Below are 54,891 nucleotides of genomic sequence, written 5' to 3'. Positions count from 1 at the left end.
GCCGGCGAGGTCGACGAGATGGGGACCGCGATCCTCGACGCGGCGCTGGCCAGGTTCGAGCAGTTCGGGCTGCGCCGCACCTCCATGGAGGACGTGGCGCGCGCCGCGAAGGTCGCGCGGGTGACCGTGTACCGGCGGTTCGCGACGAAGAACGACCTGGTCGAGGCCGTCCTGATGCGGGAGATGCGGCGGTTCCTCGACGTGTTCACCGCGGCGATGGACGCCGTCCCGGGTGTCGGCGACCGGGTCGCGGAGGGCTTCCTCATCACGCTGCGGTACGCGCAGGGCCATGCGCTGTCCCGGCGGCTGATGGCGTCGGAGCCGGAGGCGCTGCTGCCGTTCCTCACCGTCGACAGCGGCCCGATCCTGGACGTGGCGCGCCGCTACCTCGCGGGGGTGCTGCGGAGCGCGGAGGGCATCGCGCCCCGGGCGGCGGAACGGGCGGACGCGACGGCCGAGACCCTGATCCGCCTGATGTTGTCGTTCGTCCTGAACCCGAGGAGCTGCGTACCGCTGCAGGACGACGACGCGGCGCGGGAGTACGCCCGCCGACACCTCGCCCCGATGATCACGTAGCGAGGACCGCCTGCAGGAAGTCCCGGGTGCGCTGCTCGGACGGCTCGCCGAAGATCTGCTCCGGCGGCCCCTCCTCGACGATGCGGCCCGCGTCGAACATCAGGACGCGGTCGGAGATGTCCCGGGCGAAGCGCATCTCGTGGGTGACGCACAGGATCGTCAGGTCGTTCTGCCTGGCGATGTCGCGCAGGAGGTCCTGGACGCCGACGACGAGCTCGGGATCGAGCGCCGACGTCACCTCGTCCAGCAGCAGGACCTGCGGCCGCATCGCGAGCGCCCGCGCGATGGCGACGCGCTGCTGCTGCCCGCCGGACAGCCGCGAGGGATGCGCCGTGATCTTGTCGGCGAGCCCGACGAGGTCGAGGAGGTCGCGGGCCCGGTCCTCCGCCTCGTCCCTGGACAGGCCGAGGACGCGCACCGGCCCCTCGGTGAGGTTCCGCAGGACGTTCATGTTCGGGAACAGGTTGAACTGCTGGAACACCATCCCGACCTGCTTGCGCATCTCATGGAGGTGCTTCTGGTTCGCCGGGACGCGTTCGCCCTTGCGCTCCATGTGCCAGAGCGTCCGGTCGCCGATCCAGATGAGACCGCCGTCGGGGGATTCCAGCGTCATCAGCAGCCGGAGGATGGTGGTCTTGCCCGAGCCGCTCGGCCCGATGAGCGTGACGCGCTCGCCGGGCGCGACGTCGAAGTCGAGCTCGCGCAGGACGGTGTGTTCGCCGAACCGCTTCACGACCTTCTCGAACCGGATGCCGGGCGGCGCGCCGTCGCGGCGGACGGGGGCGTCCTTCGACGCGTTCACGAGGGGTTCCACGGGTTGCTCAATGGGTGGCATAGCGCCTCTCCAGGCGTCGGACGAGAATCGACGAGATGACGCTGACCACGACGAACAGCAGCCCGACCATCGTGATCGGCTCCAGGAACCGCAGGGACCTCGACCCCACCTGGTAGGCGGCGTTGAGGACCTCCACGACGTTGACGGCCAGCAGCAGCGGCGAGTCCTTGAACATCGCGATCAGGTAGTTGCCGAGCGTCGGGATCACCCGGCGGACGGCCTGCGGCAGGATCACGTCCAGCCATGCCCGCGAGCGCGGCAGGTTCAGCGCGGTGCACGCCTCCCACTGCCCCTTGGGCACGTCGGCGATGCCGGCCCGGTACACCTCGGCCGTGTAGGTCGAGTAGTGGACGCCGAGCGTGAGCACGCCGGCGGTGAGCGACCCGATCGTGAGGCCGAACGCGGGCAGGACGAAGAAGACGAAGTACAGCTGCGGGATCAGCGGGGTGGAGCGGACGAACTCCGTGATCCACCGCACCGTGTGGTTGACGGCGGCGTACGGGGTGCGGCGCAGAAGCGTCCAGACCAGGCCCAGGACGAGCGCGAGCGCGTAGCCGAGGGTCGTCGCGATCAGGGTGTACCGGAGGCCGTGCAGCAGATCGGGGAGGACGTCGCCGGTGTACTGCCAGTCCCAGGTCATCCGCCCGCCACCCCCGCCGTGTCCAGTGCGGGCCGGGCGGGCAGGCCGCGGCCCAGCATGCGGTCGACGCGGCGTTCGGCGTACCGGACGAGCAGTTGCAGCACCTGGGCGATGACGAAGTACAGGACGAGCGCCACGGTGAACGCGGCGACGGTCTCACCGGTGCTGCCCTGGACGTTCTTCGACACGCGCGTGAGGTCGACGAGCCCGACGAGCGACACGATGGCGGTGCCCTTCATCAGCTCGATCAGCAGGTTGCCGAACGGCGGCAGCATCAGGGCGAACGCCTGCGGCAGCAGGACGCGCCGCATCCGCTGGAACGGGGTGAAGTTCAGCGCGATGGCCGCCTCGTGCTGCGCCTTCGGGACGGCGTTGATCGAGCCCCGGACGACCTCCGCGCCGTAGGCGCCGATGTTCAGGCCGAGGGCGAGCACCGCCGCGAACAGGGTGGCGAACCGGAGTCCGATGAGGGGCAGCGCGTAGAAGAACCAGTACAGCAGCACCAGGGTGGCGTTGCCGCGGAAGAACTCCACGTACACCCGGTTCAGGGCGCGGACGGCGGCGTGCCGGGAGGTGCCCGCCAGGCCGAAGGCCAGGGCGAGCACCAGCGCGAGAGCGCCGCCGAGGAGGGTGAGGCGGATGGTGACCCACGCCCCGTCCACCCATTGGGGGTAGCTGTCGAGGACCTCGGACACCGGGTCAGCCCTTGCAGAACCTGGCGGCCGTGTCGTCCGGCCCCGGCATGTCGGCCTGGGTGAACCCGAACGGCTGCAGGATCGGCAGGAGCCGGTTCTCCCGCTTCAGCTTGGCGAGCTGCTCGTTCCACGCCTTCAGCAGGTCGGCGTCCGCCTGCCGGAACGCGAACGCGCCGGCGCCGAACTGCTCCCTGCCGTCGATGACGGGGGTGAACGCGCCGGTGACCTCGAAGCCCTCGCCCCGATGCTTGGACAGCAGGTCGGCGAGGGAGATGCGGGTCAGCCAGATGCAGTCGATCCGGCCGGCCTTCAGGCCCTCGAAGGCGCTGGCCTGGTCGGCGAACGTCTTGATGTCGCCCTTGGGCACGCCCGTCTTCTCCGCGTAGTCCTGCTCGACCGCGCCGGTCAGGACGCCGACCCTGGCCTTCGTCCTGGCGGGGTCGCCGGCGGCCCGGAGGCCCTTCGGGTTGCCCTCCCTCACCATGAAGGCGCTCTTGGCGACGTACTCGGGGTCGGCGAACGCGGCCGACCCGCAGCGTTCGGGGGTGATGAACATTCCGGCGGAGATGGCGTCGAACCGCTTGGCGTTGAGGCCGCCGATGAGGCCGCCGAAGTCGACCTGGACGCCCTCGACCTTCCCGATCCCGAGTTCCTTGAAGACGACGCGGGCGAGCTCGGGCGCCTCGCCGGTCAGCCTGCCGGACTTGTCGGTGTAACCGTAGGGCGCCTCGTTGGCGAAACCGATGGTGATCTTGCCGGCGTCCCTGGCCCTGGCGAGCGTCCCGCCGCCGGCCCGTTCCGTCGCCGGGTCGGTCGTCGAGCAGCCCGCGGCGGCCAGCGGAACGGCCGCCGACAGCAGGACCGTGCTGCGCAGGAAGTCGCGTCTCGAGGTGGTCATCGTTGAACTCCTGATGCCGTGCCGCCGCGCCCGCGGAGGTCGGACGGGCTCCGCGGGCGCCGCGGCGATGGGGCGGGGTGGGGGAGCGGACGGGCGGCGCTACCGGACGGGCGTGAAGTCGCGCGCCCCGATGAAGGACGGCCGGGGCGCCGGGGCGGAGAACGGCTCCGCGCACGCGTTCTCGACGCTGTTGAACACGATGAACACGTTGGAGCGCGGGAACGGGGTGATGTTCCCGTTCGAGCCGTGCATGCAGTTGCAGTCGAACAGGGTCGCCGACCCGGCGGGGCCGGTGAACAGCTCGATGCCGTGCTTGTCGGCCAGGATCGACAGGCTGTTGGGGTCGGGCGTGCCGATCTCCTGGCCCCGCAGTGACTCCTTGTAGTGGTCGGAGGGGGTCTCCCCGACGCACGACACGAACGTCCGGTGCGAACCCGGCATGATCATCAGGGCGCCGTTGTGGACGAAGTTCTCGGTCAGCGCGACGGAGATGCTCACCGCGCGCATCCGGGGCATGCCGTCCTCCGCGTGCCAGGTCTCGAAGTCCGAATGCCAGTAGAAGTCCTTGCCGGTGAACCCCGGCTTGTAGTTGACCCGGCTCTGGTGGACGTAGACGTCCGAGCCGAGGATCTGCCTGGCGCGGCCGACGACGCGCGGGTCGCGGACGAGCCCGGCGAACACCTCGCTGATCCGGTGGACCTCGAAGATGGAGCGGATCTCGTCGGAGCCCCGCTCGGTGACGGTCCGCTCGTCGGCGAGGATCGCCGGGTCGGACGCCAGCCGCCGTAGCTCGGCCCGGTACTCCTCGACCTCCTCCGGAGAGAGCAGCTGGTCGACGGACAGGAAGCCGTTGGCGTCGTAGGACTCCAGGGTCGCGGCGTCGATCGGGCCGTCGCCGGCGCCGCCGTACACGACCGGGTCCTGCCGGTACAGCAGCGCGGCCTCGCCGCACTTGCGGGTGGGGTAGGCGTCATCGATGGTCGGGTGGGCCTCGATGCTCACGATCCGGACTCCTCCTCGGTCAGCAGCGGGTAGACGCCGTTCTCGTCATGGACCTCCCGCCCGGTGCAGGGCGGGTTGAACACGCAGACGGTCCGCACGTCCGTGTGGGCGCGCAGGGTGTGGTGCTCGTGGCCGTCCAGCAGGTACATCACGCCCGGCCGCAGGTCGTGCTTCTCGCCGGTCTCCTCGTTGACGAGCTCGCCGGTGCCCTCGATGCAGTAGACGGCCTCGATGTGGTTCGCGTACCACATCCGCGTCTCCGTCCCCGCGTACAGGACGGTGTCGTGCAGGGAGAACCCGACACCCTCCTTGGCCAGGACGAAGCGGCGGCTGCGCCAGGTCTCGGCGCGCACGTCGCGCTCCGTGCCGGCGATCTCGTCGAGCGAACGGACGATCATCGGTTCCTCCTCGTGTCCGGTCGGCGGCGCGCCCTCATCAGGCGGCGGCGGTGGCGCGGAGCGCGGCGTGCACCGAGTCGGCCAGGATGTCCAGGCCCTCGGCGAGCTCGGCCTCGGTCGTGGTCAGCGGCGGCAGCAGCTTCACCACCTCGCCCTCCGGGCCGGACGTCTCCATCAGCAGGCCGCGCTCGAACGCCTCCGCGCACACCGCGGGCGCCGCCTCGGGGTCCTTCATCACCAGGCCCCAGGCGAGGCCGCGGCCGCGGACGCCGTCGACCACGTCCGCGTGGGCGGCGGCGATGCCGTCCAGCGCGGCCTCGACCTGCTGGCCCTTGGCGATGGTCTGCTTCTCCATGCCGTCGCCCGTCCAGTGGTCCTCGAGCGCGCCGACCGCCGTGACGAACGCCGGGTTGAACCCGCGGAACGTGCCGTTGTGCTCGCCCGGCTCCCACACGTCCAGGTCGCGGCGCATCAGCGTGACCGCGAACGGCAGCCCGTAGCCGCTCAGCGACTTCGACAGGCACACGATGTCCGGGACGATCCCGGCCTCCTCGAAGGAGAAGAACGCGCCCGTCCGGCCGCAGCCCATCTGGACGTCGTCGACGACCAGGAGGATGTCGTGGCGGCGGCACAGGTCCTGCAGCCCCCGCAGCCACTCGGCGGACGCGACGTTGATGCCGCCCTCGCCCTGCACGGTCTCGACGATCACCGCGGCGGGCGTGTCGAGGCCGCTGCCGCTGTCGGCGAGCATCGTCTCCAGCAGGAGGAAGTCGGGCGTCCGGCCGTCGAGGTAGTTGTCGTAGGGCATCGCGACGCCGTGGCCGAGGGGCACGCCCGCGCCGGTCCGCTTCATCGAGTTCCCCGTCACGGCGAGCGCGCCGAGCGTCATGCCGTGGAAGGCGTTGGTGAAGCTGACGACGGTCTCCCGGCCGGTGTACTTGCGGGCCAGTTTCAGCGCGGCCTCGACCGAATGGTTGCCCGCCGGACCGGGGAACTGGACCTTGTAGTCCAGGCCGCGCGGCTCCAGGACATATTCATTGAATCGTTCCAGAAAGTCGCGTTTCGCGGCCGTGTACATGTCGAGGCTGTGCACGATGCTGTCGGCCGACAGATAGTCCAGCAGCCGCTGTTTCAGGCGGGGGTCGTTGTGGCCGTAGTTGAGGGTGCCGGCGCCGGCGAAGAAATCGAGGTAGGAGCGTCCGTTCTCATCGGTGATACGGCTGCCCTGCGCGGTGGTGAACACCGTCGGCCAGCCGCGACAGTAGCCGCGGACTTCCGATTCCATGCGGGCGAAAACGTCCATGTGTGCCTCCGGGAAGGTCGGTCGGGTCGATCGCGGGCGCGCGCCCGCCGGGGCGCGAGCCGGAAGGGACGGGGGCGGGGGGCGTGCGGTGGCCGGGCGGTCAGTCCCGGCCGGAGATCGGGCCGATGCGGAAGAGCACCTCGGGCTCGTGGCCGCCGCCGGGGAAGTGCTCCGCGCCGAACAGCGGGCTGCGCTCCAGCTCGCATCCGTGGTCGCGGGCGAACGACGCGAACATCGCGGTGGACGCGGCGTTGCCCGGCGTCACGGTCGCCTCCAGGTAGCGGTGGCCGCGGGCGGCCAGCCGGCCGGCGAGCCGGTCCAGCATGCGGCGGGCCAGACCGCGGCCCCGGTGCGACTCGGCGACGGCGACCTGCCACACGAAGAACGTGTCGGGCCGGGCGGGGCGGACGTAGCCGGTGATGAAGCCGCACGCCCCCTCGCCGTCGCGGGCCACCACGGAGGTGTCCGCGAAATCACGGCACCAGAGCGCGTAGCTGTAGGGCGAGTTGACGTCCAGGACACGCGAATCGCGGGCGAGCCGCCACAGCGCGGGACCGTCGGCGGGGCTCGGCTCCTGGAGCCGGACGTCGCTGGTCGGGAGCGGATGCCGGGGCGGTGATTCCAGGGGTTGCGGTGCCATGTCCAAGAAACCTAGCGAACCGCCTCAGGGGACCCGCCGGGCTTGTTATCTGCGAGATGTTTGTCGTGCGGCGGTCCGGGTAGGGCTGACCGGCTGACAAATCCCGGATTATTTCCGGCATGTTAATCGACGGCCCGCGCGCGCATTTTCGCATGATAAGCAGGAGCGATGGCGACCGGCGCGCGGTATCGCCCCCCGGACCACCGCTAGGACCTCGTGAATGATCTATGCGGGCCCGGCGGGAGCTTTTCCATATCGGTTATGTGATGTGATTCACATGATCGCAGGTCAACGCGCGCGGTGCGGCGGGCGTCACGCCGGGCCGCGCGAGGTCGGGGGTTCGCGGAGGTCCGGCGGCGTCCCCGCCCCACTCCGCGACCCCCGTTCCGGACCGGCCGTCCGAAACGGTCACAGGGTCCGGAAACAGTCCCGCGCTAGGAGCGGGCGAAACGGTCGGTCGCCTCGATCAGCCGGTGCAGGATGCCCGGCTCGGTGAACGCGTGGCCCGCGTCGTCCACGATGTGGAACTCCGCCTCCGGCCACGCCTTGTGCAGGTCCCACGCGGTCGCCATCGGCGTGCACACGTCGTAGCGGCCCTGGACGATGACGGCCGGGATGTTCCGGATCCTCTCGACGTCCCGGATGAGCTGCTCGTCCTCGAAGAAGCCGCCGTGCATGAAGTAGTGATTCTCGATCCGGGCGAACGCGACCGCGTAGTCGGGCTCCCCGAACTCCGCCGTGAGCCCCGGATCCGGCCGCAGCGTCAGCGTCGCGCCCTCCCACGTCGACCACGCCCTCGCCGCCGCGATCCGCACCTCCGGGTCCGGCGAGTTCAGGCGCTCGTGGAACGCCGACATCAGGTCCTCGCGCTCGTCCTCGGGGATCGGCTCGACGTACTTCTCCCACAGATCGGGGAACAGCAGCGACGCGCCCTCCTGGTAGAACCAGTACAGCTCGAACGGGCGCAGCGTGAAGACGCCGCGCAGCACCATCTCCGTCACGCGCTCCGGATGCGTCTCCGCGTACGCCAGCGCCAGGGCGCTGCCCCAGCTGCCGCCGAACACCAGCCACCGCTCGATCCCGAGGTGCTCGCGGAGCCGCTCCATGTCGGCGACGAGGTTCCAGGTGGTGTTGGCGTCCAGGGACACGCCCGGGTCCTTCGCGTGCGGCAGGCTCCGCCCGCAGTTGCGCTGGTCGAACAGCACGATCCGGTACGCCTCGGGATCGAACTGGCGGCGATGGTCGGCGACGCAGCCGCCGCCGGGGCCGCCGTGCAGCATCACGGCCGGTTTACCTGCGGGGTTTCCGCAGACTTCCCAGTAAATCTTGTCGCCGTCGCCGACGGTCAGCAGCCCGGAGTCGTAGGGTTCGATCGGTGGGTACAACGAGCGAGGTTCCATGGAGCCGAATTGTTCCACCCGCTCGCGTACCCTGCGAGGATCGCGAAAGCAAACCACAAACAGGGCAAACGTTCCACCGGGCGGCACTAGAGTGCCCTGTGAGCGAAGCGACGAGCCGGCGGGCGAGGAGTGAAGCGAGCATGAGGTCCGGTGCGGTCGGACGAGGAGACCAGTGAGCGAACTCAACGGATCGGGTGGTTCGCGCGGCGTCCCGGACGCCTCCCCGTGGCCCGTCATGGGGCGTGACCCCGGGCGCAAACCCGACATGCACGTCCCGGCGCTCCAGCAGCCGAGACCGATGGCCGAACCGGCCCCCATGCCGGCGCCGCCGGGCGAGTCGTCCCGGCCGCCGGAGGCGCGCCGCGAGGCCGACCAGCCCGAGGCGCAGCCCTGGGACATCGTCGAGCGGCTCCGGCAGATGGCCGACCTCATCGGGGACGCGCTCGCCGCCGGCGAGCGCAAGGTCAGCGAGACCAAGACCGAGACCGCCGCGCAGCTCACGGCCGTGCAGGCCGAGAAGGAGTCGGCGCAGCGGGACGCGGCGGCCGCGTGGGGCGAGGTCCAGCGCTCCCGCGGCCAGGCCGAGCAGGCCGAGCGCCGCGCCGTCGAGGCCGAGCGCCGCACGGCCGAGGCGCAGAACGAGGCCGCCGCGCAGCTCACGGCCGTGCAGGCCGAGAAGGAATCGGCGCAGCGGGACGCGGCGGCCGCGTGGGGCGAGGTCCAGCGCTCCCGCGGCCAGGCCGAGCAGGCCGAGCGCCGCGCCGCCGACGCCGAGCGGCAGGCGGCCGACGCCGAGCGCCGCGCGGCCGAGATGCAGAACGAGGCCGTCCAGCAGATCGCCGCGCTCCAGACCGAGAAGGAGAACGCGCAGCGGGACGCCGCCGCCGCCTGGAACCAGGCCCAGCAGGGCCGGGCCCAGGCCGAGCAGGCCCGCCAGCAGGCCGAGCAGATCCGCGTCCAGGCCGACCAGGCGCGCGCCCAGGCCGAGCAGCTGCGCGCCCAGCTCGACCAGGCGCAGGCGCAGGCCGAGCAGGCCGAGCGGCGCGTCGCCGAGACCGAGGCGACCGTCCGGCAGGCCATCCAGCAGCGCGACGCGATGAGCGAGGCCCGCGACGACGCCCTGCGCGCCGTCGAGGACGCCGTCGCCGGCCGCCGCTCCGCCGAGGCCGAGCGCGACCGCGTCGCCGACCAGGCGGCCGAGCTGTCCCGCGCGCTGGAGAACGCGCACGGCGAGCTGACCGGGCTGCGCGCCAAGGTCACCGACGCCGAGATGACCGCGCAGAACCTCCAGCACACCGTGGTCGCCGCCGGTCAGGAGGTCGAGGAGACCCGCCGCCGCGCCGAGGTGGCCGAGCGGCGCGCCCAGGAGCTCGACCGCCGGGCCCAGGACGCCGAGCGACGGGTCCAGGACGCCGAGCGCCGCGCGCAGGAGACCGACCGGCGCGCGGACGCCGCCGAGGCCGAGCGGCAGCAGGCCCTCGACACCGCCGCGCAGACCCTGGAGGCGGCGAAGAAGGCCGAACGCGACCGCGACGCGGCCGTCAAGGCCCGCGAGGCCGCCGTCCAGGCCCAGGCGCGCGCCGAGTCCGAGCTGACCATCGCCCGGGGCCGCGCCGACCAGGCCGGCCGGGAGCGCGACAAGGCCGTGGCCGGCATGCGCCAGATGGCCGCCGAGCGCGACGCCGTCGCCGAGAAGCTCGCCGAGCGAGACCAGTGGGTCGACCAGCTCGCCCAGGCCGTCACCGAGCAGCGCGCCCAGATCGCCGAGCTGTCCCAGGAGCGCGACGCCGCCCGGAACGCCGCCGACCAGGCGCGCTCCCTGATCGACGAACTCACCCGCCAGCTGAGGACGATCATGCCGACCGCGGCGCCGAGGGTGTAGCCCGCGGCGCGGGGGCGAGAGGGCTCCTCCCGCAGGTCGGGGGCCTGGCACCGGCGGGCGGCTGTTATCCTGGTGGCCCGTGGACGTACGTCCGCCTTGCTACGACCACGGGAGCGCCTTCTTGCCTTCGGCAGCCAGTGGCAGGTCACGTTCTGCCAAGCATCTCTTCGTCACCGGCGGTGTCGCCTCAAGCCTTGGTAAGGGACTGACGGCGTCCAGCCTCGGGCGGCTTCTCACGCTGCGGGGCCTGCGGGTCACGATGCAGAAGCTCGACCCCTACCTCAACGTCGACCCCGGGACGATGAACCCCTTCCAGCACGGGGAGGTCTTCGTCACCGACGACGGGGCGGAGACCGACCTCGACATCGGGCACTACGAGCGGTTCCTCGACACCGACCTGCACGGGTCGGCGAACGTCACGACCGGCCAGGTGTACTCGAACGTGATCGCCAAGGAGCGGCGCGGCGAGTACCTCGGGGACACCGTCCAGGTCATCCCGCACATCACCAACGAGATCAAGGACCGCATCCGCGGCATGGCGGACGACGGCGACGTCGACGTCGTCATCACCGAGGTCGGCGGGACCGTCGGCGACATCGAGTCGCTGCCGTTCCTGGAGGCGGTGCGGCAGATCCGGCACGAGATCGGCCGCGACAACTGCTTCTTCCTGCACGTCTCCCTGCTGCCCTACATCGGGCCGTCCGGGGAGCTGAAGACCAAGCCGACGCAGCACTCGGTGGCGGCGCTGCGCTCGATCGGCATCCAGCCGGACGCGATCGTGTGCCGTTCCGACCGGCCGATCACCGACGGGCTCAAGCAGAAGATCAGCCTGATGTGCGACGTCGACCGCGAGGCCGTCGTGTCCGCCGTCGACGCCGCGTCGATCTACGACATCCCCAAGGTGCTGCACGCCGAAGGGCTGGACGCGTACGTGGTGCAGCGGCTCGGGCTGCCGTTCCGCGACGTGAACTGGGGCGGCTGGGACGAGCTGCTCCGCCGCGTGCACCGGCCCGCCCGGGAGGTCACGATCGCGCTCGTCGGCAAGTACATCGACCTGCCGGACGCGTACCTGTCGGTGACGGAGGCGCTGCGGCACGGCGGGTTCGGGAACGACGCGAAGGTCACCATCCGCTGGGTGAAGAGCGACGACTGCGAGACGCCCGAGGGCGCGGCGCGGGAACTGGACGGGGTGGACGGCGTCCTCATCCCCGGCGGGTTCGGCGTCCGCGGCATCGAGGGCAAGCTCGGCGCGATCCGGCACGCCCGCGAGACGCGGCTGCCGCTGCTCGGCATCTGCCTCGGCCTGCAGTGCATGGTGATCGAGGCGGCCCGGAACCTCGCGGGGCTGGACGGCGCGGGCAGCGCCGAGTTCGACGCGGTCACCGCCCACCCGGTGGTCGCGACCATGGCCGACCAGGTCGACGTCGTCGCCGGTGAGCGGGACATGGGCGGGACGATGCGGCTCGGGCTGTACCCGGCCGACCTCGCCGAGGGCTCCCTCGTCCGGGACCTGTACGGCGAGGCGAAGGTGTCGGAGCGGCACCGCCACCGCTACGAGGTCAACAACTCCTACCGCGACCGGCTGGAGAGGGCGGGCCTGTGGTTCAGCGGCCTGTCGCCGGACGGACGGCTCGTCGAGTACGTCGAGCTGCCGAGGGAGGCGCACCCGTTCTTCGTCGGGACACAGGCGCACCCGGAGTTCCGGTCCCGGCCGACGCGGCCGCACCCGCTGTTCACGGGACTGATCGGCGCGGCGATCGGGTACGCCGACGCCCGCCGGTCCGGCGACCCGGTCCCGGTGGGGGAGTGAGCGCCGGTCCGGGGCTCGGCCCCGGCGACGTCCGCGACGTCCCGGAGCGGTGGCCGGTCGAGGAGAGCTCCACCGAGTTCGCCGGGCGGGTGTTCAGCGTCCGCCGCGACCGGGTCGAGATGCCGTCGGCCGGCGGCACCGAGGTCGTCGCCCGCGACGTCATCGAGCATCCCGGTTCCGTCGGCATCCTCGCGCTGGACGACCGGGACCGCGTGCTGCTGCTGCGCCAGTACCGGCACGCCGCCGGGCACCTGCTGTGGGAGGCGCCCGCCGGGCTGCGGGACGTGGCGGGCGAGCCGCCGCACGAGGTCGCCGAGCGGGAGCTGCTGGAGGAGGCCGGGTACCGGGCCGGGCGGTGGGACACGCTGATCGACGTCCTGCCGTCGCCCGGCATGTCGGACGAGCGGATCCGCGTCTTCCTCGCCCGCGACCTCACCGAGGTCCCCGAGGCGGAGATCGGTTTCGTGCGGGTGCACGAGGAGGCGGACATGCCGATCGTGTGGGTGCCGCTGGACGAGGCCGTCCGCAAGGTGCTCGCCGGGGAGATCCGCAACATGATCGCCTCGATCGGCGTGCTGGCGGCGCACGCGGCCCGCGCCGACGGCTTCCGGGGCCTGCGCCCGGCGGACGCGCCGGAGGGCTGACGCGCGACATGCCGGGGCGGGGCGGGCCGATGACGTCCGCGGTGTCCGTCCCAGGGGGCATGATGGGCTCGTCCCCGCCCTCGCCGGGCGGCCCGCCGACCGCTGAAGAGGTGCGCCCTGTCTCCCGGCACGTCCCCCGGCCCGTCTCCCGGCACATCCCGCGGGGGCGTCCCGCCGCGAACCGAGCCGATCCCCGAGCGCGACACCGCCGCCGGGTCCGCGCTGGGGGAGGCGGTGCGCGCCTACCTGGGGCATCTGGCGGTCGAGCGGGGCCTCGCCGCGAACACGCTCACCGCGTACCGGCGCGACCTGCGCCGCTACGCGCAGGTGCAGGCGGACCGGGGGCGGACGGCGGTCGCCGAGATCACCGAGGACGACGTCCGCGCCTTCCTCACGGGGCTGCGGGACGGTGACGCCGGGCATCCGCCGCTGTCGGCCGGGTCGGCGGCACGGGCGCTGGTCGCCGTGCGCGGCCTGCACCGGTTCGCGCTGCGGGAGGGGCTCGCGCCCCGCGATCCGGCGGCGGACGTGCGGCCGCCCGCGCCGCCGCGGCGGCTGCCGAAGGCGATCTCGCTGGAGGCGGTGGAGCGGCTCCTCGCGGTCGCGGCCGGGCCCGGCGACGACGGCGCCGGGGCCGCCGCCCGGGGCCTGCGCGACCGCGCGCTGCTGGAGTTGCTGTACGGGTCGGGCGCGCGGATCTCCGAGGCCGTCGGCCTGGACGTGGACGACCTGGACCTGGCGGAGGGTTTCGCGCGGGTCGCCGGCAAGGGCGGCAAGGCCCGGATCGTCCCGATCGGCGACTACGCGCGGCAGGCCGTCGACGCGTACCTGGTGCGGGCCCGCCCGGAACTGGCGCGGGCGGGGCGCGGCGGGCCGGCGCTCTTCCTCAACGCGCGCGGCGGCCGGCTGTCGCGGCAGGGCGCCTGGATGGTGCTGCGCGCCGCCGCCGACCGGGCCGGGCTGTCGGAGGTGTCCCCGCACACGCTCCGCCATTCGTTCGCGACCCATTTGCTGGACGGAGGGGCGGATGTGCGGGTCGTCCAGGAACTACTGGGGCACGCCTCGGTGACGACCACGCAGGTCTACACTCTGGTGACGGTCCGGCTGCTGCGCGAGGTGTACGCGACGTCCCATCCGCGCGCCCGTGACCGGCCGGCCGGATGACAATTCCCGCCTATCGGCGCGCGTCGCCTTGAGTCGTGGTGGTCAGGCGCTTAGAGTCGCCGTTCTGGACGGCATTTCCGGGCCGCCGGGGAGGGATCTGGTGACCAGCAGACAGGGAGCGGAGGGTGTTCTGGCCTCCGCGACCATTGAGACCGACCCGAGCCGTGGCCTCGGGCCGACGCAGCGACCCGTTCCGGTGTTCCCGGACCCGGAACCCCTGGCCGAGCACGGCCCCGCGCGGATCGTCGCGATCTGCAACCAGAAGGGCGGGGTCGGCAAGACCACCACGACCATCAACCTGGGCGCGGCGCTCGCCGAGTACGGCCGCCGCATCCTGCTCGTCGACTTCGACCCGCAGGGCGCGCTGTCCGTCGGGCTCGGCAAGGGCGACCCGCGCCAGCTCGAGGTCACGATCCACAACCTGCTGCTCGAGCACGACACCGAGTGGCAGGACGTGGTCATCGAGACCGGCGTCGACGGCATGGACCTGCTGCCCAGCAACATCGACCTGTCCGGCGCGGAGGTCCAGCTCGTCCACGAGGTGGGCCGCGAGTACATCCTGCAGCAGGCGCTGAAGTCGGCCATCCCGCACTACGACTACATCCTCATCGACTGCCAGCCGTCGCTCGGCCTGCTGACGGTGAACGCGCTGGCCGCCAGCGAGGGCGTGCTGATCCCGCTGGAGTGCGAGTACTTCGCGATGCGGGGCGTGGCGCTGCTGATGGAGACGATCGACAAGGTGCAGGGCCGGATCAACCCGGAGCTGGTCATCGACGGCGTCCTCGGCACCATGTACGACTCCCGGACGCTGCACACCCGCGAGGTCCTCGGCCGGATTGTGGAGGCGTTCGGCGACAAGGTCTTCCACACGGTGATCAACCGGACGGTCCGCTTCCCGGACGCGACCGTCGCGGGCGAGCCGATCACGTACTTCGACCCGAACTCGATGGGGGCGAACGCCTACCGCGGTCTGGCCCGTGAGGTCCTCGCCCGGTGGTCGGGCCTGGAGTGAACCCGGAGCCGCCGGCGGCCCTCCCTCCGGACGCGCCGCCGACCGGGCGCGCCGTCCTCGTCATCGTCGCCGCGGTCACCGCCGCCGTGCTGCTCACGGGGGCGGTCGTCGTCTCGCACCTGCTGCTGGACGACGACGAGCCGGCGAAGGCCGAGCCCGCCCGGCTGCGGGCGCCCGTGACGTTCCGGCAGGTGTCCGCCACCGAGACGGCACCGTGCAAGGCGGGGGCGATCCCCGCCGAGACCGGCACGACCTGCTACTGGCTCGCCCCCGCCGGGATGGTCGTCCAGCAGGTCGAGGACGTCCGGCTCGTCTATCCGGACGGGAAGAACGGGCAGACCACTTGGGGCGTCGCCATCAAGCTGACCCCCGCTGACGCGGCCGAGTTCGCCGAGCTGTCCGGAAAGGCCGCCGCGGTCCCGGAGGATCGACCCGGCAGACAGGTGGCGATCATCGTCGGCGGACGGGTGCTCTCCGCGCCGATGATCATGCAGCGGATCGCCGGGCCGGAGGTCGTGATCTCGGGGCAGTTCGCCCGGAAAGACGTCGAGGGGCTCGTGGAGCGGCTGACCGCCCGCAGGCCCGCCTGATCGTCCCGGACGACCCGCGGGGCATGGGATGATGGGTCCGGTGAGCACCGTGCCGCCCTCCGCTACCGGAATGCGGGCCAGTGCTCCGGCCTTCAGGCCAGGGGTGAAGGCCGGCGCTGGGAGGGCCGCTGGACCCGAGCAGTGTCTTAAGCGGGACGGTTCTGCTGCTCGATGTACTGCTTCACGACGCTCAGCGGTGCCCCGCCGACAGAGCCCGCGAAGTACGAGCCCGACCAGAGTTTGTTGGTTCGATAGTAGTGGTGTACAAGGTCGGGGAACTCCTGTCGTAGGCGGCGGGAGGAGACGCCCTTGAGGCTGTTGACCAGCCGGGCCACCGCGATCTTGGGCGGAAAGTCGACCAGGAGGTGCACGTGGTCGTGCGCGCCGTTGAACTCGACCAGCTCGGCCTCGAAGTCGGCGCATACGTCCCGCATGATCTGCTCCATCCGGGCCAGGTGTCGATCGGTGAACACCTCGTGCCGGAACTTTGTGACGAAGACCAAGTGGACGTGCATCGCGAAAACGCAATGTCTGCCGGTACGAATGTTTGGAAGTTCAGCCATAAACCAACATGGTAGAGTGCTTTTCGTGCAGCTCCGGTACCCGTTCCGTGTCTATCCGGCGCCCGGCCGGCAGATCGAACTGGCTCGGGCGTTCGGGTGCGCCCGCGCGGTGTTCAACGACGGGCTGCGCCTGCGGCAGGATGCATGCGAGCAGGGCTTGCCGTACATCTCGGACGCCGCGCGGTCCACGCGCAGCGTGGAGGGAATCTCCGTCCTTTAGGACGGAGAGGATGTCAACGTGGGTGACGTGGACGAGACGCCGACGGAACCCGAGAGCGCCGAGGCGTCCGGTTTCCGTGTCCATCTCAGCAACTTCGAGGGCCCCTTCGACCTGCTGCTCGGGCTGATCTCCAAGCACAAGCTCGACATCACCGAGGTGTCGCTGCACAAGGTCACCGACGACTTCATCGCGCACATCCGCTCGCACGGCAAGGACTGGGACCTCGACCAGGCCAGCCACTTCCTGCTGGTCGCCGCGACGCTCCTCGACCTGAAGGCGGCGCGGCTGCTGCCGTCCGGGGAGGTCGACGACGAGGACGACCTCGCCCTGCTGGAGGCCCGCGACCTGCTGTTCGCGCGGCTCCTGCAGTACCGGGCGTACAAGGAGGTCGCGCAGATGTTCGCGGGCCGGATCGCCGAGCAGGACCGGCGGTTCCCGCGCCTCGTCCCGATGGAGCCGCGGTTCGCGAACCTGCTGCCGGAGGTGCTGCTCGGCCTCGGGCCGGAGGAGTTCGCGCGGCTCGCCGCTAAGGCCGTCGCGCCGAAGGCGCCGCCGGCGGTGTCGGTCGAGCACATGTACCAGCCGAAGGCCAGCGTGAAGGAGCAGGCCGCGATCGTCGTGGAGCGGCTCCGCCGGCTGCGGCGGACGACGTTCCGGGTCCTCGCGGCCGACGCCGACGGCACCTACGAGGTCGTCGCCCGGTTCCTCGCGCTGCTGGAGCTGTACCGGGAGCAGGTCGTCGCGTTCGAGCAGGTCGAGGCGCTCGGGGAGCTCCACGTCACCTGGACGGGGACGGACGAGGGCGCCATCGAGGTCGGCGACGACTACGAGGGCGCCCCGGAGAAGGACGCGGAACAGAAGGACGCGGAAGAAGGACGGGACGAGGATGACTGACGGACCCGGCGCGCCGGAACCGGGGGCGGAGCCGACGCTGCGCGCGTCCATCGAGGCGATCCTGCTCGTGGTGGACGAGCCCGTCGCCGAGATCACGCTCGCGCAGCTGCTGGAGCGGCCGCGCGGCGAGGTCGCCGCGACGCTGCGCGAGCTCGCGGCGGAGTACACCGGCCAGGGCCGGGGGTTCGACCTCCGGGAGGTCGCGGGCGGCTGGCGGTTCTACACCCGGGACGTGTGCGCCCCGGTCGTGGAGAGGTTCGTCACCGACGGCCAGCAGGCGCGGCTGACGCAGGCGGCGCTGGAGACCCTCGCGGTGGTGGCGTACCGGCAGCCGGTGAGCCGCGCGCGGGTGTCGGCGATCCGCGGGGTGAACAGCGACGGCGTCATGCGGACGCTGACGCTGCGCGGCCTCATCGAGGACGCCGGGCAGGAGCCCGAGTCCCAGGCGCACCTGTACCGGACGACCGGGTACTTTCTGGAGCGGCTCGGGCTGCGCTCCCTGGAGGAGCTGCCGGAGCTCGCCCCTTACCTGCCCGACGACCTGCCCGACGATCTGATCGAGGAAAAGTGAGCGAGAACGAGGGTGTGCGGCTGCAGAAGGTCCTGGCCGAGGCCGGGATCGGAAGCCGCCGCCACTGCGAGGAGCTGATCGGCGAGGGCCGCGTCACCGTCAACGGGAAGCGGGTGTTCCGGTTCGGCGAGCGCGTCGACCCCGAGCGCGCGGTCATCCATGTGGACGGCAAGCGCGTCGAGACCCGTTCCGAGATGCGCTACTACATGATCAACAAGCCGCGTGGCGTGGTGTCGACGATGTCGGACGAGCGGGGCCGCAAGTCCCTCGCCGACTACGTCGACGTGCCGGAGCGGCTGTTCCACGTGGGGCGGCTCGACACCGACACCGAGGGGCTGATCCTGCTCACCAACGACGGGGAGCTGTCGCACCGCCTCACCCACCCGTCGTACGGGGTGTTCAAGACCTACCTCGCGGAGATCCACGGGCCGATCCCGCGCGACCTCGGCAAGCGGCTGAAGGCCGGGGTGCAGCTGGAGGACGGCCCCGCCAAGGCCGACCGGTTCCGGATCTTCGACCAGGTGGGGCGGCGCGTCCTGGTGGAGATCACCCTGCACGAGGGGCGCAAGCACATCGTGCGGCGGCTGCTGAAGGAGGTCGGGTTCCCCGTCCAGCAGCTCGCCCGAATAGAGTTCGGGCCGATCAAGCTCGGCCAGCTGAAGCCGGGCGGGATGCGGGCGCTGACCGTGCACGAGATCGGCGCGCTCTACAAGGCCGTGGATCTCTAGGCTTCCGGTCGGCAGGACAAGGTTTCGCAGGAGGGACGGGGACAGTGGCGGTACGCGCGATCCGAGGGGCGACGCAGGTCGACGCCGACGATCGGGACCAGATCCTGGAGGCGACGACGGAACTGGTCGGCGAGGTGATGGGCCGCAACGGCCTGAGCACCGACGACGTCATCAGCGTGATCTTCACGGTGACGCCGGACCTGTCGGCGGAGTTCCCGGCGCTGGCCGCGCGCAAGCTGGGCTTCCACGAGGTGCCGCTGCTGTGCGCGAGCGAGATCGGCGTCCCGCACGCGCTGCCGCGGGTGATCCGGCTGATGGCGCACGTGGAGACCGGCCGCCCCCGCGCGGACGTCCAGCACGTGTACCTGCGCGGTGCGACGGCCCTTCGCCTGGACATCGCGCAGTGAACGCGGACGCGGTGCCGCGGCGGATCGTGGTCGTCGGGACGGGCCTGGTCGGCACGTCGGTCGCGCTCGCGATGCGCGAGCGCGACGCGGAGGTGCTGCTGACCGACCGGGACCCGGCGGCGCTGGAACTGGCCGTCGAGCTGGGCGCGGGCACGGCGCTGCCGGACGGCGCGCGGGGGGAGCCGGCCGATCTCGCGGTGCTCGCGGTGCCGCCGGCGGCGGTGGCGGTCACGCTGCTGGACGCGCAGAAGCGCGGCCTCGCGACGGCCTACACCGATGTGGCGAGCGTGAAGGCGCGGCCCCTGGCGCAGGCGGCGGAGCTGGGCTGCGACCTGTCGGTGTTCGTGGCGGGCCATCCGCTGGCGGGCAGCGAGCGGTCCGGTCCGGGCGCGGCGCGCGCCGACCTGTTCCTCGGCCGTCCGTGGGCGCTGTGCCCCACGGACGGCGCCGACCCGGCGGTGGTCGCGGTCGTGACCGGGCTGGTGAAGGCGTGCGGCGCGATGCCCGTCACGGTGGACGCGGCGGAGCACGACCGGGCGGTCGCGCTGGTGTCGCACGGCCCGCACGTGGTGTCGGCGGCCGTCGCGGCGCGCCTGACGGGCGCCGACGAGGTGGCCCTCGGCCTGTCCGGGCAGGGCGTCCGGGACGTGACGCGGATCGCGGCGAGCGACCCCCGGCTGTGGATCGGGATCCTGTCGGCGAACGCCGAGCCGGTCGCGGACGTGCTGGAGGCCGTCGCGACCGACCTCGCGGTGGCGGCCTCGCTGCTGCGGGACGGCAGCGAGGAGGCCGCGACGCACGTCGCGGACCTGCTGCTGCGCGGCAACGCGGGCCGGTCCCGGATCCCGGGCAAGCACGGCGGCCGGGCGCCGGAGTACGCGGAGGTCCCGGTGGTGATCCCGGACCGTCCGGGCGAGCTGGCGATGATCTTCCAGGCGGCGGGGATCGCCGGGGTCAACATCGAGGACGTGACGATCGAGCACTCCCCGGGCCGTCCCGTCGGCGTCCTGCAGATCTCCGTGGTGCCGGAGGCGGCCGACCGCCTCGCCACGGAGCTGCGCGCCCGCGGATGGTCGGTTCCGGGGCGATAGGCCGGTAGCCTGAGAGACCGGGTTCCCGGCGAGATCGCCGCCCGTCCCACCCCCGCCGAGTGAAGGAAAGGGAGCGATCGTGTCGCTCGTCATCGCCATGGACGGCCCGTCCGGGTCCGGCAAGTCCAGCGCGTCCAAGGGGGTCGCGAAGGCCCTCGGCCTGCGCTACCTCGACACCGGCGCGATGTACCGGGCGATGACGTGGTGGATGCTCCAGGCCGGCGTTCCGGTCGAGGACGCGGAGGCCGTCGCGGCCCGCGCGGGCGAGCCGGTGCTGGTGTCCGGCACCGACCCGGCCGCCCCGGCGATCACGGTGGACGGCACGGACGTGTCCGCGCCGATCCGCGGCCGGGAGGTCACGAACGCGGTCAGCGCGGTCAGCCGCGTCCCGGCGGTCCGGGAGCGGCTCGTCGCCCTCCAGCGGGAGATCATCGGGGAGGGCGGGATCGTGGTGGAGGGCCGCGACATCGGCACGGTCGTCGCGCCGGACGCGCCGGTGAAGGTGTACCTGACCGCCAGCGAGCAGGCCCGCGCCGAGCGCCGCGCGAAGGACCTGGCGGCCGACCCGGCCGCGTCGGTGACCGTGACGCAGGCCGAGCAGGCCCGCCGCGACCGGCTCGACTCCACCAGGAAGGCGTCCCCGCTGGCGAAGGCGGCGGACGCGCACGAGATCGACTCGACCGAGATGGACCTCGGCGAGGTCATCGAGGCGGTCGTCCGCCTCGCCAAAGAGCAGGAGTAGCGGGCGCCCGGCGCCCGCGGGGATGGCACAGTGAGCGAATACGAGATGGAGACGGCCGTCGCCGGCCCGGCCGTCGACGACTTCGACGGGGACACCGGTCCGGCGCCGGTGGTGGCGGTGGTGGGGCGCCCGAACGTCGGCAAGTCCACGCTGGTGAACCGGATCCTCGGCCGCCGCGAGGCGGTCGTCGAGGACGTCCCGGGCGTGACCCGCGACCGGGTCGCCTACGACGCGACGTGGTCGGGCCGCCGGTTCACGGTGGTCGACACCGGCGGGTGGCTGCCGGACGCGTCCGGCCTCGCCGCCGCGATCGCCGAGCAGGCGCGGCTGGCGGTCGACCTCGCCGACGTGGTGATGTTCGTGGTGGACGCGACGGTCGGCGCGACGGACGTCGACGAGGCCGTGGTGGAGATCCTCCGCCGGTCCGGCAAGCCGGTGGTGCTGGCCGCCAACAAGGTCGACGACCAGGCCGGCGAGATGGACGCGGCGGCGCTGTGGTCGCTCGGCATCGGCGAGCCGCATCCGGTCAGCGCGGTGCACGGGCGCGGCTCGGGCGACCTGCTTGACGCGGTGCTGGAGGCGCTGCCGGCGGAGGCGCCGCCGGAGACGTTCGAGGACGCGGGCGGGCCGCGCCGGGTGGCGCTGCTGGGCCGCCCGAACGTCGGCAAGTCGAGCCTGCTGAACCAGCTGGCGGGGGAGAAGCGCGCGGTCGTCGACTCCGTCGCCGGCACGACCCGCGACCCGGTCGACGAGCTGATCGAGCTCGGCGGCAAGACGTGGCGGTTCATCGACACGGCGGGGATCCGGCGGCGGCACCGGGAGAACCAGGGCGCCGACTTCTACGCGACGCTGCGGACGCAGTCGGCGCTGGAGCGGGCGGAGGTCGCGGTCGTCCTCGTGGACGCCGACGAGCCGCTCGCCGAGCAGGACCTGCGGATCATCTCGATGGTGGTCGACTCGGGCCGGGCGCTGGTCGTCGCGTACAACAAGTGGGACCTGCTGGACGAGGAGCGCCGCCACTACCTGGAGCGCGAGATCGACCGGCAGCTCCACAACGCGCGCTGGGCGCCCCGCGTGAACATCTCCGCGAAGACGGGCCGGCACATGGAGAAGCTGGTGCCGGGCATCGAGACGGCGCTGGAGGGGTGGAGCACGCGCGTCCCGACGTCCAAGCTCAACCAGTTCTTCGCCGACCTGGTGAACTCGCACCCGCACCCGATCCGGGGCGGGAAGCAGCCGCGGGTGCTGTTCGCGACGCAGGCGGGGGTGCGCCCTCCGCGGTTCGTGCTGTTCACGTCCGGGTTCCTGGAGGAGGGGTACCGGCGGTTCATCGAGCGGCGGCTGCGCGAGGAGTTCGGCTTCGCCGGGACGCCCCTCGACATCACGATGAAGATCCGCGAGAAGCGGGGCAAGGGCAGGAAGTAAAGGTGTCCGCGCGCGGCGGCCCGTCCGGGAGACCTTCCCAGGGCGGGCCTTCGCGTGTCAGGATGCAGCCAGAGGTTCCGTAAGTTGCAGCTTACTCGTTGACCGTGCAACGGTCGGCGCCGTACCGCTGTCCTTGCGGGGCTCCCGGACGATCAGGGCGCGGTCGAGGGGGAAACGTTGAAGCTCTTGCTGCTCATGGCCGTCGCCGCCGGGTGCGTCGCGCTCAGCTTCGCCTGGCGGGAACCGTGGATCGGCGGGCTCGGCCTCCTGATCGCGTTCGTGGCCATGTTCACCGACCGCGACGACGTCCGGCTCGACGACGAGCGGGGCACTTACGAGACGACCAAGTCCGTCCGCAACATGCGGCGCCACCGCTGACGCCCCGGCCCGGCTACCGCTCGTGGCGCCGCTCGCCCGCCACCGGCTCGTCGGCGTGCGCCTGGCGCTGCTGCGGCGGGCCGTGCTGTCCCTCGCGGGCGTAGCGCCCCTGCGCCTGCGGCTCCGCGGCGCCGCGCGCGAACACGTCGTCACGTTCGGCGGCGGCCTGTTCCTCGGCGTCCCGCTCCCGGTCGTGCCTGACCTCCCGGACGCCGACCACGGCGAACCGGCCGAGCGCGAACGCGCTCAGGAAGACGATGACGGTGCCGAGCGCGGTGAAGCCGAGCAGCGTCTCCGCGACCCGCTGCCCCTCGCTCGTCCCCAGCGGGGCGCCGGGGCCCGCGTCCCACAGTGACGCGATGGTGCCGCCGAGGGCGAACCAGGCCCCGCCGAGGGCGGCCAGCCACCCGCCGAACGTCGCGATGACGCGGTTCGCTCCGGCGAGCACGATCAGTCCGCCGAGCACGACGGCGATCGCGGGCAGCACGCTGAACAGGAACCGGTCGGCGTCGACGTACCACGCGTCGTCCGGCGCGAACCCGAAGTCGAATGAGGGGCCGGCGAGCGGGAGCAGCCCGCCCCACACCCCGAGCAGCACGAGGAGCAGGCCGCTGACGAAGCCCCGCGTGCGCGGTACTCGCTTGATCCCAGTCATGATCGGTCCTCCCGACCGGGCGAACATGGTGCCTTTCCCGCGCCCTTACCCGACAAAACTTGGACGAATCACTCCGTCACGTCGCCACCTTGCAAATACCAGGGTTCGCGGCTGATCCTGCCGTGGTTGCGGGGGAGTGATGGTGTGATTCCTTGCATATGCGAAGATGGCTCCGTGTCGATGTTCAGTATCGGTGAGGCGGCCGGCCTCCTCGGGGTCAGCGCGGACACCGTCCGGCGCTGGGTGGACGGCGGGCGCCTTCCCGCCGAGCGGGACGGCCACGGCCACCGCCGCGTGCCGGGCGCCGCGCTCGCCGCGTTCGTCCGCGACCAGGCGCGTGCGGCGGAGGCCGGTCCGGGGGAGCGGTTCTCCTCGGCGCGCAACCGGATGCGCGGGATCGTCACCGAGGTCGTCCGGGACGGAGTGATGGCGCAGGTGGAGATCCAGGCCGGGCCGTTCCGCGTCGTGTCGCTGATGAGCCGGGAGGCGGCCGACGAGCTCGGGCTCGCCCCCGGCGTGGTCGCGGACGCCGTCGTGAAGTCCACCAATGTCGTCATAGAAGTGGCCGATCAAGGATGAGCGCGGTGACCGGGATGGCGACGGGCGGGAAGAGCGCGGCCGCTGCGCGGCCGGACAGGGCGCGGGCCGGCCGGGCGAGAGCGGGGGCGGCGCGGCGGGCGGCGGCGGTCATGGCAGCGGTCGCGGTCACCGGCTGCGCCGCCACCGGTGACGCGGGCACCGATGGCGAGACCCTGACCGTGTTCGCGGCCGCGTCGCTCACCGAGCCGTTCACGGCGCTCGGCCGGGAGTTCGAGGCGGCGCGTCCCGGCGTCCGGGTGCGGTTCGGTTTCGGCGGCAGCTCCACGCTGGCCCGGCAGATCACCGAGGGCGCCCCCGCGGACGTGTTCGCGGCGGCGAGCCCCGCCACGATGGCGCAGGTGACGCGCGCCGGCGACGCGGCCGGGACGCCCCGGACGTTCGCGCGCAACCGCCTGGTCATCGCCGTTCCCAAGGACGATCCGGGCAGGGTCCGTGACGTCCGCGACCTGGCGCGCCCTGGCCTGAAGGTCGTGCTGTGCGCCGCGCCGGTGCCGTGCGGGGCGGCGGCGGAGAAGGCGCTCGGCGCCGCCGGGGTGAGCGTCGCGCCGGTCTCGCGTGAGCAGGACGTGAAGGCCGTCCTCGCCAAGGTCCGGATGGGGGAGGCCGACGCCGGGCTCGTCTACCGGTCGGACGTGAAGGCGGCCGCGTCCCAGGTGGCGGGCATCGAGTTCGCCGCGTCCGCGCGGGCGGTCAACGACTATCCGATCGTGCGGACGGCGAACGCGCCGGAGGCCGCGCTCGCCGACGGGTTCCTCGGCCTGGTCCTGTCGGCGCGGGGCCGGGACGTGCTGGCCCGCGCGGGGTTCGAGGTCCCGTGAACGGGACGCGGGTCCGGCCGCCGCTGATCCTCATGGTGCCCGCTATGGCGGGGCTCGCGTTCCTCGTGCTGCCCCTCGCCGGGCTGCTCGTCCGGGCGCCCTGGTCGACGCTCGGCACCCGGCTCGCCGAGCCGCACGTGCTGGAGGCGCTGCGGCTGTCGCTGGTCACCGCCACCCTCGCCACCGGGCTGTGCCTGCTGCTCGGAGTGCCGCTCGCGTGGACGCTGGCCCGTGTCCCGTTCCGCGGCGTCCGGCTCGTGCGGGCGCTGGTGACCGTGCCGCTGGTGCTGCCCCCGGTCGTCGGCGGCGTCGCGCTGCTGCTGGTGCTCGGCCGGCGCGGGCTGGTCGGCGGCCGGCTGGACGCCGCGTTCGGGATCACCCTCCCGTTCACCACCGCCGGGGTCGTCCTCGCCGAGGCGTTCGTCGCGATGCCGTTCCTCGTGATCAGCGTGGAGGGCGCGCTGCGCGCCGCCGACCACCGCTACGAGGAGGCCGCCGCCACCCTCGGCGCCGGCCGCTGGACGGTCTTCCTCCGGGTCACGCTGCCGCTCGTCGCGCCCGGCATCGCCGCCGGAAGCGTCCTGTGCTGGGCGCGGGCACTCGGCGAGTTCGGCGCCACGATCACGTTCGCGGGCAGCTTCCCGGGCCGGACCCAGACGATGCCGCTCGCCGTCTACCTGGCGCTGGAGACCGACCCGCAGGCCGCGATCGTGCTGTCGCTGATCCTGCTCGCCGTGGCGGTGCTCGTCCTCGCCGCGCTCCGCGGCCGCTGGACGGGCACGTCATGAGGGGGCTGGACGCGCGCGTCGCCGTCCGGCGCGGCACGTTCGCCCTGGACCTGCCGCTGGCCGTCGCCCCCGGGGAGGTCGTCGCCCTGCTCGGTCCCAACGGCGCCGGGAAGAGCACCGCGCTGCGCGCCCTCGCGGGGCTGGTCCCCACGGCGGGCGGCCACCTCGTCCTGGACGGGACGGACCTCGCCCCGCTGCCGCCCGAGCGGCGCCGCGTCGGCATGGTCTTCCAGGACTACCTGCTGTTCCCGCACCTCAGCGCCCTCGACAACGTCGCGTTCGGGCCGCGCTGCCAGGGGATGCGGCGGCGCGCGGCCCGCCGCCTCGCCGCGGAGTGGCTCGACCGGGTCGGGCTCGCCGGGCACGGCGCCGCGCGGCCCCGCGAGCTGTCGGGCGGGCAGGCTCAGCGGGTCGCGCTGGCGCGGGCGCTCGCCGCCGCGCCCGGCCTGCTGCTCCTGGACGAGCCCCTCGCCGCCCTCGACGCTCGCACGCGCCTCGACGTCCGCGCCGCGCTCCGCCGCCACCTGGCCGGGTTCGCCGGGGCCGCGCTGCTCGTCACCCACGACCCCCTGGACGCGATGGTCCTCGCCGACCGCCTCGTGGTCGTGGAGGACGGACGGCTCGTCCAGGAGGGCGTTCCCGCGGACGTGGCGCGGCGGCCCCGCACCGACTACGTGGCGCGGCTCGTCGGGCTGAACCTGTACCGCGGACGGGCCCGCCGAGGAAAGGACGGGGCCGGCACCGTCGCCATCGCGGACGGCGGCTCCCTGGACACAGTCGACTCGCCCGAGGGTGAGGTGTTCCTTGCCTTCTCGCCCGCTTCCGTCGGGCTCTACCGCACGCGCCCCGACGGCAGCCCCCGCAACATCTGGCGCACCCGCGTCGATGCCGTCGAACGTCACGGAGACCGGGTGCGGGTCCGCCTCTCCGGGCCGCCTTTCGCCGCGGTCGCGGAGGTCACGCCCGCCGCCGTCGCCGAGCTTGATTTGTCCGAGGGGAGGCCCATATGGGCGGCCGTGAAGGCCACCGAGACGCACGTTTACCCAGCTTGAGCGGGGGTGCCGGAATCCCGCCGCCGGCCGCCGTGTTTTAGTGACATCAATCACAAAAGAAGACGGGAAGGCCCAGGAAGCGTCGCGATTGGTCCAGACCAAATGGCAAAAACGACGGGTCTTGTTCATCATGCAAACATCCTGCGAACAGCTGAAGGAGTAGCCCGTGTCCCACCAGGTCCCCGGCCTCGACCAGGCCCCAACCGGTCACACCGAACTGATTGACTGGGTACGCGGGATCGCCGAGCTGACCAAGCCCGAGCGCGTCGAGTGGTGCGACGGCTCGGAGGAAGAGTGGGAGCGCCTGACCGGCCTCCTGGTCGACCAGGGCACGTTCACCCGCCTCGACCCGGCGAAACGGCCGAACAGCTTCTACGCCGCCTCCGACCCCACCGACGTCGCGCGCGTCGAAGACCGCACGTTCATCTGCTCCGAGAAGGAGGCGGACGCCGGGCCCACGAACAACTGGGTCGCGCCCGCCGAGATGCGCGAGACCCTCGGCGGCCTGTTCGACGGCTGCATGAAGGGCCGCACCATGTACGTGGTGCCGTTCTGCATGGGCCCGCTGGGCGGCAACATCTCCCAGCTCGGCGTTGAGATCACCGACTCCGCCTACGTCGCGGTCTCGATGAAGATCATGACCCGGATGGGCGCGGGCGCGCTGCGCCTCATCGAGGAGCGCGGCACCTACGTCAAGGCCGTCCACTCCGTCGGCGCCCCGCTGGAGCCCGGCCAGGCCGACGTCCCGTGGCCGTGCAGCTCCACGAAGTACATCACGCACTTCCCGGAGACGCGCGAGATCTGGTCCTACGGGTCCGGCTACGGCGGCAACGCCCTGCTCGGCAAGAAGTGCTACGCGCTGCGCATCGCGTCCACGATGGCCCGCGACGAGGGCTGGATGGCCGAGCACATGCTCATCCTCAAGCTCACCCCGCCGACCGGCGAGACCCGCTACGTCGGCGCCGCGTTCCCCTCGGCCTGCGGCAAGACCAACCTCGCCATGCTCGAGCCGACCATCCCGGGCTGGAAGGTCGAGACGATCGGCGACGACATCGCCTGGATGCGGTTCGGCGAGGACGGCCGCCTCTACGCGATCAACCCCGAGGCCGGCTTCTTCGGCGTCGCGCCCGGCACCGGCGCGTCCACCAACGCCAACGCCGTGAAGACCCTCTGGGGCAACAGCATCTTCACGAACGTCGCGCTGACCGACGACGGCGACGTGTGGTGGGAGGGCCTCACCGACGAGCCGCCCGCGCACCTCACCGACTGGAAGGGCAATGACTGGACGCCCGAGTCGGGCACCCCGGCCGCGCACCCGAACGCCCGCTTCACCACCCCGGCCGGCCAGTGCCCGATCATCGCCGACGAGTGGGAGGACCCGAAGGGCGTCCCGATCTCGGCGATCCTGTTCGGCGGCCGCCGCGCCTCCGCCGTCCCGCTGGTGACGGAGTCGTTCGACTGGCAGCAGGGCGTGTTCCTCGGCGCGAACGTCGCGTCCGAGAAGACCGCCGCCGCCGAGGGCAAGGTCGGCGAGCTGCGCCGCGACCCGTTCGCGATGCTGCCGTTCTGCGGCTACAACATGGGCGACTACTTCGGCCACTGGCTGGAGATCGGCAAGGCCACCGACGCCGAGAAGCTCCCGCGGATCTACTACGTCAACTGGTTCCGCAAGAACGCCGACGGCGACTTCATCTGGCCGGGCTTCGGTGAGAACAGCCGCGTCCTGAAGTGGATCGTGGAGCGTCTCAACGGCCGGGCCGACGCGGTCAAGACCCCGATCGGCCACCTGCCGACCAAGGCGGCCCTCGACACCGACGGCCTGGACATCTCCGAGGCCGACCTGGAGACCCTCCTGTCGGTCGACCCCGAGGTCTGGAAGGAGGAGGCCGCCCTGGTGCCCGAGCACTTCAACACCTTCGGCGACCACCTGCCCAAGGCCCTGTGGGACGAGTACGAGGGCCTCGTCCGGCGCCTGGACGCCTGACCCGCCCGTTCCGGCACCGCGCCCGCTCCCGGCAGGGGGCGGGCGCGGTCCCGTCTAGGATCACCGCATGACCCGGCTCGAGCCCCGCGCGCACGAACTGACCGTCGGCCAGCTCGCCGAACGCAGCGGCGTCGCCGTCTCCGCGCTGCACTTCTACGAGTCCAAGGGGCTCATCGCCAGCCGGCGGACGGCCGGCAACCAGCGCCGGTTCGCCCGCGACACGCTCCGCCGCGTGTCGTTCATCAAGGTCTCGCAGCGGGTCGGCATCCCCCTCAGCGAGATCAAGGAGGCTCTCGCCACCCTCCCGGAGGGCCGCACCCCGACGGTGGACGACTGGGCGCGGCTGTCGGAGCAGTGGCGCGGGCACCTCAACGCGCGCATAGCGCAGCTCCAGAAGCTCCGCGACGACCTCACCGAGTGCATCGGCTGCGGCTGCCTGTCCCTCAGCAAGTGCGCCCTCGCGAACCCCTACGACCGGCTCGGCGAAGAGGGGCCGGGCCCCCGGCGCCTCCTCGTGCGGGAGGCGGGCGACCCGGCCGGGGGGCCGTGCGCCTAGAGCGTCCTCGCGTGGGGGTCGATCCGCCGCGGCGCGGGTTCCCGGCCGGGGGGCTGGGACGGCGCGGGGCGCGGCTGGAGCGGCGGGATCGGCAGCTCTACCGGCTCGTCCGCGAGCGTCACGGGCTCGTCGTGGTGCCAGAGCTTCAGTCCCGGTCCGTCGAGGAGCTCGTAGCGGGCCTCCTCGGCCGTCACGCTCACCTTCAGGCGGTTGCCCCGGTACCGCAGCCGGAAGGAGACGTGGCTGATCCCTCCGGGGAGGCGCGGGGCGAAGCGCAGCCTCCCGTCGCCGGCCCGCATCCCGCCGAAACCGGCGACGATCCCGCTCCAGGCGCCCGCCATCGACGCGATGTGCAGGCCGTCGCGGGTGTTGCGGTTCAGGTCGTGCAGATCCACCAGGGCGGTCTCGCCGAGGTAGTCGTGCGCCAGCTCGAGATGGCCCACCTCGGCGGCCACGACCGCCTGGGTCTGCGCCGACAATGACGAGTCGCGGACGGTGAGGCCCTCGTAGTACTCGAAGTCGCGGGTCTTCTGGTCGATGGTGAACGCGTCGCCGCACGCGTGCAGCGCCAGGACGAGGTCCGCCTGCTTCACGACCTGCTTTCGGTACAGGTCGAAGTACGGGTAGTTCAGCAGCAGCGGGTAGTGGTCCGGTTTCGTGGCGGCGAAGTCCCAGCGGGCGTGGTTGGTGAAGTTCTCGCTCTGCGGGTGGACGCCCAGCCGGTCGTCGTAGGGCACCACCATCGCCGCGGCGGCGTCCCGCCACGACGCGGCCTCCTCCGAGTCCACGCCGAGCCGGTCGGCGAGGTCGGGATGGCGCATCGCGGTGTCGGCGGCGGCCTCCAGGTTCCGCCGCGCCATCAGGTTCGTGTACACGTTGTTGTCGACGACGGCGCTGTACTCGTCCGGCCCGGTGACGCCGTCGATGCGGAACACGCCGCCGACGTCGTGGTGGCCGAGGCTGCGCCACAGCCGCGCGGTGTGGACGAGGATCTCCAGCCCGATCTCCCGCTCGAACCGCTCGTCCCGCGTCGCGTCCACGTACCGGACGACGGCGTCGGCGATGGCGGCGTTGACGTGGAACGCGGCGGTCCCGGCGGGCCAGTAGCCGGAGCACTCGTGGCCGCGGATCGTCCGCCAGGGGAACGCGGCGCCGCGCAGCCCGAGCTGCGCCGCGCGCTCCAGGGCGAGCGGCAGGGTCATGTGCCGCCAGGCGAGCGCGTCGGCGGCGGCGTCCGGATGGGTGTAGGTGAGGACGGGCAGGACGAACATCTCGGTGTCCCAGAACGTGTGCCCGTCGTAGCCGGGACCGGTCAGCCCCTTCGCGGGGATCATGCGGCGCTCGGCGCGGGCGCCCGCCTGCAGCACGTGGAACAGCGCGAACCGCACCGCCTGCTGGATCTCCGCGTCGCCCTCCACCTCGATGTCGGCGCCGCACCAGAAGTCGTCGAGGTACGCGCGCTGCTCCCTGAGCAGGCCGTCCCAGCCGGTCTGCCGGGCGCCGGCGAGGGCGCCGACCACCTGGTCGTGCAGGGCGGGCCGGGACCGCTGGCTCGACCAGCCGTACGCGATGTACTTCACGATCCGCAGCTTCTGCCCCGGCTCGAGGCGGGTCGCGACGGTGAGCCGGCCGACGTCGGGGGCGCTCTCGGTCTCGACGGCCATCGACTCGGGGCCGTCGATGTGGTGCGCCATGCCCGCCGCCATCCGCAGCCCGCTCTTGCGGGTGCGGTGCAGCAGCAGCACCTTCGTGCCGTTCGCGACGTGCTCCTCCCCGACGAGGGGGTCCTCCAGGGTCGCGGACGCCCGCGGGTCGCGCTGCCCGTCGGGCAGCGCCTCGTTCGCGACGAGCTCCGACTGGGCGACCACGCGGACGGCCGCGCCGACCGGCTCCACCTCGTACAGGATCGCGGCGACGGCGCGCTGGGGCAGCGACACCATCCGCACCGACGTGATCTTCACGCGCCGGTCGGTGGGGGAGGTCCACTCGACCGTCCGGGTGAGGGTGCCCGCCCGCATGTCGAGGACGCGTTCGTGGTGGTGGACGCGGCCGTACCGGACGTCGAACGGCTCGTCGTCCACGAGCAGCCGGATCACCTTGCCGTTGGTGACGTTGATGACGGTCTGCCCCGACTCGGGGGTGCCGTAGGCGAGTTCCGCCTGCGGCAGCGGCCGCTGCTCGTAGAAGGAGTTCAGGTAGGTGCCGGGCATGCCGTGCGGCTCGCCCTCGTCGAGGTTGCCGCGCATCCCGAGGTGGCCGTTCGACAGCGCGAACACCGCTTCGGTCTGCGCCAGCCGGTCGAGCCGGAGCTCGGGCTCCCGCACGCACCACGGTTCCACGGTGAAGACGGGCCGGTCGGGGGCCTCCCGCTCGCTCACGCGTCCTCCAGCAGCTCGGAAAGATCGCCGACGACGATGTCGGCGCCGTTCGCGGCGAGCGCCGCCGCGTGCGCGTCGTCGACGCGGTTGACGCCGACCACGTAGCGGAACCCGCCGGCGCGGCCGGCCGCGACGCCGGCGAGGGCGTCCTCGAACACCACGGCCCGGCCGGGCGGGACCCCGACCTCCCGCGCCCCCTCCAGGAACATGTCGGGCGCCGGCTTGCCGGGGATGTCGCGCTCCGCCGCGACGACGCCGTCGACCCGGGCGTCGAACAGGTCGGTGATGCCGACGCTCGCGAGGACCTGGACGGTGTTGGCGCTGGACGACACCACCGCCGTCCGCAGGCCGGCGTCCCGGGCGGCCCGGACGAATCCGATCGACCCCTCGAACACCTCCACGCCCTTCTCCTCGATGAACCGCAGGACGAGCGCGTTCTTCCGGTCGCCGAGCCCCCGGACCGTCTCCGCCTCGGGCGGGTCGTCCGGCGCGCCCTCCGGCAACACGAGGCCCCGCGAGTGCAGGAAGGAGCGCGTGCCGTCCTCGCGCTTCTTGCCGTCGACGTACTCCGCGTAGTCCTTGACCGGGTCGAACGGGACGAACGGGTCGCCCGTCCTGGCCGTCCGGTCGCGGAGGAAGCCGTCGAACATCTCCTTCCAGGCGGCCGCGTGCACGGCGGCCGTCCGGGTCAGCACCCCGTCGAGATCGAACAGGCACGCCTCGGCGTCGTCGGGCAGCCCCAGCATCCGCACCCCCTGGCGAAAAACATAGTGGAGAAATCGGGATCGATCCCCCTGCACTTCCCCGTGTGTGGCGGGGGCATGCGCGGGAAGGCGCTCGAACGGGCGCCCGGTACCGGACGTACCACGGACATGTCACGGACGAGCCCACGCCGGGCAGAGCCGCCCACGAGGAGGACGAGACGATGGAGCAGGCGCGGATCGGGGTCACGGGACTGGCAGTCATGGGCCGGAACCTGGCCCGCAACCTGGCCCGGCACGGCCACGCCGTCGCCGTGCACAACCGGACGTCCGCCCGCACGAAGGCGCTCGTGGAGGAGTTCGGCCACGAGGGGACGTTCCTGCCCGCCGACATCCCCGAGGAGTTCGTCGCGTCCCTGGAGCGGCCCCGCCGCCTCCTGGTCATGGTGAAGGCGGGCGCGCCGACCGACGCGGTGATCGGGGAGTTCGCGCCGCTGCTCGACCCCGGCGACATGATCGTGGACGCCGGGAACGCGCACTTCGCCGACACCCGCCGGCGCGAGGCCGCGCTCCGCCCGCGCGGGATCCACTTCGTCGGCGCGGGCGTGTCCGGCGGCGAGGAGGGCGCGCTGCACGGCCCGAGCATCATGCCGGGCGGCTCTCCCGAGTCGTACGCGGAGCTCGGCCCCCTGCTGGAGGACATCGCCGCGAAGGTGGACGGGACGCCCTGCTGCGCCCATGTCGGCCCCGACGGCGCCGGCCATTTCGTGAAGATGGTACACAACGGCATCGAGTACGCCGACATGCAGCTCATCGCCGAGTCCTACGACCTGCTCCGGCACGCCGCCGGACTGGACCCCGCGGAGATCGCGGAGGTGTTCCGCGGCTGGAACTCCGGTCGGCTGGAGTCCTACCTGATCGAGATCACCGCCGAGGTCCTCGCGCACACCGACGCCGCCACCGGGCGCCCGTTCGTGGACGTCGTCCGGGACGAGGCGGAGCAGAAGGGCACCGGCCGCTGGACCGTCCAGACCGCCCTGGACCTCGGCGTCCCCGTCGACGGCATCGCCGCGGCCGTCTTCGCCCGGTCCGTCTCCGGCCACGCCGAGCTCCGCGACGCGACCCGGAACCTCCTGCCGGGGCCGCCGCGCACCACCATCGACCCGGCCGGCTTCGCGCACGCGGTGGAGAGGGCCCTGTACGCGTCCAAGATCGTCGCGTACGCGCAGGGGTTCCACCAGATCCGGGCGGGCAGCGCCGAGTACGGCTGGGACATCGACCTCGGCGCGATGGCGGCGATCTGGCGCGGCGGCTGCATCATCCGCGCCCGCTTCCTGGACCGCATCCGCGCCGCCTACGAGGACGGCGCCCCCACCCTCCTCACCGCGGGCCACTTCGCCGGGGCGCTGGGGGAGGCGCAGGACGCCTGGCGGGACGTCATCGCGACCGCCGTCCGCCTCGGCATCCCCACCCCCGGCTTCTCCACCGCGCTCGCCTACTACGACGCCCTGCGCGCCGACCGCCTCCCCGCCGCCCTCACCCAGGGCCAGCGCGACTTCTTCGGCGCCCACACCTACCGCCGGGTCGACCGCGACGGCTCCTTCCACACCTTCTGGGCGGGGGACAGGACGGAGGCGGCCACCTGATCATCCCTCCCCGTCGCGGCTCACTCGTCCGGGTCCTTCTCCACCCCGGCGAGCGGGTCGCCCTCGCGGGTGCCGCCCTCGGAGTCAGGCCCCTCGTAGCCCTCAGCGGCGCTGCCGGTTCCCGGCACGACCCGCTCGTGCGGCTGCGCCTCGTGCCCCGAGCCGGCACCGGGGCCCCGGTCCGCCGGATCATCCCTCTTCGTCATGCGATCCCCTTCGGAGTCGGACGTTCCGTCCCGCACGTTCTTGCCGGACGATCCGTTCCTAACCCGCCGGGAGGACCCGGGCAGTAGGTGAAGGCGGGCAGGATGGAGGGGTGAGCCTTATGGACGAGATGCCCTCCGGAAACGAAGCCGATCCCGATGCGCTCTTCGAGGCGTTCGAGAGATGGGTGTCCGGGCGCGGGATCACGCTCTACCCCGCGCAGGAGGAGGCGCTCATCGAGGTCGTGTCCGGCGCGAACGTGATCCTCGCGACGCCGACCGGCTCGGGCAAGAGTCTGGTCGCGGCGGGCGCGCTGTTCGCGGCGCTCGGCAAGGACCAGGTCGGGTTCTACACCGCGCCGATCAAGGCGCTCGTGTCGGAGAAGTTCTTCGACCTGTGCGACATGTTCGGCCGCGAGAACGTCGGCATGATGACCGGCGACGCCAGCGTGAACGCGGACGCGCCCATCATCTGCTGCACGGCGGAGGTCCTCGCGAACATCGCGCTGCGCGACGGCGCCGACGCCGACATCGGTGTCGTCGTCATGGACGAGTTCCATTTCTACGCCGAGCCGGAGCGCGGCTGGGCGTGGCAGATCCCGCTGCTGGAACTGCCGCAGGTGCAGTTCCTGCTGATGTCGGCGACGCTCGGCGACGTCGCCTTCTTCCAGAAGGACCTGACGCGCCGGACGGGCCGCCCGACCGCCCTGGTCGCGCACGCGGACCGGCCCGTCCCGCTCATCTACGACTACCGGCTCACGCCCCTGCACGAGACGATCGAGGAACTGCTCCAGGAGCAGAAGGCGCCGATCTACCTGGTGCACTTCACGCAGGCGGCGGCGATCGAGCGGGCGCAGTCGCTGATGAGCGTCAACGTCTGCACCAAGGAGGAGAAGGCCCGCATCGCGGAGCTGATCGGCCATTTCCGGTTCACGACGAAGTTCGGCCGGAACCTGTCGCGGTTCGTCCGGCACGGCATCGGCGTGCACCACGCCGGGATGCTGCCGAAGTACCGGCGGCTCGTCGAGCGGCTCGCGCAGGCCGGCCTCCTCAAGGTCATCTGCGGGACGGACACGCTGGGCGTCGGCGTGAACGTCCCCATCAGGACGGTCGTGTTCACCGCCCTCAGCAAGTACGACGGGCACCGGGTGCGGCGGCTGCGGGCCCGGGAGTTCCACCAGATCGCCGGGCGCGCCGGCCGCGCGGGGTTCGACACCGTCGGGTTCGTCGTCGCGCAGGCCCCCGAGCACGTCGTCGAGAACGAGAAGGCCCTCGCCAAGGCCGGGGACGATCCGAAGAAGCGGCGGAAGGTCCAGCGGAAGAAGCCCCCGGAGGGGTTCGTCGGCTGGGACGAGGAGACCTTCGCGAGGCTCCAGGAGGCCCCGCCGGAGCTCCTGCGGTCCCGGTTCCAGGTCAGCCACGCGATGCTCCTGTCGGTGATCGCGCGTCCGGGCAACGCGTTCCAGGCGATGAAGCGGCTGCTGACCGACAACCACGAGGAGCCTGCGGCGCGCCGCCGGCACATCTCCCGCGCCATCGCGATCTACCGGTCGCTGCTGGCGGGCGGCGTCGTGGAGGCCCTGCCCGAGCCCGACGACGCGGGCCGCCACGCGCGGATCACCGTCGACCTCCAGGAGGACTTCGCGCTCAACCAGCCGCTGTCGACGTTCGCCCTCGCCACCTTCGAGATCCTCGACCCGGCGTCACCGTCGTACGCGCTGGACGTCCTGTCGGTGATCGAGGCGACCCTGGACGACCCCCGGCAGGTCCTCGCGGCGCAGCTGAACAAGGCGCGCGGGGAGGCCGTCCAGGAGATGAAGGCGGAGGGCATCGAGTACGAGGAGCGGATGGAGCTGCTCCAGGACGTCGACCACCCCAAGCCCCTCGAAGAGGAGCTGAACGCCGCGTACGAGGTGTACCGGGCGGGTCATCCGTGGGTGGGCGACCATCCGCTGCGGCCCAAGTCGGTCGTCCGCGACATGTACGAGCGGGCGATGACGTTCACCGAGTACATCGGGTACTACGAGCTGGCGCGCGGCGAGGGCCTCGTCCTGCGGTACCTGTCGGGCGCGTACAAGGCCCTCCAGCAGACGGTGCCGGAGTCGATCAAGACCGACGATCTCATCGATCTGATCGAGTGGCTGGGCGAGCTCGTCCGGCAGGTCGACTCCAGCCTGCTGGACGAGTGGGAGCAGCTCGCCAACCCGGCCGACGAGGACGTGGACGAGCCGATCGAGGACCGCGTCACGAAGGTCACCGCGAACGCGCGGGCGTTCCGCGTCCTGGTCCGCAACGCCCTGTTCCGCCGGGTCGAGCTGGCCGCGCTGGAGCGCTACCACGAGCTCGGGGTGCTCGACCCGGACCTCGGCGCGGACGGCTGGGCCGCCGCGATGGAGGAGTACTACGCCGAGCACGACGAGCTGTTCACCGGCCCCGACGCGCGCGGCCCGAAGCTGCTGCGGATCGAGGAGGTCCCGGCGGACGAGCTGTGGCGGGTCCGGCAGGTGTTCGACGACCCGGAGGGCCACCACGACTGGGGGATCTCCGCCGAGGTCGACCTCGCGGGCTCCGACGCGGCGGGCGAGGCCGTCGTCCGCGTGACGAGCGTCGACCGGATGTGAGGGAGGGCGGCATGGTGCGGGTGGCGGTGGCGCAGTTCGCGCCGGGGCTCGACAAGGACGCGAACCTGGCGGAGATCCGCGGCCTGGTCGCGGCGGCGGCCGGGCACGGCGCGCGGGTGGTGGTGCTGCCGGAGTTCGCGATGTTCACCGCGCCGCGGATGGACGAGCGGTTCATCGCGTCCGCCGAGCCGGTCGGCGGCCCGTTCACCGAGGCGCTGGCGGAACTTGCGGGCGGGCACGGGCTGCACGTCGTCGCGGGCCTGAACGAGCGCCTGGACGACCCGGACCGGATCGCGAACACCCTGGTCGCGATCGCCCCGGACGGCTCCGTCGCCGCCCGGTACCGCAAGCTCCACCTGTACGACGCGTTCGGCTACCGCGAGTCGGCGCACGTCCGCGCGGGGGAGATCGGGGAACCGGAGACGTTCACCGCCGGCGGGGTCACCTTCGGTATGCAGACCTGCTACGACGTCCGCTTCCCTGAGGTGACCCGCCGCATCGTGGACGCCGGCGCGGACGTCCTCGCGCTGCCCGCCGAGTGGGTGCCGGGCCCCCTCAAGGAGGACCACTGGCGGACGCTGGTGCGCGCCCGCGCGATCGAGAACACGATCTACGTCGCGGCCGCCGACCAGTGCGGTTCCGCCGGCGCCGGCCACAGCATGATCGTCGACCCGATGGGCGTCGTGGTCGCGGCCCTGGGCGAGGCGCCCGGCACCGCCGCGGCCGACATCGACCCGGCCCGCATCACCAGCGTCCGCGACCGCAACCCGGCCCTCGCCCTTCGCCGCTTCGGAGTGGCCCCCCTCGGGTGACGGGGGCCTCAGGCCGCCTTGGTGGCCAGCAGGTGCGTGACGGCGCCGCGCAGCTCCGCGACGTCCACGTCCGACTCGGCGACGATCCGCGCCGCCGCGGAACGGTCGTCGTGCAGGAGGCCGAGGAGGATGTGGCCCGCGCGGATCTGCTTCTGCTTCAGCCGGATCGCGTGCCGGAGGCTGAGCTCGAGGGACTTCTTCGCCTCGGCGGAGAAGGGGATGTGGCCGTGCTGGGAGCGGTGCGGGCGGCCCGGCCGGACGTCGAGGGCGCCCTCCCCGAAGGTCTCCTCGGTGGCCTCCCGGACGGCGTCCAGGTCGATGCCGATGGCCCGCAGCGCGTCCGCGTCGAGGGCGCCTTCGCCTCCGGCGTTGCGCCGGGCGATCCGGTCGCGGAGCGCGTCCGGCGTCAGCCCGCGCTCGCGCAGCGCCTCCGGCACGGGGCCGCCGCCGCCCGCGAGGGCGAGCAGGACGTGCTCCGTCCCGATGTGCCGGTCGCCCAGCCCCCGTGCCGCCGCCTGGGCGCCGGTGACCGCGTTCCTCGCGTCCTGGGTGAAACGCTCGAACATCCTTAAGGCTCCTTCTTCAGAAGGCGGCGCCCGCCGCCGTGCTTCTTGTGGACGGCCTGGCGGCTGACGCCGAGACAGACCGCGATCTCCTGCCAGGACCAGCCCCGGTCGCGGGCGCTCTGCACCTGCAGGGCCTCCAGCCGGTCCGCGAGCTCGCGCAGCGCGCGGACGGCCCGCAATCCCACGGCCGGGTCCCGGCTGCCCGCCTCCCGGGCGAGTGTCACTCCGTCGTCCATGATGTCAATGTAGGTTGACGTGAAGGAGTTGTCAACACGGGTTGACGTCGAGCGCGGTTCAGTCCAGGTGGAGCAGGGTGGTGAGGAGGTCGTCCAGGCTGATCAGGCCGGAGGGGCGGCCGTCCGGGGCCAGCGCCACGCCCAGGTGGCTGTGGTGCGCCCGGAGCGTCGCGACCGCCGCGCCCACCGGGGTGCCGATCGGCATCGCCGGCACCGGATGCGCCAGCTCCGCGGCCGGCGTCGCGCGGCCCCGCGCCCTTGCCAGATAGGCGTCGCGGACGTGCACCATCCGCGGCTGGCCCATCCGCGTCCCGTCCTTCAGCATGATCCGCGTCATCCCGGTGCGGACGGCGGTGTCGATGACCTCCTGCGGGGAAGCCGTGCCCGGCACCGACACCACCCGCGAGACCGGGATGACCCGTTCGGCGAGCGGCGCGCGCGGCGCGTCCAGCGCGGCCGTCAGCAGCGTCAGCTCGGTCTTGCCGATCAGCCCGAGCCGCCGCGACTCCTCGGCGATGCTGCGGAGCTGCTCCGGCGTCCGCGACACCTTTCCGGCGCTGTCCGGCGACACCCCCACCGCGCGCAGCAGGAGGTTCGTGCCGCCGTTCAGGGCCGCCAGCAGCGGGCGCGCCACCGTGGTGAACGAGCGGAACGGGATCGCGAGGACGGTCGCCGACCGCTCCGGCGCCGTGATCGCCCACGACTTCGGCGCCATCTCGCCGACCACCATGTGCAGGAACGTCACCACGCCGAGCGCGATGACGAACGCCACCGCGTGGGACGCGCCGTCCGGCAGGCCCAGCGCGTGGAACAGCGGCGTGAGCGTCCCGGCGAACACCGGCTCCGACACGATGCCGAGGCCGAGCGAGCACATCGTGATGCCGAGCTGCGCGCCCGCGAGCGTCAGCGTCAGCTCGTCGATCCCCGCGACCGCCGCCGCGGCGGCCCGGCCGCCCCGCGCGGCGGCCCGCTCCAGCCGCGGCCGGCGCGCCGCGACGAGCGCGAACTCCGCCGCGACGAAGAAGCCGTTGGCGGCGAGCAGCGCCACCGTGACGACCAGGCCGAGACCGAGGCTCACCGCTCCTCCTCCAGGACGGTCCGGATGCGGATCAGCTCCGGGACGTGCCGGTGGATCGTCAGCACCTCGATCAGCGCGGTGCGCGGCGGCTCGTCCAGCCGCTGCGGCGGGAGCGCCACCGGCACGACGTCGCCGGGCCGCGCGACCCGGCCGAGCCGCTGGTGGATGAGGCCCGCCACCGTCTCGTAGTCGCCGGCCGGGAGCGCGATGCCGGTCTCGTGCGCGACCTCGTCGACCCGCAGTCCCGCGTCGGTCGTCCACCATTCGCCGCGCCGGATCGCGAGCTCCTCGCCCGGCTCGTTCTCGTCGGTGATCTCCCCGACCAGCTCCTCCGCCACGTCCTCCCACGTGATGATCCCGGCGAACCCGCCGTACTCGTCGACGACGCAGGCCATCGGCGCGCCGCCCGACCGCAGCTGCGCCACCACGTCCGGCAGCGGCAGCGAGGACGGCAGCAGCAGCGGCGGCCGGGCGATCGACCGGACCTCGGTGCGGGCCGCCTCCTCCGGGCCGAGCGGCAGCACCTCGTCCAGCCCGACGATCCCGACGACGTCGTCGATCCCCGCGCCGACCACCGGGTAGCGGGTGTGCCCGCTCGCCGTGATCACCACGGCGAGGTCCGCGACGGGCGCGGACGCCGGGACGGTGACGACGTCGACGCGCGGCACCATCACCTCCTCCGCGTCCCGCTCCGCGAAGGCGAGGGCCCGCTCCAGCAGGTCGGCGTGACCCTCGTGGAGCGCCTCGCCGGACTCCCCGATGATGTGCCCGAGCTCCTCCAGCGTGGCGCCGTGGTGCAGCTCCTCGACGGGCTCGATCCCGGCGGCCCGGAGCAGCCGGTTCGCGGCCGCGTCGAACAGCCGGATCACCGGGGACGCCACCGTCAGGTAGGCGATGGTGGACGGGGCGAGCGCGCGGGCGAGGGACTCGGCGCGGGCCAGCGCCAGGTTCTTCGGGAAGAGCTCGCCGAGCACCATCTGCACGATGGTCGCGAGCGCGAACCCGGTCGCGACCGCCATCCCGGCGGAGGCCGCGGCCGGGACGCCCGCCGCGCGCAGCGGCGGGTCGAGCAGGTCGGCCAGCGCGGGCTTGGCGATGAACCCGACGACCAGCGCCGTCACCGTGATGCCGAGCTGCGCGCCGGACAGCATGAACGACAGCCGCTCCATCACGCGGACGGCGCGCGCCGCCTTGCGGTCGCCCTCCGCGGCGCGCTGCTCCAGCAGCGGCCGGTCCGCACTGACGAACGCGAATTCCTGCGCGACGAAGTACCCGGTGGCGGCCGTCAGCAGCAGGACGGCGAGCAGTCCCAGGGCGGCATTCACAAGATCCCTCCTACCCCTCCGGGCCCGTCTCCCACGCGCGCCGCGCGGCGCACATCTCCGGTGGCCGCAATGGCGATCCGCGTCGTTCGCCGAATTTGCAATTAGGGCGATATGGCCGATGTGCGGTATCTGTCAGATCCGATGGCGCCCGGACCCCGGAACGCACAAGAGCGGGGGCCGGGGTGAGAATTCCACCCCGGCCCCCGCTCGGTCCCGTCGCGTCGGGCTAGTGCGCCGCCTCGTACTGCTCGATCACATTCGCGGGGATACGACCCCGCGCATTGACCTCGATGCCGTTCCGCTTCGCCCAGTCGCGAATCTCGGCGGACCGCTCGCGGCTGCCCGCGGTGCGGGTGCCGCGCGCGGGCCGGCCGGCGGCACGGCGCACCTTGCGGCCGTGGGAGACGAAGGGCTCCAGGCCGTTGCGCAGCTTGGCGGCGTTCTTCTTGCTCAGGTCGATCTCGTATTGGGTGCCGTCGAGCGAAAAGCTGACGGTCTCGTCGGCCTCTCCGCCGTCGATGTCGTCCACGAGAAGGACTTCGACCTTCTGTGCCATGCGGGGACTCCTCTAACTAAGCATCCGGCATCGCGTCCGGATGAGCCTCGATGAATGCAGCATAGACCTCATCCGATATCTTGCCACGTTCGGAGACTTCGATGCCCTCGCGCAATGCCCACGTGCGCACATCGCCGTTCGTGTAGCCCTTGATCTTGGCGGTACGGGTCGACTTGCGTCCCTTACCGGCGGGCTTCACCTCCGCGGCGTTGTCGATGAACGGCTGTAACGCGGCCAGGATCTCGCCCAGCCGCGCGAAGTTGTCATCGCTCAAGTCGATCGTGAACGTGCGGTCCAGGACGTGGAAGTCCCGCTTTGCGACATCGGCTCCTTCGGAGCCGTCGATGTCGTCCACCCGAATGACCTTCTCGGCCATGTGTCCCCTGTGTTCCTTCCCCTTGCCAGGCGCGTCCTCTTGCCCGCGCGGCGACCCTTGACCGTAGCGGATTCCGGGACCTCGCCATGACCGCTCCGGCCTGCTCCGTTGTCCCTTTCGACCGGCCGGCGGCGGGCGGCCGCGTCCGGCGGGGCGCCCCGGCGTCCGGCGGGAGGCCCCGCGGCGGCGCTGTGGGAAACCTCACAAGCCTTACAAAAGGACAGAAGAAAGTGGAAATTCCGCTTTCGTCAATGGCGGCGATTTTGCCGTGGCAGGCCGCTGACGTGGCCTGTCGCCGGGCACCCCGCGCACCAGCCGGGCCGCCGTCCGGCGGGCGGCGGGAGACCGTCGCCCGCCTCCTGCGCCTCGTCCGCGGCGGGGAGCCGCCGCCCGACGACGGTCTCGGCCGGCTCGGCACGCTCGCCGCGACCGCCCGCGCGGGACGCGCCGTCAGGAGAGCCCGGCCTCGCGCTTGACGGACTCGAACCGCGCCGCCATCGCCTCCGACAGCGCCCGCGCCCCCGACAGCGGGCGCACCATCACGCAGAACTCGTCGATGAGCCCGTCCTCGTCGAAGTGCAGGAAGTCGCAGCCGTGCACCTCCCGCCCGCCGACCCGCGCCTTGAAGACCAGGGCGTGGTCGCGGCCCCCGGCGTCCTGGATCTCGCCGACGTACCGGAAGTCCTCGAACACCTGCGTGACCGCGCGCAGGATCGCCGCGACCATCACGCGCCCCTCGTAGGGCGCGTACGCGACCGGGCTGAGGAAGGTGACGTCCTCGGCCAGCAGCCCGGGGAGGGCATCCAGGTCGCCCTTCTCCACGGCAGCGCGAAACGGGTGCATCGGGGCCCACCTCCGTGTCCGTTCACCGCCGGCGCGATCCGCGAGCGCCGGCGCGTGAGGAGTCGCGGAAAGCCTATGCGGACGGTGACGGCCGGACGGCCGGGGCCCCGCCCTCAGCCGCCCGGCTGGAACAGGACCTTGATCGCGCCCTCCCGCTTCTTCTGGAACATCGCGTACGCCTCGGGCGCCCGCTCCAGCGGCACCTTGTGCGTCGCGAGGTCCATGACCCCGAGGGGGTCGGAGTCGTCCATGACCAGCGGCATCAGCGTGTCGATCCACCGCTTCACGTGCGCCTGCCCCATCCGCAGCGCGATGCCCTTGTCGAACATCCGCAGCATCGGCATCGGGTCGGCCATCCCGCCGTAGACGCCGATGACGGATATCGTCCCGCCCCGCCGGACGACGTCGATCGCGGTGTAGAGGGCGGCGAGGCGGTCCACCCCGATCCGGCTCATCAGCGGCGCCGCCGCGGCGTCCGGCAGCAGCCCCGCCAGCGTCTGCGCGATCTTCGCGGCGGGGGAGCCGTGCGCCTCCATCCCGACCGCGTCGATCACCGAGTCGGCGCCGCGGCCGCCGGTGCGGCTCCGGACCTCGTCCGCGACGTCGTCGGCCGCGTCCGCGTCGATGACCTCGATGCCGTGCCGGCGCGCCATCTCCAGCCGCTCGGGGACGAGGTCGACCCCGATCACGCGGTGCCCGAGGTGGCGCGCGATCCGCGCCGCCATCTGCCCGATCGGGCCGAGTCCGAGGACGGCGACGGTGCCGCCGTCCGGGACGTCCGCCCAGTCCACGGCCTGCCACGCGGTCGGCAGGACGTCCGACAGGAACACGAACCGCTCGTCCGGCGGGCCCTCCGGCACCTTGATGGGCCCGAACTGGGCCTGCGGGACCCGCAGGTACTCCGCCTGCGCGCCCGGCACGCGCCCGTAGAGCTTCGTGTAGCCGAACAGCGCCGCGCCCATCCCGTGCTCGCGGACCTGCGTCGTCTCGCACTGCGCGTACAGCTGCATCCCGCACATGTGGCAGTGGCCGCAGGAGATGTTGAACGGGATCACGACCCGGTCGCCCGGCTTCACGTGCGTGACCGACGGCCCGGTCTCCTCGACGATCCCCATCGGCTCGTGGCCGAGGATGTCGCCCTCGCCGAGGAACGGCCCGAGGACCTCGTACAGGTGCAGGTCGGACCCGCACAGCCCGGACGTGGTGATCCGGACGATCGCGTCGTCCGCCTCCTTGATCGTCGGGTCGGGGACGTCCTCGATCCGGACGTCCCGCTTGCCGTGCCAGGTCAGCGCCTTCATCGTGCTCCTCCTCGGACGGGTTCCCCCGGGGTCCGCGCGGACGGGTCCAGAGCGCCCGTACCCCGACGGGCACGGCGAAACGTGCGCGGCGGAGTGCGGGACGCTCCGACTGAAAAGGGAGGATCCGGGTAAACGGCTTCCCATGACGCCCGCCCCCGGCACCGCCTCCACCCCTCCCGCCAACGGCGCCGCCGCCCGGCCCGCCGCCGTCCGCGTCGGCGTCCTCGACGTCGGCTCGAAATCCGCGCACCTGCGGATCGCCGACCTCGCGCCCGGTGCGGCGCCCACGCCGGTCCGGTCGGTGAAGAGCGCCGTCCGGCTCGCCGAGGCCACCGGCCGCGACGGCGTGATCGCCCGGCCCGCCGTCGACCGGCTGATCGGCGCCGTCCGGGAGGCGGCCGCCGCGGCCGCCGCGCACGGCGTCGACGAGCTGGTGCCGTTCGCCACGGCCGCGCTGCGGGACGCGGCGAACCGCGACGAGGTCACCGCAGAGGTCCGCGCCGCCACCGGCATCGCGCTCGGCTTCCTCAGCGGCGAGCAGGAGGCCCGGCTGACGTTCCTCGCGGCGCGCCGCTGGCACGGCTGGTCGGCCGGCCCGATGCTGCTCGCCGACATCGGCGGCGGCTCCCTCGAACTCGCCTACGGCACCGGCGAGGATCCGGAGATCGCGCTGTCGCTGCCGCTCGGCGCCGGCCGGCTCACCCGGCACCACCTGCCGGCCGCCCCGCCGGTCCGCAAGCGGACCCGCACCGCCCTGCGCCGGCACGTCGAGGCCGTCCTCGCCGAGGCGACCGCGCCGATCACGGAGCGGCCGCCCGCGCGCTGCACCGTCGCCACGTCCAAGACCTTCACCCAGCTCGCGCGGCTCTGCGGAGCCCCGGCGGCGAAGGCGGGCCCGTACGCGCCGCGCGTCCTCGCCCGCCGCGACGTCCGCCGCTGGATCCCGAGGCTCGCCGTCCTCTCCGACCGGGAGCGGGCGCAGCTGCCCGGCGTGACGCGGGCCCGCGCGCACCAGATCCTCGCGGGCGCGATCGTCGCCGAACGCGTCATGGCGTCCCTCGGCCTGGAGCACCTCACCGTCTGCCCGTGGGCGCTCCGCGAGGGCATCCTGCTGCGCCGACTCGACGCCCTCGCGGCGGGCCGCCCGGCCGCGCCCCCGTTCCCCCGGACGCCGGACGGCCTCCCCGTGCCCGTCCCCGTCCGGCCGTCCCGGCTGCACGCGGTCCCCGCCTCCCGCTGAAGCACCCCCTTCCGACCTGCGCGTTTGGAGGAACCGCCAGCGGGCAGGCCGGGCGCGAGGCGACGTCACCGGGGGGAGCACGTCATGCGCATCGCCGACACCGGACGGATCGAGGCGCCGCCGGGCGACCTCGCGTTCCCGGCCGGCGGGGAGCGGCCCGCCGAGCACGCGCGCCACCGGCGGCCGGAAACCGGGCTCCACCGCCACGACGGCACCCTCTGAGCCGCGAGGTGCACCAATGACGGCGCTGCACGGCGACACCGGCACCAGCGCCGCGGACGCGCTCGCACGGCACCGCAAGGGCCTCCGGTTCGCGGACGTCCTCGCGACCACCGACCACAAGGTCGTCGGCTACCTCTACCTCGCCACATCGTTCGTCCTGTTCCTCGTCTCCGGGCTCATGGCGATGGTGATGAGGGCCGAGCTGCTCCAGCCCGGCCTCCAGGTCGTGAACGCGCACCAGTACAACCAGCTGTTCACGATCCACGGCACGGTCATGCTGCTGCTGTTCGCGACGCCGCTGTTCGCCGGGTTCGCGAACGTGATCGTCCCGCTGCAGATCGGTGCGCCGGACGTGGCCTTCCCGCGGCTCAACACGCTCGGCTACTACCTGTTCCTGTTCGGCGCGCTGATGGTGCTGTCCGGGTTCGCCGCCCCGGGCGGCGCGGCGGCGTTCGGCTGGTTCTCCTACGCCCCGCTGTCGACGGACCGGTACTCCCCGGGCGCCGGCGGTGACCTGTGGGTGATGGGCCTGATCCTGTCCGGGCTGGGCACGATCCTCACCGCGGTCAACCTCATCACGACGATCATCGGGATGCGCGCCCCCGGCATGGTGATGTTCCGGATGCCGATCTTCTGCTGGAACGTCCTGCTGACGAGCGTGATGGTGCTCATCGCGTTCCCCGTCCTCGCGGCCGCGCTGTTCGCGCTCGCCGCCGACCGGAGGCTCGGCGCCCACGTCTTCGACCCGGCGACCGGCGGGGCGCTGCTCTGGCAGCACCTGTTCTGGTTCTTCGGGCATCCCGAGGTCTACGTCGTGGCGCTGCCGTTCTTCGGCATCGTCACCGAGATCATCCCGGTGTTCGCGCGCAAGCCGCTGTTCGGCTACGTCGGCATGGTGGCCGCGACGATCGCCATCACCGGGCTGTCCATGACGGTCTGGGCGCACCACATGTTCGCCACCGGGCAGGTCCTGCTGCCGTTCTTCTCCTTCACCTCCTTCATGATCGCCGTCCCGACCGGCATCAAGTTCTTCAACTGGGTCGGGACGCTCTGGAAGGGGAACCTGACGTTCGAGACGCCGATGCTGTGGGCGCTCGGGTTCCTCGCCACGTTCCTCTTCGGGGGGCTGACCGGCGTGGTCCTCGCGTCCCCGCCGATGGACTTCCACCTCACCGACTCCTACTTCGTCGTCGGCCACTTCCACTACGTCCTCTTCGGGACGGTCGTGTTCGCGATGTTCGCGGGCTTCTACTTCTGGTGGCCGAAGATGACGGGGAAGCGGCTCCACGAGGGCTGGGGGAAGGTGCATTTCTGGTCGCTGTTCGCCGGCTTCCACACCACGTTCCTCGTCCAGCACTGGCTGGGCACGGCGGGGATGCCCCGACGCGTCGCCGACTACGCCGACGGGTTCGGCGCGCTGAACCTCATCTCGTCGCTCGGGTCGTTCGTGCTGGGCGCGTCCACGTTCGCGTTCCTGTGGAACGTCTGGCGGACGTACCGGCGCGGCGAGAGAACCCGCTCCGACGACCCGTGGGGCTTCGGCGGCTCCCTCGAATGGGCGACGTCCTGCCCGCCGCCCCGGCACAACTTCACGGCGATGCCCCGGATCCGGTCGCCGCGCCCGGCGGTCGACCTGCACTACCCGATCGAGACGCCGGCACCGGAAGCCGGTCACGCGCGGCGCGCCTGACTCCGCTCAGCCGCCCTGCCGTCCGCCCCCGGCGCCGTCCTCGCCGTCCTCGCCGTCATCATCATCGTCGCCGTCGCGCCGGAGGTCGCCCTGCCCGCCGCCCTCCACCTCGCTCTGGTAGTCCAGGAAGAACCGGTTCACGCGCGACCTGACCTGCGCCTTCGCGCGTCCGGGCGTCGGCAGCGGGAGTATGTGGCGGGGACGCGCCACGACGAGCTCGTCCGGATGCCGGATCCGCAGCAGCGCCGCGTGCTCGGCCGACACCCGCTCGTGCCGCTCCGCGAACCCGCCCTCGGGCGTCATCCGGATCGTGCCGCTCTCCACCCCCTCCGTCAGCGCGGCCAGGTCGCGGCGCTGCAGGCTCAGGCACGCCCGCCGCGTCACGGCGAACGCCACGGCCGGGAACACGAAGAACCCCGCGCGGAAGAACCACGTCGTCGCGTACAGCGGCAGCCCGAAGACGTAGGCGATGACGTCGTTGCCGCCGGCCGCCCACAGGTTGCCGTACCAGGCGACGGCCGCCGCGCCGATGGCGGTCCGGGTCGCGGCGTTGCGCGGCCGGTCCAGCAGGTGGTGGACGCGCCGGTCCCCGGTCGCCAGGCGCTCCGCGAACGGGTACAGCGCGATGCACGTGAAGAACACCCCGGGCAGGAGGACGGCGGGCACCAGCACGTTCCACGCGATCGTGTACCCGGCGACCGTCGTGGTCAGCGGCGGCATGATGCGCAGCGCGCCCTCCAGGAACCCCACGTACCAGTCGGGCTGCGAGAACATCGACACCCGCACCGCGTCGTACGGCCCGTACTGCCACACCGGGTTGATCTGCGCGAACCCGCCCAGAGCGGCGAGCACACCGGAGGTGAACAGGAGGAATCCCGCGCTCTGCGCCGCGAAGTTCGGGAACGCCGGCTCCCCGGACACCCGCGTCTCCCGCCGCCCCTCGCCCGGCCACTGCGTGTGCGTCTGATGCCAGAGGATCATCATGTGCGCGCTGATCAGCGCGAGCAGCACCCCGGGCAGCAGCAGCACGTGCACCGTGAACAGCCGCGGGATGAAGGCCTCACCGGGGAACTCGCCCCCGAACACCCACATCGCCAGGTACGACCCCGCGACCGGGATCGACAGGATGATGCCGTGCGTGATCCGCAGCCCGGTGCCGGAGAGCAGGTCGTCCGGCAGCGAGTAGCCCGCGAACCCCTCCGCCACGGCGAGGCTGAACAGCCCCACCCCGACCAGCCAGTTGATCTCCCGCGGCCGCCGGAACGCGCCGGTGAAGAAGACCCGCAGCAGATGGCAGCAGATCGCGGCGCTGAACACCAGCGCCCCCCAGTGGTGGATCTGCCGCATCAGCAGCCCGCCCCGCACGTCGAACGACAGATGCAGCGTGGACGCGTACGCCTCGCTCATCTCCACGCCCTTCAGCGGCGCGTACGACCCGTCGTACACCACCGTCCGGGCGCTCGGCTCGAACAGCAGCGCCAGGAACACGCCCGTCACCAGCAGGACGACGAACGAGTACAGCGCGATCTCGCCCAGCAGGAACGACCAGTGGCCCGGGAACGCCTTCCGCATGCTCCGCCGCACGAACCCGGCGGCGCCGAGCCGGTCGTCGAACCACCCCGCGATGCCGCCGGCGCGAACCGGCGCGCCTCTCCGTCCCGCCATATGCGTCTTCCCCCCGGCCGATCACCGTCTCCAGCGCACGGACACACGAGCGCCCCTCATGGGCGGCGGTGCGGGCGGCGCCGCGCCACGCCCTGCCGGGGCCGCGCCCGCCGCCGCTTCGCCGGCCCCACCCGGCCGCCGACGCGCGGCGGGCGCCCCGTCGCGTTCAGCAGGTTCCGGAGCCGCCGGATGTCGTCCCGCAGCCGGTCGGCCGCCCGCGGGTCGGGCTCCAGCCCCCCGAACGCGGTGTCCAGCAGATCGAGCTGCGCCGTCCGCAGCCGCGCCAGCAGCGCCCTCGGCTCGCCCGCCGGAACGTCCCACCGCTCCTTGCGGCGCCACCTGCGGTGCGTCAGCACATGCCGCTCACCCGGCACCAGGACGCCCCGCTTCGTCTCCTCGTCCGCCGCCAGCCAGAACCGGTGCAGGTACCGCCGCCGGACGACCCGGTACAGCACCACCGTGACGAGCAGGATCGGCACGCCCTTCAGCGGCATCATCGCCACCCCCGAGAGGACCGGCGCGTCCCACCACGCGTGCAGCGCCATCGCCAGCGCGATCCCCCAGAACGCGGCCACCGCCCCCGTCCACGACCCGCGCGCCAGCAGCAGTCCCAGCCCGGCGCCGCCCACCGCCGTCATCGCCCAGTGGCTCCACCACACCCCGCCGAGCACCCGGCTGCCGAACGAGAACAGCGCCGCGTTCACGTCCTGCGTCGCGCCCGTCACCACGATCGTGTTCAGGACGTACAGGAAGTCCTCCGCGATCAGGAACCCGAAACCGACCAGCGCCCCGTAACCGAACCCGTCGAGGGCGCCGCGCACCGCCGACGGCACGATCAGCGCCACCACCGCGACGCCGAGCAGTTTCAGCGTCTCCTCGTTCACCGGCGCCACGATCGACGCCCCCCACTCGGCGGCGAACTCCGGACCCGCGATCTTCGCGAGGATCGACTGGAACGCCGCGTTCGCCGGCAGCGCCGCCCCGAACGCGGCGAGCCCGCCCCACCCCACCGCGATGAGCGAGCACCGCAGCGGCCGTGACCGGATCGGATGCAGCCGCCGCAGCAGCCACACCCCGACGACCAGCGTCGGCGCGAGCAGCGCCGCGCCGATGAGCGTCCCCACCGGGAACTCGTGGACCTGCGCGTCCATGCCCCGCACGGCGATGAGCGCGCCGCCCAGGCACGCCGCGCCCCACAGCCAGAACGCCGGCCTGCGGATCATGGCTCCGCGATCCGGATCGTCCGCACCATCGCCTCGACCTCGGACGCCAGCCGCCGGTACGCCGCCGGCGGCCCCGACGCCGTCACGGCCGCGCCCAGCCACCGGGTCGCGAGCACGCAGGCGATCCCCACCCGGTCCGGGGCCGCGAACCGCCCCGTCAGCCCGGTCATCCCCGTGGCCGTCCTGATCTCGGACGGCTCGGCCGGGAGCCGCGCCTGACCGTGCATGGACTCGATCCGCTCCAGGCCGCGCCACAGCGACCGCGCGTCCGCCGACCTCAGCGGCACCACCACGCTGAGGTCGAAGACGACCTCGCCGCGGACCAGCTCGATGCCGCTCCCCAGGGACGACCGGGCGACGTTCAGCGTCCAGCCCGCCGCCGGCACCCGTAATGTCACCGGGCGCATCCCGTCCCGGGCCGCCCCTGCGGCCAGCGCCGTGCCGGGCGCGAGCGGCAGGTGCTCGCCGCCCAGCGCACGGTCCAGCGCGGGCACTCCGCCGCCCACGAGGAGCAGCACGAGCGCCACGATGCCGGTGCCCCACCATCTCACCCGCGTCACGTCGTCCCCCCTGATGACGTTCCTGCGGAGATCCCCCTGGTAGAACCCACTAAACGGGACGCTTCACCAGTGGGCGGGCCGCCGGACCGCCGCGGGGACGCGCGTCGCGCCGTCCCCCTTGGCCGCGTTGACCTGCGCCTGCGTGACGAACAGGCTTCCGGTGAGGTCGGCGCCGCGCAGGTCCGCGTCCCGCAGATCCGCCCCGATCAGGTCGGCGTCCCGCAGGTCCGCGCCCCGCAGGTCGGCCGCGATGAGCAGCGCGCCGCGCAGGTTCGCGCCCCGCAGCCGCGCCCCCTTGAGCCGCGCCCCGACGAGGTCGGCGCCCCGGTGGTCCCTCGTCCGCCCGAACCGGGCCCGAGCGAGCGCGCTGACCCGCAGCAAGAGCACGTTGACACGCCCCCGGACCTCGGCCACGTCCAGCCCGGCGAGATCGTCGGCGGCACCCCGGGTCAGCCCCTCGACCTCCGCGAGGAGGCTCCGCAAATCATCATGGACGGCTTCGGCGGCGGCCACGCCGAGCGCGCCGTGCAGGTACCACAGCAGCTCATGCAGCTGTCGCATGACGCCGAAGACCGCGAACATCGACTGCGCGACCTGAGGTTCACCCCGCCAGTCGCGCCCGCCGAACGTGTCCTGCGTGACCTTCTGCCCGGCCCCGAAGCAGTCGAAGACGGTGCACCCGGCGAACCCGCGCTCGCGCAGCTCCCCATGGATTCCGCAGCGGAAGTCGCCCAGCAGGTTGGCGCACGGCTCCCCGCCCGCCTTGTCGACCGCGAACCCGGCCGACCGCGAGAACGGCAGCGCCACACAGCACAACCCGCCACACCTCGAGCAATCAGCCCTCAACCCGCCGTCCGCGGCCGTCATCTCACCATCGCTCACGCTCCATTCTCGACCCTGTCCGCCGATGCCCCGGCCGAGCCGTCCGCCTTCGGCGGATCCAGCTTCCCCGCCTTGATCCGCCGCAGAAGCTCCGTCCAGGCGCTGGGCGAGACCCTGATGACCGGGCCGGCCGGTCCGGCGCGGAAGCCGGCACGCCCGTCGAGCGCGGCCACCTCTACGCAGGCGCTCGCGCTGGCGCAGACGGAAGCCTTACGCCATGACGAGGAAGGGGCATCTCCTGACAAAACCACGCATACTCCTTATTTCGCGCATGCGAAGCAAAGAAAAGAAAACCGCCGATAGGGGGACTCCTCACCCCTGAATGGCCCCAATCGCGAACGATCAGTCTATGTCATGAGGCGGTCATCTACCGGCCAATGATCGTCTATGACGAACTTGTCCTGGTAAATTGTCTAAGATGTAGGAGTTTGCCCGTATATTTGCCACTTAGTGTGGGCGGTGCGGAGGACCAGGTCCTGGGAGTCCTCCGCGGAGAGGGCGCTTGACAGCAGCCGGTCCCATGTCAACCGGTAAATGTGCACGGTCGCGTCGTCCCGGAATTCCGACGTGTATATGTTGTCGAGGAAGAGGACGTCGCCGAGTTCGGTCTGGTATGCCACCGGAAAGCTCATCAGTGTGAATGACTCGCTGATGACCGGTTCGCGCATCCGCTCCAGCGGGAGGATCCGCAGGTCGACGTTCGGCCTGCGGCTCCATTCGGCGAGCTGCCGCAGCTGGCCGTTCATCACCTCGGCGCCTCCGACGTTGCGCAGCAGGGCGGACTCGTCCAGGAGCACGGAAAGGCGCAGCGGGTCGGCTTTGTCCAGCACCCGCTGCCGCCGCATCCGCAATTCCATGCGCCGCTCGACCGTGCGCGGCGACGTCGGCTGGACCACACCGCCCGAGGCGATGATGGCGCGCGCGTAGGAGGGCGTCTGCAGGAGCCCGGGAACCAGCTGGCTCTCGTAGACGTAAGCCCGCTCCGCCTCGTCCTCGTGGGCGATGTAGTCCGCGAGCCCCTTGAAGATGTCGTCGCGGAAGTCGAGCCACCATCCCGGACGGGTCGCGGCCTGGGTCAAGGCGAGCAATTCGCCCAGGTGTCCCTCGTCCACGCCGTAGAGCTCCAGAAGCAGCCGGACATCCGACAGGCGGACGCCGATGCGGGCGTTCTCGATCCGGCTCAGCTTGGACGACGACCAGTTCAGCCGCTTCGCGACCTCGTCGACCGTCAGCGACAGCCCGTCCCGCAACCGCCGCAGCTCCAACCCCAGACGTCGTCGCTGAACGGTCGGAACTTGCGGCGCCATGTCGCAGCCGTCCCTTTCCTCGAAGCCCGGGGCGTAGCGTGCTGCCTTCGTCGGTGCAAGTTGCAACGGGAACGCTAGCATCCCGTGCATCCGCACAAAAGACCGGGAGTAGTCGCCCGTATGCGAAGAGAACCCGCAAGTAGTCGGCTTCTATCCTGACAGTGACATTTACCTCTGCCCCGTCATGCATGTGGCCGTGCACGTTGCACGGCCGCTTGGCGCCACCGATACTGAGGGCGCGCAGCCACATCGGAGTAACGCCGCCGTCCGGGCGGCGCGAATGGCAGCGTCCGCGAAGGAGGCCCGATGGGGAGCCTTCCGGTGCACCGGAGCATTCTGGTCCTCGACCTGGAGAAGTCCACCGGCATGCACCGCACCAACCCGATCAAAGGGGAACTGCGCCGCGAGATCTATCGCATGTTGAACGTCGCCCTGGAGCGCAGCGGAGTCAAGCCCGAGTTCCTCGACCGGTTCGAGGATCGCGGGGACGGCGTCCTGGTTCTGATCCATCCCGTGGACGATGTGCCGAAGGCGCATCTGCTGAGCCGGTTCGTCCCCGAGATCGCCGGGCTGCTGGGCGAGTACGAGCGGGGCCTGCCGCCCGCCGAGCGGGCGAGCCGCGGGATGCGGCTGCGCGTGGTGGTGCACGCGGGCGAGATCCACGATGACGGGAACGGCTACTACGGTGAGGCCCTGGACGTGGCCTGCCGGCTGCTGGACGCGCCCAGGCTGAAGCGCTTCCTCAGGGAGACGGCCGGTCCGCTGGCCGTCGCGGTCTCCGAGGAGATCTACTGGAGCGTCGTCCGGCACGAGTACGACGGGATCAGCGCCGCCGAATACCGACCGGGCCTGCGTGTGCAGGTGGCGGGGCGCCGGCGCCACGGCTGGATCCACGCGCCCGCCTGCGCGTCCGGTCGGGGGCCGCGCGTCCTGGGCCAGGCGGCGGATAGGGTGATCGTCGTTCGTGATCGTGCGGCTGGGGAGGTGAGTCCGGTTTCCGTCCTGTCAGGCCGGGTGCTCCCGACTCATGGGCCGCTTGTCCAGGGGGAGTGCCCGCAGGTGTCGTGAAAGGCGCCCATGTCGGTGTTTCCTTCTGAAGGTGTGTTCCCTGACGTCGTCGTCCGGTTGCGGGCGGCGGGATGCGTGTTCGCCGAGGACGAGGCTCGGCTGCTGATCGGCGGCGCGGGGTCCGCGGACGAGCTGTCGGCCATGGTGGAGCGGCGTGCCGCCGGGCTGCCGCTGGAGCATGTGCTCGGGTGGGCGGAGTTCTGCGGGCTCCGTATCAGCGTGGACCCCGGGGTCTTCGTGCCGCGGCGGCGGACCGAGTTCCTCGTCGGGCAGGCCGTGTCGCTGACGCCCCCCGCCGGGGTGGTCGTCGATCTGTGCTGCGGTTCCGGGGCGCTGGGGGCCGCGGTCGCGGCGGCGGTGGACGGTGTGGATCTGCACGCGGCCGACGTCGATCCCGCGGCCGTGCGGTGCGCCCGCCGGAACGTGCCCGGACGCGTGTACGAGGGGGATCTGTTCGCGCCGCTGCCGGCGGCGCTGCGGGGGCGGGTCGATGTGCTGCTCGCGAACGTCCCGTACGTCCCTTCCGGGGAGGTCGGCTCGCTGCCGGCGGAGGCGCGCGAGCATGAGGCGCGGGTCGCGCTCGACGGCGGCGCGGACGGGCTCGCGGTGCTGCGGCGGGTGGCCGCGGCCGCGCCGGAATGGCTGGCGCCCGGCGGGAGCGTCCTTTCCGAGACGAGTGAGCGGCAGGCGCCGGAGGCCGCGGCGATTCTGCGGCGCGCCGGGCTGCGTTCCCGCGTCGCGAGTTCGGGGGAGTTCGCCGCGAACGTTGTGATCGGCGTCCACGGTTAGAACGCCACGAGAGGGTAAAAGGGCGGTGTAGGACGATCGAAGGAGTGATATTGATGCGCCGCATCACCGCAGCGCTCAACGCCGTCATCGGCACGCTGATCAACGTGATCACCCTGCCGTTCCGGGTGCTCGGACGGCTGCTGACCCCGTCGCGCGGTCGTCCGGCGCGGAACCGTGCCACGCGCCGGCGCGCCGCCTGACGGTTCGAGGAAAGGGGAGGGGCCGATGGTCCCTCCCCTTTCTGTATCCAAGGGAAAATGCTTTGCCGAAGGCCGGTGGTCCGCCGCACCATGGAAGCGACTCGTCGCACATGCCGAAATGGTGAGGCGTCTGGCTTCCACCCAGGAGTACCGGGTTCGATTCCCGGGTGCGGCTCTGGACTGGACCGGTGGGATTAACGGCCCCCGGCCGGTCCGCCACGTGCCCTGGCGGAGCGGACGCCACCGCCCCGCCGGAGGGCACCCGCTTGGACGGGATGCGGCCGCCGGGTACTCTTTGGGTGTCCAAATATTGGCCGTCAAAGCAAAGCCCGGCGGAGGACCGATGACTGACTTTCCCGCGTATGCGCCGTCGGAGGAGCACGAGTTGCTGCGTGCCACGGTGCGTGAGCTCGCCGATGTGAAGATCGCCCCGTTCGCGGGG

At 72.4% G+C, this 54,891-nt stretch carries 59 protein-coding genes and 1 tRNA gene (1 of these 60 only partly in view); 32 read left to right on the top strand and 28 right to left on the bottom strand.

The window, feature by feature from the left end:
• Positions 1–576 carry the 3' portion of a TetR/AcrR family transcriptional regulator gene (locus tag IE99_RS0100305; protein WP_030144810.1) on the top strand. Its footprint begins 57 nt before the window's first position, so only the last 576 of its 633 coding nucleotides appear in the window; its start codon lies beyond the left edge, outside the window; its stop codon occupies positions 574–576.
• Here the strand turns inward: IE99_RS0100305 and ehuA are convergent.
• From ehuA to pip, 9 genes are all read right to left on the bottom strand, one after another.
• Positions 569–1,411 carry an ectoine/hydroxyectoine ABC transporter ATP-binding protein EhuA gene (ehuA, locus tag IE99_RS0100300; protein WP_030144809.1) on the bottom strand — a complete coding sequence of 281 codons (843 nt, stop codon included), beginning with the start codon at positions 1,409–1,411 and terminating at the stop codon, positions 569–571. The two genes, IE99_RS0100305 and ehuA, sit on opposite strands and share 8 nt — an antisense overlap.
• The gene (ehuD, locus tag IE99_RS0100295) at positions 1,398–2,051 is read right to left on the bottom strand and encodes an ectoine/hydroxyectoine ABC transporter permease subunit EhuD (RefSeq protein ID WP_030144808.1); all 654 of its coding nucleotides are present in this window, start codon (positions 2,049–2,051) and stop codon (positions 1,398–1,400) included. Before ehuD ends, ehuA begins: the two co-directional genes overlap by 14 nt.
• Positions 2,048–2,746, bottom strand: a complete 699-nt coding sequence (gene ehuC / locus IE99_RS0100290; RefSeq protein ID WP_037558412.1) for an ectoine/hydroxyectoine ABC transporter permease subunit EhuC — start codon at positions 2,744–2,746, stop codon at positions 2,048–2,050. Before ehuC ends, ehuD begins: the two co-directional genes overlap by 4 nt.
• A gap of 4 nt (positions 2,747–2,750) precedes the next feature.
• Positions 2,751–3,644 carry an ectoine/hydroxyectoine ABC transporter substrate-binding protein EhuB gene (gene ehuB, locus IE99_RS0100285; protein ID WP_030144806.1) on the bottom strand — a complete coding sequence of 298 codons (894 nt, stop codon included), beginning with the start codon at positions 3,642–3,644 and terminating at the stop codon, positions 2,751–2,753.
• Positions 3,645–3,743: 99 nt separating this feature from the next.
• Complete coding sequence (thpD, locus tag IE99_RS0100280) at positions 3,744–4,646, bottom strand: ectoine hydroxylase (protein ID WP_030144805.1); 903 nt, start codon at positions 4,644–4,646, stop codon at positions 3,744–3,746.
• Positions 4,643–5,044: an ectoine synthase gene (locus tag IE99_RS0100275; protein WP_030144804.1), complete on the bottom strand. Its 402-nt coding sequence runs from the start codon at positions 5,042–5,044 to the stop codon at positions 4,643–4,645. Before IE99_RS0100275 ends, thpD begins: the two co-directional genes overlap by 4 nt.
• Before the next feature lie 37 nt (positions 5,045–5,081).
• Positions 5,082–6,347, bottom strand: a complete 1,266-nt coding sequence (ectB, locus tag IE99_RS0100270; protein ID WP_030144803.1) for a diaminobutyrate--2-oxoglutarate transaminase — start codon at positions 6,345–6,347, stop codon at positions 5,082–5,084.
• A 100-nt stretch (positions 6,348–6,447) separates the two neighbouring features.
• Positions 6,448–6,987, bottom strand: coding sequence for a diaminobutyrate acetyltransferase (gene ectA, locus IE99_RS0100265; protein ID WP_030144802.1), 540 nt, complete (start codon positions 6,985–6,987; stop codon positions 6,448–6,450).
• Positions 6,988–7,421: 434 nt separating this feature from the next.
• Positions 7,422–8,387, bottom strand: a complete 966-nt coding sequence (gene pip, locus IE99_RS0100260; protein WP_030144801.1) for a prolyl aminopeptidase — start codon at positions 8,385–8,387, stop codon at positions 7,422–7,424.
• Between the two features lie 172 nt (positions 8,388–8,559).
• Here pip and IE99_RS28680 point away from each other — a divergent pair, with 172 nt between their 5' ends.
• The 6 genes from IE99_RS28680 (at position 8,560) to IE99_RS0100230 (ending at position 15,489) form a co-directional block, all read left to right on the top strand.
• The gene (locus tag IE99_RS28680) at positions 8,560–10,269 is read left to right on the top strand and encodes a coiled-coil domain-containing protein (RefSeq protein WP_037558408.1); all 1,710 of its coding nucleotides are present in this window, start codon (positions 8,560–8,562) and stop codon (positions 10,267–10,269) included.
• A 121-nt stretch (positions 10,270–10,390) separates the two neighbouring features.
• Entirely contained in the window at positions 10,391–12,079 is a 1,689-nt protein-coding gene (locus IE99_RS0100250) for a CTP synthase (protein WP_030144800.1), read from the top strand.
• Positions 12,076–12,723 (top strand): NUDIX domain-containing protein, encoded by a 648-nt coding sequence (locus tag IE99_RS0100245; protein ID WP_030144799.1) that lies wholly within the window; start codon positions 12,076–12,078, stop codon positions 12,721–12,723. Before IE99_RS0100250 ends, IE99_RS0100245 begins: the two co-directional genes overlap by 4 nt.
• Before the next feature lie 189 nt (positions 12,724–12,912).
• Positions 12,913–13,887, top strand: coding sequence for a site-specific tyrosine recombinase XerD (locus IE99_RS0100240; protein ID WP_030144798.1), 975 nt, complete (start codon positions 12,913–12,915; stop codon positions 13,885–13,887).
• A 130-nt stretch (positions 13,888–14,017) separates the two neighbouring features.
• Positions 14,018–14,899 carry a ParA family protein gene (locus IE99_RS0100235; protein ID WP_425423784.1) on the top strand — a complete coding sequence of 294 codons (882 nt, stop codon included), beginning with the start codon at positions 14,018–14,020 and terminating at the stop codon, positions 14,897–14,899.
• Complete coding sequence (locus IE99_RS0100230; protein WP_157609935.1) at positions 14,881–15,489, top strand: SecDF P1 head subdomain-containing protein; 609 nt, start codon at positions 14,881–14,883, stop codon at positions 15,487–15,489. Before IE99_RS0100235 ends, IE99_RS0100230 begins: the two co-directional genes overlap by 19 nt.
• A 146-nt stretch (positions 15,490–15,635) precedes the next feature.
• Here IE99_RS0100230 and tnpA read toward each other — a convergent pair whose 3' ends face one another.
• Complete coding sequence (gene tnpA, locus IE99_RS0100225; protein WP_030144795.1) at positions 15,636–16,052, bottom strand: IS200/IS605 family transposase; 417 nt, start codon at positions 16,050–16,052, stop codon at positions 15,636–15,638.
• A 25-nt stretch (positions 16,053–16,077) separates the two neighbouring features.
• Here tnpA and IE99_RS0100220 point away from each other — a divergent pair, with 25 nt between their 5' ends.
• The 9 genes from IE99_RS0100220 to IE99_RS0100180 all read left to right on the top strand — a co-directional run bounded on the left by IE99_RS0100220 (position 16,078) and on the right by IE99_RS0100180 (position 22,508).
• Positions 16,078–16,272: a helix-turn-helix domain-containing protein gene (locus IE99_RS0100220; protein WP_342666172.1), complete on the top strand. Its 195-nt coding sequence runs from the start codon at positions 16,078–16,080 to the stop codon at positions 16,270–16,272.
• 18 nt (positions 16,273–16,290) lie between these two features.
• The gene (locus tag IE99_RS0100215; RefSeq protein WP_425423779.1) at positions 16,291–17,166 is read left to right on the top strand and encodes a segregation and condensation protein A; all 876 of its coding nucleotides are present in this window, start codon (positions 16,291–16,293) and stop codon (positions 17,164–17,166) included.
• Entirely contained in the window at positions 17,159–17,737 is a 579-nt protein-coding gene (gene scpB / locus IE99_RS0100210) for an SMC-Scp complex subunit ScpB (protein WP_030144792.1), read from the top strand. The genes IE99_RS0100215 and scpB overlap by 8 nt, the downstream gene beginning before the upstream one ends.
• Entirely contained in the window at positions 17,734–18,465 is a 732-nt protein-coding gene (locus tag IE99_RS0100205) for a pseudouridine synthase (RefSeq protein WP_030144791.1), read from the top strand. Before scpB ends, IE99_RS0100205 begins: the two co-directional genes overlap by 4 nt.
• A gap of 44 nt (positions 18,466–18,509) precedes the next feature.
• Positions 18,510–18,872, top strand: a complete 363-nt coding sequence (gene aroH, locus IE99_RS0100200; RefSeq protein WP_030144790.1) for a chorismate mutase — start codon at positions 18,510–18,512, stop codon at positions 18,870–18,872.
• A complete protein-coding gene (locus IE99_RS0100195) occupies positions 18,869–19,963 on the top strand; it encodes a prephenate dehydrogenase (RefSeq protein ID WP_030144789.1) in 1,095 nt (364 codons plus the stop codon). Before aroH ends, IE99_RS0100195 begins: the two co-directional genes overlap by 4 nt.
• Positions 19,964–20,042: 79 nt before the next feature.
• Positions 20,043–20,705, top strand: a complete 663-nt coding sequence (cmk, locus tag IE99_RS0100190) for a (d)CMP kinase (RefSeq protein ID WP_030144788.1) — start codon at positions 20,043–20,045, stop codon at positions 20,703–20,705.
• 30 nt (positions 20,706–20,735) lie between these two features.
• Positions 20,736–22,130, top strand: a complete 1,395-nt coding sequence (gene der, locus IE99_RS0100185; RefSeq protein ID WP_030144787.1) for a ribosome biogenesis GTPase Der — start codon at positions 20,736–20,738, stop codon at positions 22,128–22,130.
• 177 nt (positions 22,131–22,307) lie between these two features.
• Complete coding sequence (locus IE99_RS0100180; RefSeq protein ID WP_030144786.1) at positions 22,308–22,508, top strand: hypothetical protein; 201 nt, start codon at positions 22,308–22,310, stop codon at positions 22,506–22,508.
• A 13-nt stretch (positions 22,509–22,521) separates the two neighbouring features.
• Here IE99_RS0100180 and IE99_RS0100175 read toward each other — a convergent pair whose 3' ends face one another.
• Positions 22,522–23,163, bottom strand: coding sequence for a hypothetical protein (locus IE99_RS0100175; RefSeq protein ID WP_157609934.1), 642 nt, complete (start codon positions 23,161–23,163; stop codon positions 22,522–22,524).
• 180 nt (positions 23,164–23,343) lie between these two features.
• Between IE99_RS0100175 and IE99_RS0100170 the strand changes: the two genes are divergently transcribed.
• The 6 genes from IE99_RS0100170 to soxR all read left to right on the top strand — a co-directional run bounded on the left by IE99_RS0100170 (position 23,344) and on the right by soxR (position 28,961).
• The gene (locus tag IE99_RS0100170) at positions 23,344–23,742 is read left to right on the top strand and encodes a TOBE domain-containing protein (protein ID WP_425423783.1); all 399 of its coding nucleotides are present in this window, start codon (positions 23,344–23,346) and stop codon (positions 23,740–23,742) included.
• Between the two features lie 14 nt (positions 23,743–23,756).
• Complete coding sequence (modA, locus tag IE99_RS0100165; protein WP_084219219.1) at positions 23,757–24,581, top strand: molybdate ABC transporter substrate-binding protein; 825 nt, start codon at positions 23,757–23,759, stop codon at positions 24,579–24,581.
• A 32-nt stretch (positions 24,582–24,613) separates the two neighbouring features.
• Positions 24,614–25,369 (top strand): ABC transporter permease, encoded by a 756-nt coding sequence (locus tag IE99_RS0100160; RefSeq protein ID WP_084219218.1) that lies wholly within the window; start codon positions 24,614–24,616, stop codon positions 25,367–25,369.
• Positions 25,366–26,421, top strand: a complete 1,056-nt coding sequence (locus tag IE99_RS0100155; protein ID WP_030144781.1) for an ABC transporter ATP-binding protein — start codon at positions 25,366–25,368, stop codon at positions 26,419–26,421. Before IE99_RS0100160 ends, IE99_RS0100155 begins: the two co-directional genes overlap by 4 nt.
• A gap of 166 nt (positions 26,422–26,587) precedes the next feature.
• Entirely contained in the window at positions 26,588–28,405 is a 1,818-nt protein-coding gene (locus IE99_RS0100150) for a phosphoenolpyruvate carboxykinase (GTP) (protein WP_030144780.1), read from the top strand.
• A gap of 67 nt (positions 28,406–28,472) precedes the next feature.
• Positions 28,473–28,961 (top strand): redox-sensitive transcriptional activator SoxR, encoded by a 489-nt coding sequence (soxR, locus tag IE99_RS0100145; protein ID WP_030144779.1) that lies wholly within the window; start codon positions 28,473–28,475, stop codon positions 28,959–28,961.
• On the opposite strand, the gene IE99_RS0100140 is transcribed toward soxR, so the two are convergent.
• Together IE99_RS0100140 and IE99_RS0100135 are read right to left on the bottom strand one after the other, a co-directional pair.
• The gene (locus IE99_RS0100140; RefSeq protein WP_030144778.1) at positions 28,958–31,339 is read right to left on the bottom strand and encodes a glycoside hydrolase family 65 protein; all 2,382 of its coding nucleotides are present in this window, start codon (positions 31,337–31,339) and stop codon (positions 28,958–28,960) included. The genes soxR and IE99_RS0100140 overlap by 4 nt on opposite strands.
• Entirely contained in the window at positions 31,336–32,085 is a 750-nt protein-coding gene (locus tag IE99_RS0100135) for a beta-phosphoglucomutase family hydrolase (protein ID WP_030144777.1), read from the bottom strand. The genes IE99_RS0100140 and IE99_RS0100135 overlap by 4 nt, the downstream gene beginning before the upstream one ends.
• Before the next feature lie 179 nt (positions 32,086–32,264).
• Here IE99_RS0100135 and gndA point away from each other — a divergent pair, with 179 nt between their 5' ends.
• The gene (gene gndA / locus IE99_RS0100130; protein WP_030144776.1) at positions 32,265–33,686 is read left to right on the top strand and encodes an NADP-dependent phosphogluconate dehydrogenase; all 1,422 of its coding nucleotides are present in this window, start codon (positions 32,265–32,267) and stop codon (positions 33,684–33,686) included.
• A 20-nt stretch (positions 33,687–33,706) separates the two neighbouring features.
• On the opposite strand, the gene IE99_RS28675 is transcribed toward gndA, so the two are convergent.
• On the bottom strand, positions 33,707–33,892 hold the full coding sequence (locus IE99_RS28675) for a hypothetical protein (RefSeq protein WP_037558404.1): 186 nt from the start codon (positions 33,890–33,892) through the stop codon (positions 33,707–33,709).
• 119 nt (positions 33,893–34,011) lie between these two features.
• Here IE99_RS28675 and IE99_RS0100120 point away from each other — a divergent pair, with 119 nt between their 5' ends.
• Both IE99_RS0100120 and IE99_RS0100115 read left to right on the top strand, forming a co-directional pair.
• The gene (locus IE99_RS0100120) at positions 34,012–36,510 is read left to right on the top strand and encodes a DEAD/DEAH box helicase (RefSeq protein WP_425423778.1); all 2,499 of its coding nucleotides are present in this window, start codon (positions 34,012–34,014) and stop codon (positions 36,508–36,510) included.
• Between the two features lie 11 nt (positions 36,511–36,521).
• Positions 36,522–37,322 carry a carbon-nitrogen hydrolase family protein gene (locus tag IE99_RS0100115; protein ID WP_030144774.1) on the top strand — a complete coding sequence of 267 codons (801 nt, stop codon included), beginning with the start codon at positions 36,522–36,524 and terminating at the stop codon, positions 37,320–37,322.
• 8 nt (positions 37,323–37,330) lie between these two features.
• Here the strand turns inward: IE99_RS0100115 and IE99_RS0100110 are convergent, their stop codons facing one another.
• From IE99_RS0100110 to IE99_RS0100075, 8 genes are all read right to left on the bottom strand, one after another.
• Positions 37,331–37,888 carry a Clp protease N-terminal domain-containing protein gene (locus IE99_RS0100110; RefSeq protein WP_030144773.1) on the bottom strand — a complete coding sequence of 186 codons (558 nt, stop codon included), beginning with the start codon at positions 37,886–37,888 and terminating at the stop codon, positions 37,331–37,333.
• 2 nt (positions 37,889–37,890) lie between these two features.
• Positions 37,891–38,124 carry a hypothetical protein gene (locus IE99_RS0100105; RefSeq protein WP_030144772.1) on the bottom strand — a complete coding sequence of 78 codons (234 nt, stop codon included), beginning with the start codon at positions 38,122–38,124 and terminating at the stop codon, positions 37,891–37,893.
• A 58-nt stretch (positions 38,125–38,182) separates the two neighbouring features.
• Positions 38,183–39,202: a hemolysin family protein gene (locus tag IE99_RS0100100; protein ID WP_030144771.1), complete on the bottom strand. Its 1,020-nt coding sequence runs from the start codon at positions 39,200–39,202 to the stop codon at positions 38,183–38,185.
• Positions 39,199–40,527, bottom strand: coding sequence for a hemolysin family protein (locus IE99_RS0100095; RefSeq protein ID WP_030144770.1), 1,329 nt, complete (start codon positions 40,525–40,527; stop codon positions 39,199–39,201). Before IE99_RS0100095 ends, IE99_RS0100100 begins: the two co-directional genes overlap by 4 nt.
• 226 nt (positions 40,528–40,753) lie before the next feature.
• Positions 40,754–41,083 (bottom strand): histone-like nucleoid-structuring protein Lsr2, encoded by a 330-nt coding sequence (locus IE99_RS0100090; RefSeq protein WP_030144769.1) that lies wholly within the window; start codon positions 41,081–41,083, stop codon positions 40,754–40,756.
• A gap of 16 nt (positions 41,084–41,099) precedes the next feature.
• A complete protein-coding gene (locus IE99_RS0100085) occupies positions 41,100–41,459 on the bottom strand; it encodes a histone-like nucleoid-structuring protein Lsr2 (protein WP_030144768.1) in 360 nt (119 codons plus the stop codon).
• A gap of 450 nt (positions 41,460–41,909) precedes the next feature.
• Positions 41,910–42,302, bottom strand: a complete 393-nt coding sequence (locus IE99_RS0100080) for a nuclear transport factor 2 family protein (RefSeq protein WP_030144767.1) — start codon at positions 42,300–42,302, stop codon at positions 41,910–41,912.
• A 113-nt stretch (positions 42,303–42,415) separates the two neighbouring features.
• Positions 42,416–43,603, bottom strand: a complete 1,188-nt coding sequence (locus tag IE99_RS0100075; RefSeq protein ID WP_030144766.1) for a zinc-dependent alcohol dehydrogenase — start codon at positions 43,601–43,603, stop codon at positions 42,416–42,418.
• 142 nt (positions 43,604–43,745) lie between these two features.
• On the opposite strand from IE99_RS0100075, the gene IE99_RS0100070 reads away from it, so the two are divergent.
• The 3 genes from IE99_RS0100070 (at position 43,746) to ctaD (ending at position 46,755) form a co-directional block, all read left to right on the top strand.
• Entirely contained in the window at positions 43,746–44,843 is a 1,098-nt protein-coding gene (locus IE99_RS0100070; protein ID WP_084219181.1) for a Ppx/GppA phosphatase family protein, read from the top strand.
• 84 nt (positions 44,844–44,927) lie between these two features.
• Complete coding sequence (locus tag IE99_RS31595) at positions 44,928–45,065, top strand: hypothetical protein (RefSeq protein ID WP_157609933.1); 138 nt, start codon at positions 44,928–44,930, stop codon at positions 45,063–45,065.
• A 16-nt stretch (positions 45,066–45,081) separates the two neighbouring features.
• The gene (ctaD, locus tag IE99_RS0100060) at positions 45,082–46,755 is read left to right on the top strand and encodes an aa3-type cytochrome oxidase subunit I (protein WP_030144764.1); all 1,674 of its coding nucleotides are present in this window, start codon (positions 45,082–45,084) and stop codon (positions 46,753–46,755) included.
• A gap of 6 nt (positions 46,756–46,761) precedes the next feature.
• Here ctaD and qcrB read toward each other — a convergent pair whose 3' ends face one another.
• The 6 genes from qcrB to IE99_RS0100030 all read right to left on the bottom strand — a co-directional run bounded on the left by qcrB (position 46,762) and on the right by IE99_RS0100030 (position 52,392).
• On the bottom strand, positions 46,762–48,420 hold the full coding sequence (gene qcrB / locus IE99_RS0100055; RefSeq protein ID WP_051711711.1) for a cytochrome bc1 complex cytochrome b subunit: 1,659 nt from the start codon (positions 48,418–48,420) through the stop codon (positions 46,762–46,764).
• 56 nt (positions 48,421–48,476) lie between these two features.
• Positions 48,477–49,643, bottom strand: a complete 1,167-nt coding sequence (locus IE99_RS0100050; protein ID WP_051711709.1) for a PrsW family intramembrane metalloprotease — start codon at positions 49,641–49,643, stop codon at positions 48,477–48,479.
• A complete protein-coding gene (locus IE99_RS32290) occupies positions 49,640–50,203 on the bottom strand; it encodes a hypothetical protein (RefSeq protein WP_030144761.1) in 564 nt (187 codons plus the stop codon). Before IE99_RS32290 ends, IE99_RS0100050 begins: the two co-directional genes overlap by 4 nt.
• A 63-nt stretch (positions 50,204–50,266) precedes the next feature.
• The gene (locus IE99_RS0100040) at positions 50,267–51,070 is read right to left on the bottom strand and encodes a pentapeptide repeat-containing protein (protein WP_030144760.1); all 804 of its coding nucleotides are present in this window, start codon (positions 51,068–51,070) and stop codon (positions 50,267–50,269) included.
• A gap of 11 nt (positions 51,071–51,081) precedes the next feature.
• Complete coding sequence (locus IE99_RS30870; protein WP_084219180.1) at positions 51,082–51,336, bottom strand: DUF397 domain-containing protein; 255 nt, start codon at positions 51,334–51,336, stop codon at positions 51,082–51,084.
• A 162-nt stretch (positions 51,337–51,498) separates the two neighbouring features.
• Positions 51,499–52,392 (bottom strand): helix-turn-helix domain-containing protein, encoded by an 894-nt coding sequence (locus IE99_RS0100030; protein ID WP_030144759.1) that lies wholly within the window; start codon positions 52,390–52,392, stop codon positions 51,499–51,501.
• Between the two features lie 306 nt (positions 52,393–52,698).
• Here IE99_RS0100030 and IE99_RS0100025 point away from each other — a divergent pair, with 306 nt between their 5' ends.
• The 4 genes from IE99_RS0100025 (at position 52,699) to IE99_RS0100010 (ending at position 54,624) form a co-directional block, all read left to right on the top strand.
• Positions 52,699–53,460 carry a hypothetical protein gene (locus IE99_RS0100025; RefSeq protein WP_051711706.1) on the top strand — a complete coding sequence of 254 codons (762 nt, stop codon included), beginning with the start codon at positions 52,699–52,701 and terminating at the stop codon, positions 53,458–53,460.
• 9 nt (positions 53,461–53,469) lie between these two features.
• Positions 53,470–54,249: a putative protein N(5)-glutamine methyltransferase gene (locus tag IE99_RS0100020; RefSeq protein ID WP_037558400.1), complete on the top strand. Its 780-nt coding sequence runs from the start codon at positions 53,470–53,472 to the stop codon at positions 54,247–54,249.
• A 53-nt stretch (positions 54,250–54,302) separates the two neighbouring features.
• Positions 54,303–54,449: an LPFR motif small protein gene (locus IE99_RS31590; RefSeq protein WP_157609931.1), complete on the top strand. Its 147-nt coding sequence runs from the start codon at positions 54,303–54,305 to the stop codon at positions 54,447–54,449.
• 103 nt (positions 54,450–54,552) lie between these two features.
• Positions 54,553–54,624, top strand: a tRNA-Gly gene (locus IE99_RS0100010).
• The last annotated feature ends 267 nt before the right edge of the window (positions 54,625–54,891 follow it).

The organism is Spirillospora albida (assembly GCF_000718255.1).
GTDB classification, from domain to species: Bacteria; Actinomycetota; Actinomycetes; order Streptosporangiales; family Streptosporangiaceae; genus Spirillospora; species Spirillospora albida.
Note: the sequence above shows the minus strand (reverse complement) of the source record. Positions and strands in the feature narration are given on the sequence as shown.

What these genes read in the sequence shown, in the direction of transcription:
- IE99_RS0100275 (WP_030144804.1), bottom strand. Translation starts at nt 5,044, where the DNA reads ATGATCGTCCGTTCGCTCGACGAGATCGCCGGCACGGAGCGCGACGTG.
- IE99_RS0100110 (WP_030144773.1), bottom strand. Translation starts at nt 37,888, where the DNA reads ATGTTCGAGCGTTTCACCCAGGACGCGAGGAACGCGGTCACCGGCGCC.
- ehuA (WP_030144809.1), bottom strand. Translation starts at nt 1,411, where the DNA reads ATGCCACCCATTGAGCAACCCGTGGAACCCCTCGTGAACGCGTCGAAG.
- IE99_RS0100155 (WP_030144781.1), top strand. Translation starts at nt 25,366, where the DNA reads ATGAGGGGGCTGGACGCGCGCGTCGCCGTCCGGCGCGGCACGTTCGCC.
- IE99_RS0100170 (WP_425423783.1), top strand. Translation starts at nt 23,344, where the DNA reads ATGTTCAGTATCGGTGAGGCGGCCGGCCTCCTCGGGGTCAGCGCGGAC.
- IE99_RS0100070 (WP_084219181.1), top strand. Translation starts at nt 43,746, where the DNA reads ATGACGCCCGCCCCCGGCACCGCCTCCACCCCTCCCGCCAACGGCGCC.
- modA (WP_084219219.1), top strand. Translation starts at nt 23,757, where the DNA reads ATGGCGACGGGCGGGAAGAGCGCGGCCGCTGCGCGGCCGGACAGGGCG.
- IE99_RS0100175 (WP_157609934.1), bottom strand. Translation starts at nt 23,163, where the DNA reads ATGACTGGGATCAAGCGAGTACCGCGCACGCGGGGCTTCGTCAGCGGC.
- IE99_RS0100050 (WP_051711709.1), bottom strand. Translation starts at nt 49,643, where the DNA reads ATGATCCGCAGGCCGGCGTTCTGGCTGTGGGGCGCGGCGTGCCTGGGC.
- IE99_RS0100115 (WP_030144774.1), top strand. Translation starts at nt 36,522, where the DNA reads ATGGTGCGGGTGGCGGTGGCGCAGTTCGCGCCGGGGCTCGACAAGGAC.
- IE99_RS0100020 (WP_037558400.1), top strand. Translation starts at nt 53,470, where the DNA reads ATGTCGGTGTTTCCTTCTGAAGGTGTGTTCCCTGACGTCGTCGTCCGG.
- ehuD (WP_030144808.1), bottom strand. Translation starts at nt 2,051, where the DNA reads ATGACCTGGGACTGGCAGTACACCGGCGACGTCCTCCCCGATCTGCTG.
- scpB (WP_030144792.1), top strand. Translation starts at nt 17,159, where the DNA reads ATGACTGACGGACCCGGCGCGCCGGAACCGGGGGCGGAGCCGACGCTG.
- IE99_RS0100025 (WP_051711706.1), top strand. Translation starts at nt 52,699, where the DNA reads ATGGGGAGCCTTCCGGTGCACCGGAGCATTCTGGTCCTCGACCTGGAG.
- IE99_RS0100105 (WP_030144772.1), bottom strand. Translation starts at nt 38,124, where the DNA reads ATGGACGACGGAGTGACACTCGCCCGGGAGGCGGGCAGCCGGGACCCG.
- ectA (WP_030144802.1), bottom strand. Translation starts at nt 6,987, where the DNA reads ATGGCACCGCAACCCCTGGAATCACCGCCCCGGCATCCGCTCCCGACC.
- IE99_RS28675 (WP_037558404.1), bottom strand. Translation starts at nt 33,892, where the DNA reads ATGACGAAGAGGGATGATCCGGCGGACCGGGGCCCCGGTGCCGGCTCG.
- IE99_RS0100120 (WP_425423778.1), top strand. Translation starts at nt 34,012, where the DNA reads ATGGACGAGATGCCCTCCGGAAACGAAGCCGATCCCGATGCGCTCTTC.
- IE99_RS0100135 (WP_030144777.1), bottom strand. Translation starts at nt 32,085, where the DNA reads ATGCTGGGGCTGCCCGACGACGCCGAGGCGTGCCTGTTCGATCTCGAC.
- IE99_RS31595 (WP_157609933.1), top strand. Translation starts at nt 44,928, where the DNA reads ATGCGCATCGCCGACACCGGACGGATCGAGGCGCCGCCGGGCGACCTC.
- ctaD (WP_030144764.1), top strand. Translation starts at nt 45,082, where the DNA reads ATGACGGCGCTGCACGGCGACACCGGCACCAGCGCCGCGGACGCGCTC.
- ehuB (WP_030144806.1), bottom strand. Translation starts at nt 3,644, where the DNA reads ATGACCACCTCGAGACGCGACTTCCTGCGCAGCACGGTCCTGCTGTCG.
- soxR (WP_030144779.1), top strand. Translation starts at nt 28,473, where the DNA reads ATGACCCGGCTCGAGCCCCGCGCGCACGAACTGACCGTCGGCCAGCTC.
- IE99_RS0100090 (WP_030144769.1), bottom strand. Translation starts at nt 41,083, where the DNA reads ATGGCACAGAAGGTCGAAGTCCTTCTCGTGGACGACATCGACGGCGGA.
- gndA (WP_030144776.1), top strand. Translation starts at nt 32,265, where the DNA reads ATGGAGCAGGCGCGGATCGGGGTCACGGGACTGGCAGTCATGGGCCGG.
- tnpA (WP_030144795.1), bottom strand. Translation starts at nt 16,052, where the DNA reads ATGGCTGAACTTCCAAACATTCGTACCGGCAGACATTGCGTTTTCGCG.
- IE99_RS31590 (WP_157609931.1), top strand. Translation starts at nt 54,303, where the DNA reads ATGCGCCGCATCACCGCAGCGCTCAACGCCGTCATCGGCACGCTGATC.
- IE99_RS0100085 (WP_030144768.1), bottom strand. Translation starts at nt 41,459, where the DNA reads ATGGCCGAGAAGGTCATTCGGGTGGACGACATCGACGGCTCCGAAGGA.
- qcrB (WP_051711711.1), bottom strand. Translation starts at nt 48,420, where the DNA reads ATGGCGGGACGGAGAGGCGCGCCGGTTCGCGCCGGCGGCATCGCGGGG.
- IE99_RS0100075 (WP_030144766.1), bottom strand. Translation starts at nt 43,603, where the DNA reads ATGAAGGCGCTGACCTGGCACGGCAAGCGGGACGTCCGGATCGAGGAC.
- IE99_RS0100080 (WP_030144767.1), bottom strand. Translation starts at nt 42,302, where the DNA reads ATGCACCCGTTTCGCGCTGCCGTGGAGAAGGGCGACCTGGATGCCCTC.
- IE99_RS0100030 (WP_030144759.1), bottom strand. Translation starts at nt 52,392, where the DNA reads ATGGCGCCGCAAGTTCCGACCGTTCAGCGACGACGTCTGGGGTTGGAG.
- ectB (WP_030144803.1), bottom strand. Translation starts at nt 6,347, where the DNA reads ATGGACGTTTTCGCCCGCATGGAATCGGAAGTCCGCGGCTACTGTCGC.
- pip (WP_030144801.1), bottom strand. Translation starts at nt 8,387, where the DNA reads ATGGAACCTCGCTCGTTGTACCCACCGATCGAACCCTACGACTCCGGG.
- IE99_RS0100160 (WP_084219218.1), top strand. Translation starts at nt 24,614, where the DNA reads ATGGTGCCCGCTATGGCGGGGCTCGCGTTCCTCGTGCTGCCCCTCGCC.
- IE99_RS0100040 (WP_030144760.1), bottom strand. Translation starts at nt 51,070, where the DNA reads ATGACGGCCGCGGACGGCGGGTTGAGGGCTGATTGCTCGAGGTGTGGC.